44 protein-coding genes are annotated in these 50,430 nt (G+C 71.7%); 29 read left to right on the top strand and 15 right to left on the bottom strand.

Translation table 11 applies throughout. From position 1 onward, the window contains the following. A partial coding sequence (locus ACFWZ2_RS22185) for a HAMP domain-containing protein (RefSeq protein WP_384548292.1) occupies window positions 1–820 on the bottom strand: 820 nt, incomplete at its 3' end. 261 nt (window positions 821–1,081) lie between these two features. Here ACFWZ2_RS22185 and ACFWZ2_RS22180 point away from each other — a divergent pair. Together ACFWZ2_RS22180 and hemW are read left to right on the top strand one after the other, a co-directional pair. Then, the gene (locus ACFWZ2_RS22180; protein WP_384548187.1) at window positions 1,082–3,001 is read left to right on the top strand and encodes a SpoIIE family protein phosphatase; all 1,920 of its coding nucleotides are present in this window, start codon (window positions 1,082–1,084) and stop codon (window positions 2,999–3,001) included. Window positions 3,002–3,291: 290 nt separating this feature from the next. After that, window positions 3,292–4,524, top strand: a complete 1,233-nt coding sequence (hemW, locus tag ACFWZ2_RS22175) for a radical SAM family heme chaperone HemW (RefSeq protein WP_384548185.1) — start codon at window positions 3,292–3,294, stop codon at window positions 4,522–4,524. Between the two features lie 274 nt (window positions 4,525–4,798). Here hemW and ACFWZ2_RS22170 read toward each other — a convergent pair whose 3' ends face one another. Together ACFWZ2_RS22170 and ACFWZ2_RS22165 are read right to left on the bottom strand one after the other, a co-directional pair. Further along, a complete protein-coding gene (locus ACFWZ2_RS22170) occupies window positions 4,799–5,620 on the bottom strand; it encodes a DUF3097 domain-containing protein (RefSeq protein WP_384548183.1) in 822 nt (273 codons plus the stop codon). A 35-nt stretch (window positions 5,621–5,655) separates the two neighbouring features. Beyond that, window positions 5,656–6,399: an MBL fold metallo-hydrolase gene (locus ACFWZ2_RS22165; protein ID WP_384548181.1), complete on the bottom strand. Its 744-nt coding sequence runs from the start codon at window positions 6,397–6,399 to the stop codon at window positions 5,656–5,658. Between the two features lie 206 nt (window positions 6,400–6,605). Here ACFWZ2_RS22165 and hrcA point away from each other — a divergent pair, with 206 nt between their 5' ends. The 15 genes from hrcA to ACFWZ2_RS22090 all read left to right on the top strand — a co-directional run bounded on the left by hrcA (window position 6,606) and on the right by ACFWZ2_RS22090 (window position 23,254). Beyond that, window positions 6,606–7,622 (top strand): heat-inducible transcriptional repressor HrcA, encoded by a 1,017-nt coding sequence (gene hrcA / locus ACFWZ2_RS22160; RefSeq protein ID WP_384548179.1) that lies wholly within the window; start codon window positions 6,606–6,608, stop codon window positions 7,620–7,622. Next, complete coding sequence (gene dnaJ, locus ACFWZ2_RS22155) at window positions 7,623–8,759, top strand: molecular chaperone DnaJ (protein WP_384548177.1); 1,137 nt, start codon at window positions 7,623–7,625, stop codon at window positions 8,757–8,759. A gap of 159 nt (window positions 8,760–8,918) precedes the next feature. After that, a complete protein-coding gene (locus ACFWZ2_RS22150) occupies window positions 8,919–10,019 on the top strand; it encodes a nitronate monooxygenase (protein WP_384548175.1) in 1,101 nt (366 codons plus the stop codon). After that, window positions 10,016–10,756, top strand: coding sequence for a 16S rRNA (uracil(1498)-N(3))-methyltransferase (locus tag ACFWZ2_RS22145; protein ID WP_384548173.1), 741 nt, complete (start codon window positions 10,016–10,018; stop codon window positions 10,754–10,756). The genes ACFWZ2_RS22150 and ACFWZ2_RS22145 overlap by 4 nt, the downstream gene beginning before the upstream one ends. Window positions 10,757–11,038: 282 nt before the next feature. Then, on the top strand, window positions 11,039–11,617 hold the full coding sequence (locus ACFWZ2_RS22140; protein WP_384548171.1) for a hypothetical protein: 579 nt from the start codon (window positions 11,039–11,041) through the stop codon (window positions 11,615–11,617). A gap of 82 nt (window positions 11,618–11,699) precedes the next feature. Beyond that, window positions 11,700–14,945: a S41 family peptidase gene (locus ACFWZ2_RS22135; protein ID WP_384548169.1), complete on the top strand. Its 3,246-nt coding sequence runs from the start codon at window positions 11,700–11,702 to the stop codon at window positions 14,943–14,945. 154 nt (window positions 14,946–15,099) lie between these two features. After that, window positions 15,100–15,453, top strand: coding sequence for a histidine triad nucleotide-binding protein (locus ACFWZ2_RS22130; RefSeq protein WP_384548167.1), 354 nt, complete (start codon window positions 15,100–15,102; stop codon window positions 15,451–15,453). Between the two features lie 14 nt (window positions 15,454–15,467). After that, a complete protein-coding gene (locus tag ACFWZ2_RS22125) occupies window positions 15,468–16,373 on the top strand; it encodes a ribonuclease Z (protein WP_384548165.1) in 906 nt (301 codons plus the stop codon). A gap of 13 nt (window positions 16,374–16,386) precedes the next feature. Continuing rightward, window positions 16,387–17,388: an adenosine deaminase gene (locus tag ACFWZ2_RS22120; protein WP_384548163.1), complete on the top strand. Its 1,002-nt coding sequence runs from the start codon at window positions 16,387–16,389 to the stop codon at window positions 17,386–17,388. A gap of 151 nt (window positions 17,389–17,539) precedes the next feature. Next, window positions 17,540–18,736, top strand: a complete 1,197-nt coding sequence (locus ACFWZ2_RS22115; protein WP_384548161.1) for a macrolide family glycosyltransferase — start codon at window positions 17,540–17,542, stop codon at window positions 18,734–18,736. Window positions 18,737–18,823: 87 nt separating this feature from the next. After that, window positions 18,824–19,930, top strand: a complete 1,107-nt coding sequence (locus ACFWZ2_RS22110; RefSeq protein ID WP_384548159.1) for a carbohydrate kinase family protein — start codon at window positions 18,824–18,826, stop codon at window positions 19,928–19,930. Window positions 19,931–20,065: 135 nt separating this feature from the next. Next, entirely contained in the window at window positions 20,066–21,082 is a 1,017-nt protein-coding gene (locus ACFWZ2_RS22105; protein ID WP_384548157.1) for a PhoH family protein, read from the top strand. 12 nt (window positions 21,083–21,094) lie between these two features. Then, entirely contained in the window at window positions 21,095–21,592 is a 498-nt protein-coding gene (ybeY, locus tag ACFWZ2_RS22100) for an rRNA maturation RNase YbeY (protein ID WP_384548155.1), read from the top strand. 4 nt (window positions 21,593–21,596) lie between these two features. Then, complete coding sequence (locus tag ACFWZ2_RS22095) at window positions 21,597–22,901, top strand: hemolysin family protein (RefSeq protein ID WP_384548153.1); 1,305 nt, start codon at window positions 21,597–21,599, stop codon at window positions 22,899–22,901. Then, on the top strand, window positions 22,898–23,254 hold the full coding sequence (locus ACFWZ2_RS22090) for an MmcQ/YjbR family DNA-binding protein (RefSeq protein ID WP_384548151.1): 357 nt from the start codon (window positions 22,898–22,900) through the stop codon (window positions 23,252–23,254). Before ACFWZ2_RS22095 ends, ACFWZ2_RS22090 begins: the two co-directional genes overlap by 4 nt. A 219-nt stretch (window positions 23,255–23,473) precedes the next feature. Here ACFWZ2_RS22090 and ACFWZ2_RS22085 read toward each other — a convergent pair whose 3' ends face one another. Next, entirely contained in the window at window positions 23,474–23,605 is a 132-nt protein-coding gene (locus ACFWZ2_RS22085) for a hypothetical protein (protein WP_384548149.1), read from the bottom strand. 443 nt (window positions 23,606–24,048) lie between these two features. Here ACFWZ2_RS22085 and ACFWZ2_RS22080 point away from each other — a divergent pair, with 443 nt between their 5' ends. After that, on the top strand, window positions 24,049–24,945 hold the full coding sequence (locus tag ACFWZ2_RS22080; protein ID WP_384548147.1) for a helix-turn-helix domain-containing protein: 897 nt from the start codon (window positions 24,049–24,051) through the stop codon (window positions 24,943–24,945). Between the two features lie 153 nt (window positions 24,946–25,098). After that, on the top strand, window positions 25,099–25,311 hold the full coding sequence (locus tag ACFWZ2_RS22075) for a DUF397 domain-containing protein (RefSeq protein ID WP_384548146.1): 213 nt from the start codon (window positions 25,099–25,101) through the stop codon (window positions 25,309–25,311). Between the two features lie 31 nt (window positions 25,312–25,342). Here the strand turns inward: ACFWZ2_RS22075 and ACFWZ2_RS22070 are convergent, their stop codons facing one another. Then, complete coding sequence (locus ACFWZ2_RS22070; RefSeq protein WP_384548145.1) at window positions 25,343–26,770, bottom strand: MFS transporter; 1,428 nt, start codon at window positions 26,768–26,770, stop codon at window positions 25,343–25,345. A gap of 91 nt (window positions 26,771–26,861) precedes the next feature. Here ACFWZ2_RS22070 and ACFWZ2_RS22065 point away from each other — a divergent pair, with 91 nt between their 5' ends. The 3 genes from ACFWZ2_RS22065 to era all read left to right on the top strand — a co-directional run bounded on the left by ACFWZ2_RS22065 (window position 26,862) and on the right by era (window position 29,216). Then, window positions 26,862–27,779, top strand: coding sequence for a helix-turn-helix transcriptional regulator (locus ACFWZ2_RS22065; RefSeq protein ID WP_384548143.1), 918 nt, complete (start codon window positions 26,862–26,864; stop codon window positions 27,777–27,779). A gap of 26 nt (window positions 27,780–27,805) precedes the next feature. Continuing rightward, window positions 27,806–28,159: a cytidine deaminase gene (locus ACFWZ2_RS22060; RefSeq protein WP_384548141.1), complete on the top strand. Its 354-nt coding sequence runs from the start codon at window positions 27,806–27,808 to the stop codon at window positions 28,157–28,159. A 94-nt stretch (window positions 28,160–28,253) separates the two neighbouring features. After that, on the top strand, window positions 28,254–29,216 hold the full coding sequence (era, locus tag ACFWZ2_RS22055) for a GTPase Era (RefSeq protein WP_384548139.1): 963 nt from the start codon (window positions 28,254–28,256) through the stop codon (window positions 29,214–29,216). A gap of 66 nt (window positions 29,217–29,282) precedes the next feature. Here the strand turns inward: era and ACFWZ2_RS22050 are convergent, their stop codons facing one another. From ACFWZ2_RS22050 to ACFWZ2_RS22035, 4 genes are all read right to left on the bottom strand, one after another. After that, window positions 29,283–30,521, bottom strand: a complete 1,239-nt coding sequence (locus ACFWZ2_RS22050) for an MFS transporter (RefSeq protein WP_384548138.1) — start codon at window positions 30,519–30,521, stop codon at window positions 29,283–29,285. Next, the gene (locus ACFWZ2_RS22045; RefSeq protein ID WP_384548136.1) at window positions 30,518–31,870 is read right to left on the bottom strand and encodes a GH1 family beta-glucosidase; all 1,353 of its coding nucleotides are present in this window, start codon (window positions 31,868–31,870) and stop codon (window positions 30,518–30,520) included. The genes ACFWZ2_RS22050 and ACFWZ2_RS22045 overlap by 4 nt, the downstream gene beginning before the upstream one ends. 134 nt (window positions 31,871–32,004) lie before the next feature. Next, window positions 32,005–32,271, bottom strand: coding sequence for a protealysin inhibitor emfourin (locus ACFWZ2_RS22040; protein ID WP_384548135.1), 267 nt, complete (start codon window positions 32,269–32,271; stop codon window positions 32,005–32,007). Window positions 32,272–32,315: 44 nt separating this feature from the next. Next, a complete protein-coding gene (locus ACFWZ2_RS22035) occupies window positions 32,316–33,392 on the bottom strand; it encodes a M4 family metallopeptidase (RefSeq protein ID WP_384548134.1) in 1,077 nt (358 codons plus the stop codon). 291 nt (window positions 33,393–33,683) lie between these two features. Here ACFWZ2_RS22035 and leuA point away from each other — a divergent pair, with 291 nt between their 5' ends. The 5 genes from leuA (at window position 33,684) to ACFWZ2_RS22010 (ending at window position 40,621) form a co-directional block, all read left to right on the top strand. Beyond that, on the top strand, window positions 33,684–35,414 hold the full coding sequence (gene leuA, locus ACFWZ2_RS22030) for a 2-isopropylmalate synthase (RefSeq protein WP_384548132.1): 1,731 nt from the start codon (window positions 33,684–33,686) through the stop codon (window positions 35,412–35,414). Between the two features lie 171 nt (window positions 35,415–35,585). Then, window positions 35,586–36,323, top strand: coding sequence for a TerB family tellurite resistance protein (locus ACFWZ2_RS22025; RefSeq protein ID WP_384548130.1), 738 nt, complete (start codon window positions 35,586–35,588; stop codon window positions 36,321–36,323). A gap of 161 nt (window positions 36,324–36,484) precedes the next feature. Continuing rightward, on the top strand, window positions 36,485–38,578 hold the full coding sequence (locus tag ACFWZ2_RS22020) for an MMPL family transporter (RefSeq protein WP_384548129.1): 2,094 nt from the start codon (window positions 36,485–36,487) through the stop codon (window positions 38,576–38,578). A gap of 62 nt (window positions 38,579–38,640) precedes the next feature. Beyond that, entirely contained in the window at window positions 38,641–39,882 is a 1,242-nt protein-coding gene (locus ACFWZ2_RS22015) for a sensor histidine kinase (protein ID WP_384548125.1), read from the top strand. 58 nt (window positions 39,883–39,940) lie between these two features. Continuing rightward, the gene (locus ACFWZ2_RS22010; protein WP_384548124.1) at window positions 39,941–40,621 is read left to right on the top strand and encodes a response regulator; all 681 of its coding nucleotides are present in this window, start codon (window positions 39,941–39,943) and stop codon (window positions 40,619–40,621) included. A gap of 15 nt (window positions 40,622–40,636) precedes the next feature. Here ACFWZ2_RS22010 and ACFWZ2_RS22005 read toward each other — a convergent pair whose 3' ends face one another. The 5 genes from ACFWZ2_RS22005 to ACFWZ2_RS21985 are packed head-to-tail and all read right to left on the bottom strand — an operon-like array spanning window position 40,637 to window position 47,273. Continuing rightward, window positions 40,637–41,566 (bottom strand): dihydrodipicolinate synthase family protein, encoded by a 930-nt coding sequence (locus ACFWZ2_RS22005; protein WP_384548122.1) that lies wholly within the window; start codon window positions 41,564–41,566, stop codon window positions 40,637–40,639. Then, window positions 41,563–42,597, bottom strand: a complete 1,035-nt coding sequence (locus tag ACFWZ2_RS22000) for an oligopeptide/dipeptide ABC transporter ATP-binding protein (protein ID WP_384548120.1) — start codon at window positions 42,595–42,597, stop codon at window positions 41,563–41,565. Before ACFWZ2_RS22000 ends, ACFWZ2_RS22005 begins: the two co-directional genes overlap by 4 nt. Further along, window positions 42,594–44,642 (bottom strand): dipeptide/oligopeptide/nickel ABC transporter permease/ATP-binding protein, encoded by a 2,049-nt coding sequence (locus tag ACFWZ2_RS21995; RefSeq protein WP_384548118.1) that lies wholly within the window; start codon window positions 44,640–44,642, stop codon window positions 42,594–42,596. The genes ACFWZ2_RS22000 and ACFWZ2_RS21995 overlap by 4 nt, the downstream gene beginning before the upstream one ends. After that, window positions 44,642–45,601, bottom strand: a complete 960-nt coding sequence (locus ACFWZ2_RS21990; RefSeq protein ID WP_384548117.1) for an ABC transporter permease — start codon at window positions 45,599–45,601, stop codon at window positions 44,642–44,644. The genes ACFWZ2_RS21995 and ACFWZ2_RS21990 overlap by 1 nt, the downstream gene beginning before the upstream one ends. 28 nt (window positions 45,602–45,629) lie before the next feature. After that, on the bottom strand, window positions 45,630–47,273 hold the full coding sequence (locus ACFWZ2_RS21985; protein ID WP_384548115.1) for an ABC transporter substrate-binding protein: 1,644 nt from the start codon (window positions 47,271–47,273) through the stop codon (window positions 45,630–45,632). A gap of 149 nt (window positions 47,274–47,422) precedes the next feature. Here ACFWZ2_RS21985 and ACFWZ2_RS21980 point away from each other — a divergent pair, with 149 nt between their 5' ends. Next, window positions 47,423–48,151, top strand: a complete 729-nt coding sequence (locus ACFWZ2_RS21980) for a FadR/GntR family transcriptional regulator (protein WP_384548291.1) — start codon at window positions 47,423–47,425, stop codon at window positions 48,149–48,151. A gap of 176 nt (window positions 48,152–48,327) precedes the next feature. Beyond that, window positions 48,328–49,482: a PP2C family protein-serine/threonine phosphatase gene (locus ACFWZ2_RS21975; RefSeq protein WP_384548113.1), complete on the top strand. Its 1,155-nt coding sequence runs from the start codon at window positions 48,328–48,330 to the stop codon at window positions 49,480–49,482. Here ACFWZ2_RS21975 and ACFWZ2_RS21970 read toward each other — a convergent pair. Continuing rightward, window positions 49,439–50,401 carry a LysR family transcriptional regulator gene (locus ACFWZ2_RS21970; protein WP_384548111.1) on the bottom strand — a complete coding sequence of 321 codons (963 nt, stop codon included), beginning with the start codon at window positions 50,399–50,401 and terminating at the stop codon, window positions 49,439–49,441. The genes ACFWZ2_RS21975 and ACFWZ2_RS21970 overlap by 44 nt on opposite strands. Between the last annotated feature and the right edge of the window lie 29 nt (window positions 50,402–50,430).

Below are 50,430 nucleotides of genomic sequence, written 5' to 3'. Positions count from 1 at the left end.
CCTGCGAGGTGAGGTTCGACGCCATGAAGTTGACGTTGTCGGTGAGGTCCTTCCACACGCCCGACACCCCGCGCGCCTGGGCGCGGCCGCCCAACTGGCCCTCCGTGCCCACCTCGCGCGCCACCCGGGTCACCTCGGCGGCGAACGCGGAGAGCTGCTCCACCATCGTGTTCACGGTGAGCTTCAGTTCGAGGAGTTCACCCGTCGCCTCGACGGTGACCGTGCGGGTCAGGTCGCCCTGCGCCACCGCCGTGGTCACCAGGGCGATGTCACGCACCTGCGCGGTCAGCCGCGACGCCATCGTGTTCACGGCCTCGGTCACATCGCGCCAACTGCCCGACAGGCCCCGCACCTTGGCGCGCCCGCCGAGCCGGCCCTCCGTGCCCACCTCGCGGGCGACGCGGGTCACCTCGCCCGTGAAGAGGGACAACTGGTCGACCATCGTGTTGACGGCGCGGCCCAAACGGCGCAGATCGCCCCTCAGCTCACGGGTGCCGTCGTGCAGGTCGACGCGCTGCGTGAGGTCGCCGCCCGCCACCGCGTTCAGCACCCGGGTCGCGTTGGCCGCGGGGGAGACCAGCGAGTCGAGCAGCGTGTTGATCTCCTGGACGCGCGCGGCCCAGCGGCCCTGCCCCGGACTCGCGGCGAACCGCTCGTCCAGGCGGCCGTGCCGGATGATCTCCCGGCGCACGCGCACCAGTTCGCTGTCGAAGTGGATCGAGCGGTCGACCATCTCGTTGAAGATCGTGTAGAGCTCGGCCGCCGTGCCCTCGCCTAGGGGAGCGACCTTGGTGAAGTCCCCGTCGCGCGCGGCGCGCATGGCGGCGAGCAGCGGGCGCAGCTCGGCCTCCGTCGCCACCGCGACACCGACGGCCGTCCCGTCACGGGAGGCGGTGGGCTGCGCGGTGGAAGTCCTGGTCTGCGCCGGGGCCGGAATCCTGCCTGGGCCGAGCGCGGGCATAGCACTGTTCTCACTCATAGCGGCCCACTTCAGTAACTCGGTGCTTATGGGCGTGGTCAGTCTGTCACTCTGTCGGTGTCGCCTGAGGCGTATTCGCCCGAACTGCTCAGGAGCCGCACAGTGGGGTCCATTCCGATGCAACGGGAGACCGCTTTCCGTCCCTCCGTCACCTCCGGCCACCTGCCGGGGCCGCCGGCGGTGGTGCGTACGTCGCTGCCCGGAAATCCACTGGCGCCCGCCGCCGCACGCAGATTCGTGCGCGCGGCACTCGCCGACTGGACCGAACTGGGCGTGCCCGCCGCCGCGGGCATCAGCGACCGCCTCGCCGACGACTCGGTGCTCCTGGTCAGCGAGTTGGTGACGAACGCCGTCGTGCACGCGGGCACGGCCGTCGAACTGCTCTGCAGGCTCGACGAATCCGTGGACGGCGAGAGTACGGACACCCTCGTCATCGAGGTGTCCGACCACCACCCCAACCGCGCCGTCCGCGGCGAACAGGGCCCGCAGCCGCACGGCACCCCCGAGTACGGCCGCGGGCTGCATCTCGTCGCGACCCTCTCCGACTCCTGGGGCATCACCTACCGCACGGGCACCAAGACCGTCTGGGCCCGGCTGCCCGTCGACGGCGTGCAGGCCGTCCAGGAGATCGAGTCGTACGCGAGCGAACAGGCGCTGCAGCGCGGACTGCGGGCCGCCGAGATCCTCGCGCCGCTGCCCAAGCGGGCCACGCACGACACGGACTGGATCAACCGCGGCGCGCTCTCCTTCCTCGCCGAGGCGTCCGACCTGCTGGCCGGACAGTTCGACGAGGACCTGGTGGCCGCCCTCGCCGGACAGCTGCTCGTGCCGCGGCTCGCGGACTGGTGCGCGGTATGGCTCGACGACGCCTCCGAAGGATCCGGGCGCGGAGCCGCAGGCGGCGGATCGGGGGAGCGGCTCGCCCGTGTCTGGCACACCAGCGAACACCGCATAGAGGACCTGCGCAGGGTCCTGGAGAAGGACCCGCCGCAACTGCCCCACGCGCTGGGCATGGGCGCCTACCCCGTCCCCTGGCCCGGCGAGGCGCTCGCGGGCGAGAACTCCGGCGCGGCCCTCGCCTACCGCCTCACCGCGGGCGGCCGGTCGCTCGGCACCCTGGTCATCGGCCGCGCCGGGCTCGTCCGCTTCCCCGACGAAGTCACCGGCCTCATCGAGGACTTCAGCCGCCGGGTCGCGCTCGCCATCAGCGCCGCACGCCGCTTCCAGAGACAGGCGACCATCAGCCAGGTCCTGCAGCGCGGACTGCTGCCCAGCAGGATCGCGGAGATCCCCGGCGTGGAGAGCGGCGTCGTGTACGAGCCACGTGACAAGGGCGGTCCCGGCGGCGACTTCTACGACGTGTTCCAGGCGGGCGAGGGACGCTGGTGCTTCGCGCTCGGCGACGTCCAGGGCAAGGGCCCCGAGGCAGCCGTCGTCATCGGCCTCGCCCGCCCCTGGCTGCGGCTGCTCGCCCGCGAGGGATACCAGGTCGCGGAGGTGCTCGACCGCCTCAACCAGCTCCTGCTCGACGACGCGGCCGAAGCGGCCGCGGCCGCGGCGGCGGTCGTCGCGGCCGCGGGCGGCCAGGGCGTGCCGTCCGAGGGACCCACCTCGCGCTTCCTCTCGCTCCTCTACGGCGAACTGGTCCCCTTCGACGGCGGCGTACGCTGCACGGTCGCCTGCGCGGGACACCCCCTGCCGCTGCTGCTCTCGCCCGAGGGCGACGTACGGGCCGCGGCGGGGCCGCAGATGCTGCTCGGTGTCGTCGACGACGAGACGTACACCAGCGAGAGCTTCGAGCTGCGGACCGGCGACACGCTCCTGTGCGTCACGGACGGCGTGACCGAGCGCCGCCAGGGACGCCTCCAGTTCGACGACGGCGACGGGCTCGCCGAGGCGCTGGCAGGCTGCGCCGGGCTCGACGCGGGTCTGGTGGCGGAACGGATCAGGCGGCTCGTGCATGAGTTCTCGGAGCGGCCGCCGGACGACGACATGGCGTTGCTGGTGTTGCAGGCGCGGTGAGGGGCGGGGCGGGGCTGGGGGCTTGGGGCTGGAGGCTCGTGAGCCGGGGGCCGGGAGCCGGGGGTGGTGCTGGTCGGGGCCGGTGTGGGTGGGCCGCGGCGGGAATTCCGCGGGGCGTCGGGGGTTCCGTGGTGCGTCGGGAGTTCCGCCGTGCGGGGCGACCGGGGTTGTGCCGTGCGGGGCGGCCGGGGATCGTGCCGTGCGGGGCAGCCGGGATCGTGCCGTGCGGGGCGGCCGGGGATCGTGCCGTGCGGGGCGGCCGGGATCGTGCCGTGCGGGACAATCGAGGTATGCCTTCCGCACTGCCCGATGGTGAGCCCATGCCCGAGGACGGGGCGCTGCCCGCGTCCGCCCTGCACGGCGCGGGGTCGCGCCCGCTCGGCTTCTACCTCCACGTCCCGTACTGCGCCACCCGCTGCGGCTACTGCGACTTCAACACCTACACGGCCACCGAGCTGCGCGGCTCCGGCGGCGTGCTCGCCTCGCGCGACAACTACGCGGACACCCTGATCGACGAGGTCCGCCTCGCCAGGAAGGTCCTCGGCGACGACCCACGGCCGGTGCGGACCGTCTTCGTCGGGGGCGGTACGCCGACGCTCCTCGCCGCCGCCGATCTCGTACGCATGCTGGGGGCCGTACGCGACGAGTTCGGGCTCGCCGACGACGCGGAGATCACCACCGAGGCCAACCCGGAATCCGTCGACCCGGCCTACCTGGCCGAACTGCGGGCCGGCGGCTTCAACCGGATCTCCTTCGGCATGCAGAGCGCCAAACAGCACGTCCTGAAGATCCTCGACCGTACGCATACGCCCGGGCGGCCCGAAGCGTGCGTCGCCGAGGCGCGGGCGGCCGGGTTCGAGCACGTCAACCTCGACCTCATCTACGGCACCCCCGGCGAGACCGACGACGACTGGCGCGCCTCGCTCGACGCGGCGCTCGGCGCCGGGCCCGACCACATCAGCGCCTACGCCCTGATCGTCGAGGAAGGGACCCAGCTCGCCCGGCGGATCCGGCGCGGAGAGGTCCCGATGACCGACGACGACGTGCACGCGGACCGGTACCTGATCGCCGACGAAGTCCTTGGACGAGCGGGCTTCGACTGGTACGAGGTGTCCAACTGGGCCACCTCCGAGGCTGGCCGGTGCCTGCACAACGAGCTGTACTGGCGCGGGGCCGACTGGTGGGGGGCCGGGCCCGGCGCGCACAGCCACGTGGGCGGGGTGCGGTGGTGGAACGTCAAGCATCCCGGCGCGTACGCCGGTGCGCTCGCGCAGGGGCGGTCGCCCGGGGCGGGCCGCGAGGTCCTCTCGGACGAGGACCGGCGCGTCGAGCGGGTCCTGCTGGAGCTTCGGCTTCGGGACGGGTGCCCGTTGTCGCTGCTGCGTCCTGCCGGGCTTGCCGCTGCGCGGCGGGCCTTGGAGGACGGGCTGCTTGAGAGTGTGCCCTTTGCGGGCGGGCGGGCCGTGTTGACGCTTCGGGGGCGGTTGTTGGCGGATGGGGTTGTGCGGGGGCTGGTGGACTGAGGGGCGGCCCGGTGCGGGGGGCTGGGGCGGGTGTCCTTTTCCGCCCTGCGGGCGGCCCTCTTACCCACCCGCTCCACCCGTATCTCCTACCCGTCGAGTTGAGGTCTCTCGTGGGGGCGGAGCGCCGCTGGCGGCTGCGGGTGGGTGGGAATGGCCGCCGCGGAGCGGCGGGGTTTGTTGTGCGGGGTGGCGTCCGGCGCCGAGCTTCGGGCGGGCGGGTGGGAATGGCCGCCGCGGAGCGGTGGGGAAGGGCTGGTTGAGGCCCCGGGGCCAGTTATGTCGTGACGAAGTCGATCAGCTCCTCCACCCGCCCCAGCAGTTCCGGTTCCAGATCCTTGTAGCTGCGCACCGAGCCCAGGATCCGTTGCCAGGCTGCCCCCGTGTTCTCCGGCCAGCCGAGGGCCGTGCAGACGCCCGTCTTCCAGTCCTGGCCGCGTGGTACCCGGGGCCACGCGGTGATGCCGACGGAGGAGGGCTTCACGGCTTCCCATACGTCGATGTAGGGGTGGCCGACCACCAGGGCGTACGCGTTGGAGACCTCCGCGGCGATGCGGGACTCCTTGGAGCCGGGGACGAGGTGGTCGACGAGGACGCCGAGGCGGGCGTCGGGGCCGGGTTCGAATTCGGCGACGATCGCCGGGAGGTCGTCGATGCCTTCGAGGTATTCGACGACGACGCCTTCGATGCGCAGGTCGTCGCCCCAGACCCGTTCGACGAGTTCGGCGTCGTGCCGGCCCTCGACGTAGATGCGTCCGGCGCGGGCGACGCGGGCCCGCGCCCCGGGGACGGCCACGGAGCCGGATGCGGTGCGTGAGGGGCGTACGGGAGGGGCTGCGGCGCCCGTGGCGGGGCGGATCAGGGTGATGGTGCGGCCTTCGAGGAGGAAGCCGCGGGGCGTCATCGGGAAGACGCGGTGCTTGCCGAAGCGGTCCTCCAGCGTCACCGTCGGCCCCTGCGCGGTCTTCTCGCAGCGGATCACCGCGCCGCAGAATCCGGTGCTCAGCTCCTCGACGACGAGGCCGGCGTCCGCCGCCACCTCCGGCACGGGCTTCGACTTCTTCCAAGGGGGCGTGAGATCGGCGGAGTACTGGCGCATTCTGCCGACGATAGGAAGAGCGGCCCGGCCGTCGGTCACGACACGCCGAAGCGGCCTGCCAGTGTGGCGCGCTGCGCACGGACAAAAGCCGCATCGACCACCGCACCGTGCCCGGGCACGTAGAGGGCGTCCTCGCCGCCCAGGTCCAGGAGCCGGTCGAGTGCCGCGGGCCACCGCTTCGGTACGGCGTCGGATCCTGCCTGCGGTTCGCCGGACTCCTCGACCAGGTCGCCGCAGAAGACGATCTCCGGGTCGCCGTCGGAGCCGGGGACGAGGACGGCCAGGTCGTGTCCTGAGTGGCCGGGGCCCACGTTGGCGAGCAGCACCCGCACCCCGCCGCCGAGGTCGAGTGTCCACTCCCCGCACACCAGGTGGTGCGGGTGGACCAGGAGGTCGGCGGCCTCTGCCGCCGCGTCCGGGGCCACGCCGTGTCGCACCGCGTCCGCGCGCAGTTCGTCGCGGCCCTTGTCGAAGACGGTGTCGATGCCCACCGCGCCGTACACCTCCACGCCCGCGAAGGCCGCGGCCCCGAGGACGTGGTCGAAGTGCGGGTGCGTCAACACGAGGTGGGTGACCCGTCGCCCGCCGCCGATGATGTCCCTGGCGCGGGTCCGCAGGGCCGCGCCCTCGGCCAGGCTCGACCCGGCCTCGATCATGAGGGCCGCGTCGTCGCCGACGACGAGGCCCGCGGTGCAGTCCCAGACCGGCAGGCGGCACCGCCCCGCACGCGGTGCGAGTCGTTCCCAGCCCGCCGCTTCCCATGCCAGCGCCACGTCCATACGGTGACGCTATCCGTACGGGCCGTGTTCGGCAGCCGCTGCTTGACACGCATGCGTGACTTCGGTGGGTCCGCCCTTGCCGGGGCCGTACCTCACGGCCGTACACTGACCCTTTGGTAGCTGGCACTCGCCCGCGGTGAGTGCCAGGCAAGGGGGCTCGGCTCGGCGGGGCTCGACGCGACGTACGACAGCTGGAGGTGTGCGCGATGCTCAGTGAACGCAGGCTCGAGGTGCTGCGCGCCATCGTCCACGACTACGTAGGCACCGAGGAGCCGGTCGGTTCCAAGGCGCTGACGGAGCGGCACAGTCTCGGGGTCTCCCCGGCGACGGTCCGCAACGACATGGCGGCGCTGGAGGAGGAAGGGTTCATCGCCCAGCCCCACACCAGCGCGGGACGCATCCCGACGGACAAGGGCTACCGCCTCTTCGTCGACAAGCTCGCGGGCGTCAAGCCGATGACCGCGCCGGAGCGCAGGGCCATCCAGAACTTCCTCGACGGCGCCGTCGACCTCGACGACGTCGTGGGGCGCACGGTGCGGCTGCTCGCGCAGCTGACCCGGCAGGTCGCCGTCGTGCAGTACCCGTCGCTCACGCGGTCGACGGTGCGGCATGTGGAACTTCTCTCGCTCGCTCCCGCCCGTGTGATGCTGGTACTGATCACGGACACGGGCCGGGTCGAGCAGCGCATGATCGACTGCCCGGCGCCGTTCGGCGAGACGTCGCTCGCCGATCTGCGGGCACGGCTCAACAGCCGGGTCGCGGGACGCCGCTTCGCGGACGTGCCGCAGCTGGTGCAGGACCTGCCCGAGGCCTTCGAGGCCGAGGACCGAGGCACCGTCGCGACGGTCCTCGCCACCCTCCTCGAGACGCTCGTCGAGGAGACCGAGGAGCGGCTGATGATCGGCGGCACCGCCAATCTCACCCGCTTCGGACATGACTTTCCCCTCACGATCCGGCCCGTTCTCGAAGCCCTCGAGGAGCAGGTCGTGCTCCTCAAGTTGCTTGGGGAGGCTACGGATTCGGGTATGACCGTACGGATCGGTCATGAGAACGCCCATGAGGGACTCAGCTCCACGTCCGTGGTCTCGGTCGGCTACGGTTCGGGCAGCGAGGCAGTCGCCAAACTAGGCGTGGTCGGACCGACCCGCATGGACTATCCGGGAACGATGGGAGCAGTACGCGCAGTGGCACGTTACGTCGGACAGATCCTGGCGGAGTCGTAAGTGGCCACGGACTACTACGCCGTACTCGGCGTGCGCCGCGACGCTTCCCAGGACGAGATCAAGAAGGCCTTCCGGAGGCTGGCGCGCGAGCTTCACCCGGACGTGAATCCGGATCCGAAGACTCAGGAGCGCTTCAAGGAGATCAACGCCGCGTACGAGGTGTTGTCGGACCCGCAGAAGAAGCAGGTCTACGACCTCGGCGGTGACCCGCTGTCCCAGGCGGGCGGCGGTGGCGCGGGCGGTTTCGGGGCCGGTGGCTTCGGCAACTTCTCGGACATCATGGACGCGTTCTTCGGTACGGCGTCGCAGCGTGGCCCCCGGTCGCGCACGCGCCGCGGCCAGGACGCCATGATCCGTCTGGAGATCGACCTCAACGAGGCCGCCTTCGGCACCACCAAGGACATCCAGGTCGACACCGCTGTGGTGTGTACGACCTGCAGTGGTGAAGGTGCGGCGCCGGGGACATCCGCTCAGACGTGTGACATGTGCCGCGGTCGCGGTGAGGTGTCGCAGGTCACGCGGTCCTTCCTCGGTCAGGTCATGACGTCGCGGCCGTGCCCGCAGTGTCAGGGCTTCGGCACGGTCGTGCCCACGCCGTGCCCGGAGTGCGCCGGTGACGGCCGCATCCGGTCGCGCCGGACGCTGACCGTGAAGATCCCCGCCGGTGTCGACAACGGCACGCGGATCCAGCTCGCGGGCGAGGGCGAGGTCGGCCCCGGCGGCGGGCCCGCCGGTGACCTGTACGTCGAGATCCACGAGCTGCCGCACGCCGTCTTCCAGCGGCGCGGGGACGATCTGCACTGCACCGTCACCATCCCGATGACCGCCGCGGCGCTCGGCACGAAGGTGCCGCTCGAGACGCTCGACGGCGTCGAGGAGGTCGACATCCGCCCCGGGACCCAGTCCGGGCAGTCGATTCCGCTGCATGGACGCGGTGTAACGCATCTGCGGGGCGGGGGGCGCGGTGACCTCATCGTGCACGTCGAGGTCCTGACGCCGACGAAGCTCGATCCCGAGCAGGAGCGGGTGCTGCGGGAGCTGGCGCAGCTGCGGGGGGAGGAGCGGCCCACGGGGCAGTTCCAGCCGGGGCAGCAGGGGTTGTTCTCTCGCCTCAAGGATGCGTTCAACGGGCGCTAGCGCCTTGAGCGGTGCTTAGTCCCTCGGCGACGGGTTTTCATCCCGTGCCGGGGGGCTTCGTCGTTTCGCCTGCGGGCCGTGGGGGTTGCTCGCGCAGTTCCCCGCGCCCCTTACGGGGCACGATTCGGTGGGCTGTGAAGGACGTGGCACGATGCCGTTATGTCCTCCGCACTGACCGATCTCTGCCGCCATCCGATCGTGCAGGCGCCCATGGCGGGTGGCGCCTCGGGGCCGCAGTTGGCCGCCGCCGTCGCCGAGGCCGGTGGGCTCGGGTTCCTCGCCGCCGGGTACAAGACCGCCGACGGGATGTACCAGGAGATCAAACAGCTGCGGGGGCTGACGTCGCGGCCCTTCGGCGTCAATCTCTTCATGCCGCAGCCCGAGTACGCGGACGCGGCCGCCGTCGAGGTGTACCGCAACCAGCTCGCCGGTGAGGCCACCTGGTACGAGACGCAGCTCGGCGACCCGGACAGCGGGCGTGACGACGGGTACGACGCCAAGCTGGCGATCCTGCTCGACGATCCGGTGCCGGTGGTCTCCTTCACCTTCGGGTGCCCCACCCGCGACGTCTTCGACGCGTTCGCACGGGTCGGCACCTTCACCGTCGTCACCGTCACCACGCCCGAAGAGGCCCAGACCGCCCAGTGGTCGGGGGCCGACGCCGTGTGCGTGCAGGGCATCGAGGCGGGCGGCCACCAGGGCACCCACCGGGACAACCCGGAGACCGACGGCGCGGGGATCGGGCTGCTCTCCCTCATCACGCAGGTCCGCGAGACCGTGCAGATCCCCGTCGTCGCGACCGGCGGCCTGATGCGCGGCGCGCAGATCGCCGCGGTCCTCGCGGCGGGCGCGGACGCGGCGCAGCTGGGCACGGCGTTCCTCGTCACCCCGGAGTCGGGTGCGAACGCCCTGCACAAGCAGGCCATGACGAACCCGCTGTTCGTGCGGACCGAGCTGACCCGGGCGTTCTCCGGGCGCCCGGCGCGCGGCCTCGTCAACCGCTTCATGCGCGAGCACGGGCCGTACGCCCCCGCCGCCTATCCCCAGGTCCACCATCTGACCAGCGGGCTGCGCAAGGCCGCGGCGAAGGCCGGTGACGCGCAGGCCATGGCGCTCTGGGCGGGGCAGGGCCACCGGCTCGCCAGGGAGCTGCCCGCCGGACAGCTCGTGGAGGTCCTGGTGGCCGAACTGGCCGAGGCGAGGGCCGCGTTGGCGGCGGGCCCGCAGGACGGTTCGCAGACGCCGGGAGGGGCGGCGTGACCGCGCCCGTCTTCGTCGTCGAGCACGTCGCCGCGGGCGACGGGGGACGCTATGTGCTCGAAGGGCCCGAAGGGCGGCACGCGGTCTCCGTGAAGCGGCTGCGGGCCGGTGAGGACGTCGTCCTGACCGACGGTGCCGGGCGCTGGGCGCAGTGCGTGGTCCTGGACACCGAGGGCAAGGACCGGCTCGTCGTACGGATGGACTCCGTGCGCGAGGAACCGGCGGAGGCGCCCCGCATCACCGTCGTCCAGGCGCTGCCCAAGGGCGACCGGGGCGAGCTGGCCGTCGAGACCATGACGGAGACCGGTGTGGACGCCGTCGTGCCGTGGACCGCGTCGCGCTGCATCACGCAGTGGAAGGGCGAGCGCGGCCTCAAGGCCCTCGCCAAGTGGCGGGCCACCGCGCGCGAGGCGGGCAAGCAGTCGCGCCGGGTGCGCTTCCCCGAGGTGCTCGACGCGGCGTCCACCAAGCAGGTCGCCGCGCTGCTCGCGGACGCCGACTTCGCCGCCGTCCTGCACGAGGAGGGCAGCGCGCCGCTGGCCACCGCGGAGCTGCCCGCCGCCGGGCACATCGTCCTGGTGGTCGGGCCCGAAGGGGGCGTGGCGCCCGACGAGTTGGCGGCGTTCGCCGACGCGGGCGCGAAGCCCTACCGGCTCGGGCGCAGTGTGCTGCGTACGTCGACGGCGGGGACCGCGGCGACCGCGCTGCTGCTCGGCCGCACCGGCCGCTGGTCCTGAACGCCCGTCCGACGGCACCGGACTGATCCCGGCGCACCGGGGTTGAGCCGGATCCGGTCGCCGTGCGGCGCCGTCGCGGCCGTGCCGGGGCCCTGGTCTCCGGGGTCCGCCGAGATCACGAACGCGCGTCCAGGGGTGGACAGATGGCCGCAAGCGGTCTACCGCGGTGGCGCGTGCGGTGGCACTCTGCCCCCTATGGGGGCATTGAGGCGGTCAAGCGGCAGGGCCTTGCGGGTGCGCGGCAGGGCCTTACGGGTACGGCGTTCACGGATCCTGGGCGCCGTGGCGCTCGCGGGCGCCGCCGCGCTCGGCGTCACCGCGTGCGATCCCGTGGACGGCGAGCTGAACACCTCCGCGGTCGCGCTCACCACCGACGAGATGGGCACCAAGGAGCTGGAGCGGCAGCACGCCGACGTGTCGTGGCTCAGCTGCACCGCGAGCTTCGAGGACCGGGTCACGCCCAGGAGCGGTGAGCCGACGCAGGACGCCGTCGTCGACGTGGACTGCCAGGGCGAGACCGAGGACGGCAAGGACATCACCATCAAGGGCAAGGTGCACGACGTCGTCGACGGGTCGTGCGTGCGCGGCAACCTCACCGCCAAGATCGGCTCCAAGGTGTGGTTCCAGGTCGACGTCCTGGGCAACTGCGACTCCGGGGACGACAACGGCGACAACGGAAACGGCGACGGGGACGGCAACGGCAACGGCGGTCACGACGGCGGCGACAAGCCCTCCGATCCGCCCGTCTCCCACCAGCCGCCCTCCCACGACAAGCCCGACCCCGCACCGACCACCACCGTCACCGTGACCGCCACCGCCGACCCGCCCGAGCCGACCTGCAACTGCGTGCCGGGGAAGTGACGTCGGGGTGTACCGCGGGCGGCTGCCGGGGAAGTGATCAAACCGCTGTCGCCCCGCCCGGACCCTGCTTAGGCTGGACGCCGTGACCCAGGCAGCGCACTCCGCGTATCTCCGGTATCCGCACATCCACGGCGAGTTGACCGCTTTCACGGCGGAGGACGACGTATGGGTGGCCCCCCTAGACGGCGGCCGCGCCTGGCGCGTCAGCGCCGACAACATGCCCGTGAGCCACCCCCGCATCTCCCCGGACGGCACGACCGTCGCCTGGACGTCCACCCGCGACGGGGCGCCCGAGGTGCACATCGCCCCCATCGACGGCGGCCCCTCCAAGAGGCTGACGTACTGGGGCAGTTGGAAGACCGGCGTGCGCGGCTGGACCCCGCAGGGGCAGGTCCTCGCGGTGAGCACGGTGGGCCAGGCGTCGCTGCGCCGCACCTGGGCACGTGCCGTGCCGCTCGACGGAGGGCCCGCGGCCACCCTGCCGTACGGCGTCGTGGGCGATGTCGCGCACGGGCCCGACGGACAGGTCCTGCTGCTCTCCGCGCCCATGGGACGCGAGGCCGCCTGGTGGAAGCGGTATCGGGGCGGCACCGCGGGCAAGTTGTGGATCCGCACGGGGGACGTGGCGGGCGCGGCGGATGCAGGGGATCGGCAGTCCTTCGTACGCCTTCACGAAGAGCTCGACGGGAACATCGAGTACCCGCTGTGGGTGGGGGAGCGGATCGCCTTCCTCTCCGACCACGAAGGGGTCGGCGCCCTCTACTCCTCGCTGCCCGACGGCTCCGAACTGCGCAGGCACACCGCGATCGACGGCTTCTACGCGCGCCACGCGGCCACCGACGGCCGCCGCGTCGTCTACGCGTCCGCCGGTGAACTCTGGCTCCTGGACGACCTGTCGGGCGCCGAACCGCGCCGCGTCGACGTGCACCTCGGCGGGCAGCGCACCGATCTGCAGCCGCACCCCGTGTCCGCGGCACGCTGGTTCGGCGCCGCGGCCCCCGACCACACCGGGCGCGGCAGCGCCGTCTCCGTGCGGGGCAACGTGCACTGGGTCACCCACCGCGAAGGGCCCGCCCGCGCGCTCGCCGCCACCCCCGGAGTGCGCGCCAGGCTGCCCCGCACCTTCCGGGTGCAGGGCGAGGAGCACGTCGTCTGGGTCACCGACGCGGAGGGCGACGAGGCACTCGAATTCGCCCCGGCCACCGGGCCCGCGCCCGGCGCGACGCCCCGCAGGCTCGCCGCGGGACAGCTCGGCAGGGTCCTCGGGCTCGCCATGGCGCCGGACGGCTCCCGCGCCGCCGTCGCCTCGCACGACGGCCGCGTCCTGCTCGTCGAGCGCGAGAGCGGCGAGGTCCGCGAGGTCGACCGCAGCGACGACGGCGAGGCCACCGGGCTCGTCTTCTCGCCCGACTCCGCCTGGCTCGCCTGGTCGCACCCGGGCCCGCGCCCGCTGCGCCAGCTCAAGCTCGCGGGCACCGCCGACCTCTCCGTGTCGGAGGCGACGCCGCTGCGCTTCCGCGACTACGCCCCCGCGTTCACGCTCGACGGCAAGCACCTCGCCTTCCTCTCCGCGCGCGCCTTCGACCCGGTCTACGACGAGCACGTCTTCGACCTGGCCTTCGTCGGCGGCTCCCGGCCGTACCTGATCACGCTCGCCGCGACCACGCCGTCGCCGTTCGGACCGCAGCGGCACGGCAGGCCCTTCGAGGCGCAGGACGGCGCGGGATCGGAGACGCCGGACAGCGAGGGCGCCCCCGTCACCCGCATCGACTTCGACGGACTCGCCGACCGCATCGTGCCGTTCCCCGTCGAGGCCGCCCGCTACACCACGCTGCGGGCCGCGAAGGACGGGCTGCTCTGGCTGCGCCACCCGGTGCGCGGCGTGCTCGGCGCCTCGCGGGCCACGCCCTCCGACCCGGACCCGAAGACCGAGCTCGAGCGGTACGACCTCGCGCAGCACCGGGTCGAGGAACTCGCCGCGGACGCCGACCACTTCGCGGTCACCGGCGACGGCAAGCGGGTGCTCCTGTGGACCGACGGAAAGCTGAAGGTGGTGCCGAGCGACCGGCGCGCCTCCGGCGACGAGGACAGCGACTCGAACATCACCGTCGACCTGTCCCGGGTCCGCCAGACCGTCGACCCGGCCGCCGAGTGGCGCCAGATGTACGACGAGACGGGCCGCCTCATGCGGGACAACTTCTGGCGGCCCGACATGGGCGGCGTCGACTGGGACGGCGTCCTGGAGCGCTACCGTCCCGTCCTCGGCCGCGTCGCCACCCACGACGACCTGGTCGACCTGCTGTGGGAGGTGCACGGCGAACTGGGCACCTCGCACGCGTACGTCGTCCCCGGTGGCGGCGGGGGCAACGCGGCGACCCGGCAGGGCCTGCTCGGCGCGGACCTCTCGCGGGGCGAGGACGGCCTGTGGCGCATCGACCGGGTGCTGCCCTCCGAGACCTCCGACCCGGCCGCCCGCTCGCCGCTCGCCGCGCCCGGCGTCGCGGTGCGCCCCGGCGACGCGGTCCTCGCGGTCAACGGCAGGCCCGTCGACCCGGTGGCGGGCCCCGGGCCGCTGCTCGCGGGCACCGCGGGCAAGCCCGTCGAGCTGACCATCTCGCCGTCCGGCGGCGGCGATCCGCGGCATGCGGTGGTGCTCCCCGTCGACGACGAGGAGCCGCTGCGCTACCACGCCTGGGTCGCGGACCGCCGTGCGTACGTCCACGAGCGCTCCCAGGGGCGCCTCGGCTATCTGCACGTGCCCGACATGCAGGCGCCCGGCTGGGCGCAGATCCACCGGGACCTGCGCATCGAGGTGGCCAGGGAGGGCCTGGTCGTGGACGTCCGCGAGAACCGCGGCGGGCACACCTCGCAGCTCGTCGTGGAGAAGCTGGCGCGCCGCGTCGTCGGCTGGGACCTGCCCCGCGGCTCGCGCCCGCTCAGCTACCCCATGGACGCGCCGCGCGGCCCCGTCGTCGCCGTCGCCAACGAGTTCTCCGGGTCTGACGGCGACATCGTGAACGCCGCGATCAGGGCGCTCGGCATCGGACCCGTGGTGGGCACCCGGACCTGGGGCGGCGTGGTCGGCATCGACAGCCGCTACCACCTGGTGGACGGGACGCTGGTGACCCAGCCGAAGTACGCGTTCTGGCTGGAGGGGTACGACTGGGGCGTCGAGAACTACGGGGTCGACCCCGACGTGGAGGTCGTGACCACGCCCGACGACTACGCGGCGGGCCGTGATCCGCAGCTGGACGAGGCGGTGCGCCTCGCACTGGCCGCGCTGGAGGAGAACCCGGCCCGGTCCGCGCCGTCCCTGCCTGGCGACTAAGCGCTCCGCGGGAAGTACGGCCCACATCTGCGGGTGCGTCGTGGCTGGTCGCGCAGTTCCCCGCGCCCCTTCGGGGCGCACCCGAACCGGCCCGTGACGGCGGGCGATACGCTTTCGCTCGTACTGATCATTGTTGACGGAGGAGGCCGGACCCATGGCGGGCGAACCACAGAGCGACTGCCTGTTCTGCAAGATCGTTGCGGGTGAGGTGCCCGCGACCGTCGTCCGGGAGACCGAGACGACCGTCGCCTTTCGCGACATCAACCCGCAGGCGCCGACCCACGTCCTGGTGATCCCCAAGACGCACTACCCCGACGCCGCCTCGCTCGCCGCCGCCGACCCGAAGGCCGCCGCCGACGTGCTGCGCGAGGCCGGCGAGGTCGCCGCGGAGGAGAAGGCGGAGAGCTACCGCATCGTCTTCAACACCGGCTCCGGCGCCGGGCAGACCGTCTTCCACGCGCACGCGCACGTCCTGGGCGGCCGCGGCCTCCAGTGGCCCCCCGGATAGCAGGGCAACTCTCCTTGTCCGTACGTGAATTGGTGGTGCTCGGCACCGCGAGCCAAGTCCCCACCCGGCACCGCAACCACAACGGCTACGTCCTGCTGTGGGACGGCCAGGGCATCATGTTCGACCCCGGCGAGGGCACGCAGCGCCAGATGCTGCGCGCCGGGGTCGCCGCGCACGACCTGCACCGGATCTGCGTCACGCACTTCCACGGCGACCACTCCCTCGGCCTCGCGGGCGTCATCCAGCGCATCAATCTCGACCGGGTCCCGCACCCCGTCACCGCCCACTACCCGGCCTCGGGGCAGCACTTCTTCGACCGGCTGCGGTACGCGACGGCGTACCGCGAGACCGTTCAGCTCGCCGAGGCGCCGGTCGCCGCCGACGGGCCGCTGGCCAGCACGCCCTCGTACACCCTCGACGCGATGAAGCTCTCGCACCCCGTCGAGTCGTACGGCTACCGCGTCACCGAACCCGACGGGCGCCGGATGCTGCCCCGGCTGCTCGCCGAGCGCGGCATCACCGGGCCCGACGTGGGGCGGATCCAGCAGGAGGGCAGCCTCGGCGGCGTCACGCTCGACGAGGTCAGCGAGGTGCGCCGCGGGCAGCGGTTCGCCTTCGTGATGGACACCCGGCTCTGCGACGGCGTGCACGCGCTCGCCGAGGGCTGCGACATGCTCGTCATCGAGTCGACGTTCCTCGACGAGGACGAGCGACTGGCCACCGACCACGGCCACTTGACCGCCGGGCAGGCCGCCCGGGTGGCGGTCGACGCGGACGTGCGCCATCTCGTCCTGACGCACTTCAGCCAGCGCTACCCCGACCCGAACGTCTATGAACAGCAGGCCCGCGCCGCCGGTTTCGAGGGCGAACTGACCGTCGCCCGCGACCTGTTGCGCGTGCCCCTCCCCAAACGAACCTGAGCGAGACCGCACCATGCCGATCCCCAAGGCCGAACTCCACCTCCACATCGAAGGCACCCTCGAACCCGAGCTCGCCTTCGCCCTCGCCGCGCGCAACGGCGTCGAACTGCCGTACGCCGACACCGAAGAGCTCCGCAAGGCCTACCTCTTCGACGACCTCCAGACCTTCCTGAACCTCTACTACGGCCTGATGGCCGTGCTGCGCACCGAGGCCGACTTCGAGGAACTCGCGGACGCCTACCTCGCCCGCGCGGCCGGACAGGGCGTACGGCACGCGGAGATCTTCTTCGACCCGCAGGCCCACATGGTGCGCGGCGTCCCCATCGGCACCGTCGTCGAGGGCCTGTCCCGGGCCCTGGACCGCAGCGAGGAGCGGCACGGTGTCTCCACGCGGCTCATCATGTGCTTCCTGCGCGACGAGTCCGCGGAGTCGGCCCTGGAGACGCTGGAGGCCGCGAAGCCGTATCTCGGCAAGATCATCGGCGTCGGTCTCGACTCCGCCGAGGTCGGCCACCCGCCCGCCAAGTTCCGTGCGGTGTACGAGGCGGCCGCGGCGCTCGGGCTGCGGCTCGTCGCGCACGCGGGCGAGGAGGGGCCGCCCGCCTACATCACCGAGGCCCTCGACGTGCTGCGGGTCGAGCGCATCGACCACGGCCTGCGCTGCATGGAGGACCCCGAGCTGGTCGAGCGCCTGGTCCGCGAGCGCGTTCCGCTCACCCTCTGCCCCCTCTCGAACGTCCGGCTGCGCGCCATCGACGTACTGGAGGAGCACCCGCTGTCCCGGATGCTGGACGCGGGCCTGATGTGCACGGTCAACTCCGACGACCCGGCGTACTTCGGCGGATACGTCGACGACACCTTCCACGCGGTGCGCGAGGCGCTCGGCATCGACCAGGAGCGGCTGCGGACGCTCGCGCGGAACTCGTTCGAGGCGTCCTTCCTCGACCGGGACGCGGCGGACGAGGCGCTGCGGGCGAAGTACCTCGCCGAGGTCGAGGCTTATTCGTTCGACTGATCGTCGGCGCCGGGTTACGGTCCAGGCATGGACTCCATCGCGCAGATCTACGGCTGACACGGCCCTTTCGGCCCCCGCCCGCCCCGCAGAGGGCCGAGGCGGCGGGCCGCCGTGTCCCCGTCCGTAGCTTTCTGTACCCGGAGGAACTCCCATGTCATCCCGCCGAACCGCCCGTCGCCGCGCCCATGTCGCCATGATCGGCGTCCCGATGGTCAGCCATGTGCTGCCCGGCCTGGAGGTCATCCGCGAACTCGCGGCGCGCGGCCATCGCGTGACGTACGCCAACGACCCGGCCACCGCCGGTCTCATCGAACCCACCGGCGCCGAACTCGTCCCGTACGACTCCACGCTCCCTTTCCGCGACAACATCTGGCCCGACGACCCGATCGAGGCCAGCTCCCTCTTCCTCGACGACGCGATGGCGGTGCTTCCGCAGCTCCACGCGGCGTACGACGAGGACCCCGCGGACCTGTATCTGTACGACATCGGCGCCTACGTCGCCCGTGCGCTCGCCGAGTCGCAGGGGCGACCCGTCGTACAGCTCTCGCCCACGTTCGTGGCCTGGGGCAGCTATCAGGAGGACGTCGCCGCGCAGCTCGCGCAGCTGCCCGGCGCGGACGTCCTGGAGGCCAGGTTCAAGGAGTGGCTCGCCGGGTGCGGGGCCACCACGCTGGACGTGGGGGAGTTCTCCGGCGTCCCGCCGCGGGGCATCGCCACGATCCCGCGCGCCATGCAGCCGTACGCCGACACCGTGGATCCCGCGCGGATCGACTTCGTCGGACCGTGCCTCGGCGATCGTGTGCGCAGGGAGAGTTGGACGCGGCCCGAGGGCGCGGAGAAGGTGCTCCTGGTCTCGCTCGGCTCGGCGTACACGCACCAGCCCGAGTTCTACCGGCAGTGCGTGGCCGCCTTCGGGGAGCTGCCGGGGTGGCACGTGGTGCTGCAGATCGGCAAGCACGTCGACCCCGCGGAGCTCGGCCGCGACCTGCCCCCGAACATCGAAGTGCGGTCCTGGGTGCCGCAGTTGGCGGTCCTTGAGCAGGCCGACGCGTTCGTCACCCACGCGGGCATGGGCAGCAGCGGCGAAGGGCTTCACGCCGGAGTGCCGATGATCGTGGTGCCGCAGGGGGCGGAGCAGCCGATGAACGCCGACCGCCTCGTGGAGCTGGGCGTGGCCCGGCGCATCGACACGGCGGACGCCACGGCGGACGCGTTGCGCTCCGCGCTGCTCGGCCTCACCTCGGACCCCGAAGTGGCCGGGCGTTCCGCGCGGTTGAAGGCGGAGGTCCGGGCCGAGGGCGGCGCCTCGCGGGCCGCCGACCTGATCGAGGCCGCGCTCCCCGCCTGACCGGGAGGGTGCCCCGGCCCCGACAAGGGGCCGGGGAACTGCCCTGCTTGACGGGCCTGCGCGGGCATCGTCCGTTACGTTGCCTCCATGGTCGTACCAGCCAAGCCCACCGTCGACCCGCTGAAGGCGGCTCGCAGACCCGGCGATCCGGACTGCGACGTCTACCTCACAGGACCGGTCTTCCTCGACATCATCTTCACCGGGCTCGATTCCGCGCCGGTGCGCGGGACCGAGTCCTGGGCGCGCGGCATGGGGTCGAGCCCCGGCGGCGTCGCCAACATGGCGACCGCGCTCGCCCGCCTCGGCCTGCGCACCTCGCTGGCCGCCGCCTTCGGGGACGACCACTACGGGGAGTACTGCTGGGACGCCCTCGAACAGGGCGAGGGCATCGACCTGACACCGTCGCGGACCGTGCCCGGCTGGCACTCCCCGGTGACCGTCTCCATGGCGTACGAGGGCGAGCGCACCATGGTCAGCCACGGCCACGAGCCGCCGCCGGACGCCGACGCACCGGACGGCGGCGCCCCGCACCGGCCGCCACGCGCGCGTGCCGCCGTCACCGCGCTGACGCCCGGCACGCGCGCGCCCTGGATCGCCGAGGCCGCCCGCGGCGGCACACGGATCTTCGCCGACGTGGGCTGGGACGACACCGGACGGTGGGACCTGGCGGGGCTCGCCGACCTGGCGCACTGCGAGGCGTTCCTGCCGAACGCGGAGGAGGCCATGCGCTACACGGGCACCTCCTGCCCCAGGGCGGCCGCGCGGGCGCTGACCGAGCATGTGCCGCTGGCCGTGGTGACGCTGGGCGCCGAGGGCGCGTACGCGGTGGACGGGCGGACCGGCGAGACCGCCGACGTGCCCGCGATCGAGGTCGAGGCCCTGGACCCCACGGGGGCGGGCGACGTCTTCGTCGCGGGCTTCGTCACCGGGACGCTGGCCGGCTGGCCGCTGGCCGACCGCCTCGCCTTCGCCGGGCTCACCGCGGCGCTCTCCGTGCAGGAGTTCGGCGGGTCGCTGTCGGCGCCCGGCTGGGCCGAAGTGGGCGCCTGGTGGCGCACGGTGCGGGAGTTCGACGACCAGGACCCGGTGGCGCTGCGCCGCTACGGCTTCCTGGAGGAGCTGCTTCCCGCCGTGGCCAGACCGTGGCCGCTGCGCCGCGCGGTGCCGACGATCGGCTTCGGCCGCTCGGCGTGACGGGCGGGCATGCGGGACAGGGTCGCGAAAACCTCTCGGTGTTGTCGGTGCCCCGTCGTACTCTTGGCAGTGCAAGGCTGAGATGCGGCCCCAAGCCCCGCAGGAGGAGGACCGAGCGGCCTTCAGAGCCGGCCCATGACGCAGACACCCACAGCTCAGACCCCCGAGCACGGCCAGGCGCGAGCCCACTTCACCGTCCCGGCGAAGCACCCGATGGTGACCGTCCTCGGCTCCGGTGACGCCCTGTTGCGCGTGATCGAGACGGCCTTCCCGGCGGCCGACATCCATGTCCGGGGCAATGAGATCAGCGCCGTGGGCGATGCCCACGAAGTCGCCCTCATTCAACGCCTGTTCGACGAGATGATGCTGGTGCTCCGCACCGGGCAGCCGATGACGGAGGACGCAGTGGAACGCTCGATCGCCATGCTGAGGGCGGACGAGAACGGCAACGGCTCGCCGGAGACCCCGGCCGAGGTGCTCACGCAGAACATCCTCTCGTCCCGCGGCCGCACCATCCGCCCCAAGACCCTGAACCAGAAGCGGTACGTCGACGCGATCGACAAGCACACCATCGTCTTCGGCATCGGCCCCGCGGGCACCGGCAAGACCTACCTGGCCATGGCCAAGGCGGTCCAGGCGCTCCAGTCCAAGCAGGTCAACCGCATCATCCTGACCCGCCCCGCCGTCGAGGCCGGCGAGCGCCTCGGCTTCCTGCCCGGCACGCTCTACGAGAAGATCGACCCGTATCTGCGTCCGCTCTACGACGCGCTGCACGACATGCTCGACCCCGACTCCATCCCGCGCCTCATGGCGGCGGGCACGATCGAGGTCGCCCCGCTGGCGTACATGCGCGGCAGGACGCTGAACGACGCGTTCATCATCCTCGACGAGGCGCAGAACACCAGCGCCGAGCAGATGAAGATGTTCCTCACCCGCCTCGGCTTCGACTCGAAGATCGTCATCACCGGTGACATCACCCAGGTCGACCTGCCGGGCGGCACCAAGAGCGGTCTGCGCGAGGTGCAGCAGATCCTCGACGGCGTCGAGGACATCCACTTCTCGCGGCTCACGTCGCACGATGTCGTACGGCACAAGCTGGTCGGCCGTATCGTCGACGCGTACGAGCAGCACGACAGCCGCGACGGGAAGTAGACAAGCACCACCATGTCGATCGACGTCAACAACGAATCCGGAACCGAGGTCGACGAGCAGGCGATCCTCGACATCGCCCGCTATGCCCTCGCGCGGATGCGCATCCACCCGCTCTCCGAGCTCTCGGTGATCGTCGTGGACGCCGACGCCATGGAGCAGCTGCACATCCAGTGGATGGACCTGCCCGGGCCCACGGACGTCATGTCCTTCCCCATGGACGAGCTGCGGCCGCCCATGAAGGACGACGACGAGCCCCCGCAGGGCCTCCTCGGCGACATCGTGCTCTGCCCCGAGGTCGCCACCAAGCAGGGCAAGGACGCCCCGACGCAGCACTCCATGGACGAGGAGCTCCAGCTCCTGACCGTCCACGGAGTGCTGCACCTGCTCGGGTACGACCACGAGGAGCCCGACGAGAAGGCCGAGATGTTCGGCCTGCAGGCCGCGATCGTCGACGGCTGGCGCGCCGAGAAGGGCCTGACCGGCCCGTCCCCGGCGCCCACCGTCTCGTAGCGCCATGAGCTTGTCGCTGATCGCGGGCGCCGTCGCCCTGGTCGTCGTCGCCTGGCTCGCGGCGTGCGCGGAGGCGGGCATCGCGCGCGTCTCCAGCTTCCGCGCGGACGAGGCGGTCCGCTCGGGGCGGCGCGGCAGCGCGAAGCTCGCGCAGGTCGCCGCCGACCCGACCCGCTATCTGAACGTGGCACTGCTCGTGCGGGTGGCGTGCGAGATGGCGGCGGCGGCCCTGGTGACGTACGCCTGTCTGCAGGAGTTCGACGAGACCTGGCAGGCCCTCACGGTCGCCATCGGTGTGATGGTCCTCGTCAGTTATGTCGCCGTGGGGGTCTCGCCGCGCACCATCGGCCGTCAGCACCCGCTGAACACGGCGACCGCCGCGGCGTACGTCCTGCTGCCGCTGGCCCGCGTGATGGGCCCCATCCCACCCCTGCTCATCCTCATCGGCAATGCGCTCACGCCCGGAAAGGGCTTCAGGCGCGGCCCGTTCGCCTCCGAGGCGGAGCTGCGCGCGATGGTCGACCTGGCGGAGAAGGAGTCCTTGATCGAGGACGAGGAGCGCCGCATGGTGCACTCCGTCTTCGAGCTGGGCGACACCCTGGTCCGCGAAGTCATGGTGCCCCGCACGGATCTGGTGGCCATCGAGCGGTTCAAGACGATCCGCCAGGCGCTCACCCTCGCGCTGCGCTCCGGTTTTTCGCGCATCCCCGTGACCGGGGAGAGCGAGGACGACATCGTGGGCATGGTGTATCTGAAGGACCTGGCCCGCAAGACGCACATCAACCGCGACAGCGAGTCGGATCTGGTGTCGACGGCGATGCGCCCCGCGACCTTCGTGCCCGACACGAAGAACGCCGGTGATCTGCTGCGCGAGATGCAGCAGGAGCGCAATCACGTGGCCGTCGTGATCGACGAGTACGGCGGCACGGCGGGCATCGTCACCATCGAGGACATCCTCGAGGAGATCGTCGGCGAGATCACCGACGAGTACGACCGTGAGCTGCCGCCGGTGGAGGAGCTGGCCGACGGCTGCTACCGCGTCACCGCGCGGCTCGACATCGGGGACCTCGGCGAGCTCTTCGGTCTCGACGAGTTCGACGACGAGGACGTCGAGACGGTCGGCGGGCTGCTCGCCAAGGCTCTCGGCCGGGTCCCGATCGCGGACGCGTCCGCGATCGTGCCGCTGCCCGACGGGCGGGCGCTGCGGCTCACCGCGGAGTCCGCCGCGGGCCGCAGGAACAAGATCGTGACCGTGCTCGTCGAACCCGTCCCGTCCGTGGACGCGGCCAAGGAGGGGGAATCCCGGTGACGCCCGAGGAGCTGCGCACGTTCTGCCTGTCCTTCAACGACGTGGTGGAGGACTTCCCGTTCACCCCGGAGACCTCGGTCTTCAAGGTCGCGGGCAAGATGTTCGCGCTCGCCGCGCTCGACAGGCGCCCGCTCACCGTCAACCTCAAGTGCGATCCGGAGATGGCGGTCCAGCTGCGGGCGGCGCATCAGGAGATCGTGCCCGGGTGGCACATGAACAAGCGGCACTGGAACACGGTGACGGTCGACGCGGGGCTGCCGGACCGGCAGGTGCGGGAACTCATCGAGGATTCCTACGACTTGGTGGTGGCAGGTCTGCCACGTGCGGAGCGGTTGCGACTCGATCGCCCTTGAGGGGCGTGCGGTGCTCGGCACGCGCTCGGCAGTGTGTCCCAACAGGCCCTCGCCATCGGCCTTGTGGGGCGGCAGAATGGAGTTGACCGGCGGACCCCGAACGCTCCCACTCCGGGCTGCCGGCCAAGGGAACTCGGAGTGGAAACGTCTGTGCGATGGCGTCCGCCGCATCCTGGCCCCGGCCCTCAGGTCGGGGTCAGTTCCTTTTCCGCGGGTGGCTCACATGTGGGGGAACACCCACCTGTCGACGATCTCCTGGACCGCGACGAGGAGGCTGGCCCACGGAGCTGCCATGACGGCCCACTCCGTCCATCTGCGGGTCGTGCGACGCCCTTCCGGCTTCTCGGCCATCGGGCTGATCTCCTTCCTGGTTCCACGCTGTCGTGGATACCGCGGCGATCCACGAACGGGTGGCGCCAGGAAGGGGGATTCCGGTGGCCGTTGAACACTCGATGGAGTGAGTCCGCGCCGCGTCGGTTCGGTTCTCAACCTCCTTGCTCGGATGGTCAGTTGAGCAGGCTACCCTCTGCTATAGCGTAGCCTGCACATCGCCACATGGGTAGTACTGTCGGACAGCTCGCCGAAGGGCGCCTCTCCATGTGCTACATAGCTTTCCGGGAACTTGCGGTAGCTTTCCGGGAACTGTCGGCCCCAACGGCCCTCTGCGGTTGCGGCCTCGCGGGGTCCGGGGTCTCCTGACAGTGGCGTGAACTGTCGTCCCGGAAGGTCTCGATGAGTAAGCTGCTAGTCTGCTATGTTGCACCTCGCACGGTCCGGTTGGGGGTGGAGCCATCATGAGCGCGCCAAGTGCGGCACTACAGCGGCTGCGGCTGCGTACCGAGCTCCGCAAGGCGCGCACCGGCGCCCACCTCACCCAACGCCAGGTCGCGGCCAAGATGGAGTGGAGTCCCTCCAAGCTGATCCGCATCGAGGCCGGCGAGGTCGGCATCTCGGTCAACGATCTGAGGCCCCTCCTCGATGCGTACGGGATCCGGGACCGCCGCAAGATCGAGGAGCTGCTCGATCTCGCGCGGGGCAGCAGGAAGATGCCGTACGCCGAGTTCCGTGACCTGTACAGCAAGGAGTTCCTGCAGTTCCTCGCGCTGGAGTCGTCGGCGTCGATCGTCCGGGCGTACAACTCCCTTCAGCTGCCCGGCCCTTTGCAGACCGAGGAGTACGGCCGCGCCATCATGCGGGCGTACGACAAGGGGACCGACGAGGGGGTCGAGCGGGCCATCGAGGTGCGGCTCTCCCGCCAGGACATGCTGACGTCGGGCGACCGCGAGGTGTTCTACATCCTCGACGAGGCGGTCCTGCGGCGCCAGGTCGGCGGACGCGGCGTCATGCGTGCCCAGTTGGAGCGGCTCGCGGAGCTGGCCGCCCTGCCGAGGTTCACCATCCAGATCCTGCCGTTCAGCGTCGGCGCGCATCCCGGGATCCAAGGGCCCTTCACGCTCTTCGAGTTCGAGGCGGACGAGATGCCGGACTCGCTCTACCTGGAGAACCCGCGCGGCGACTCCTACAGCACCAGCGCCCCGGAGGAGAGCGGGCGTTACCTGGAGAGGTTCTGGGAGCTGGAGGACCTCGCCATCAAGGAGCGCACGGTGGACATCCTCAAGGCGCTGGCGGCCAGGGCCGAGGAGGGTATCGACGATCTGGAGCGGCTGCTGCCGCCCACCGAGGCGGCTTGACGCTCCATCAACCCCCGCTGGACCACGGGACCTTGGCGTGAAACCGGTCGTTCAGATCTGTATGGCACGCCGTTATCCTGGAAGAGGTGCTACGTGCCTCTGCACCAGCCGCGCCGGCCGGCTGGTCTTCCGCACCCGGGGTGGAGGAGCGGCGTGGGCAGCACATGGGCATGGCGCAAGAGCAGTGCGAGCGGGGCTCAGGACAACGACTGCGTGGAGATCGCCTGGACCGGGAAGACGGTCCTGATACGCGACTCCGCGCGCACCCGGGGTGCGGTTCTCGTGGTGGGCCCGGGCGCCTGGGCCGCGTTCCTCTCCTCGTTCGCCTGTCCTTCCGTACGCGACGTGACGCCGGCCCGACCCTGACGGGGCCGGGCCGACGCACGACTCGGGCGGCTCACACGCGCCTGCGGCCGCCGAGTCCGACCGCCACCGCGGCCGCCGTCGCGAGCACCACCACCGCGTCGATCAGGAGCACGGTGCGGGTGCCGGTGAGGAGATCGGGACCCGTCGTCGCGAGGACGCCGAGCAGCGGGATGCCGATCGTGAGGCCCACCTGCTGGGTGGAGGTGACCAGGCCGGTCGCCAGACCCTGCTCCTCGTCGGGCACGCCCGAGGTGACCGTCACGCCGTACGCGACGATCGCGCCCAGGTGACTCATGCTCGCCAGTGACACCGCGGCCGTGGCCAGCCACACCGACCAGCCGCTCTCGCCGATGCCGAGCAGCGCCAGGCCGAGCAGGCCCTGGCCGGCCAGCGCACCGACCAGCGTGCGGCGCGCGCCGAAGCGGCCGATGACCTTGGGCGCGAACACCCCCGCGACCACCGAGAACACGCCCTGCACGCCGAAAACCAGACCGGTCTGGAACGCGGAGAGGTGCAGGACCTCCTGGAAGTAGAGGGTCAGCACGAAGACGACCGTCGTCATCATCGAGAACGTGACCAGGCCGCCCAGATTGCCCCACGCCACCGTGCGGCGGCGCAGCATCGGCAGGGAGACCAGCGGCGCGGCGGCACGCGACTCGATCAGGCCGAAGGCCACCAGCAGGGCGACGCCCGCCACCAGCGTGACGATGACGTCCGTGCCGCCGAAGCCGCGCTCGGCCGCGGTGGACAGCGCGTAGATGAGGGAGAGCAGACCGCCGGTGACCGTCACCGCACCCGGGATGTCCAGGCGCGGGCGGTCCGGGGTGCGGGACTCGGGCAGCAGGCCGGGCGCCAGCGGCAGCACCAGCAGCGCGAAGACGGTCAGCAGGCCCATCGTGGAACGCCAGCCGAGCGTGTCCGTCAGTACGCCGCCGAGCACCATGCCGACCGTGAAGCCGAGCGAGAGCAGCGTGCCGGAGATGCCGAGCGCCCGGTCGCGCTGCGGGCCCTCGGGGAACGTCGTGGTCAGCAGGGACATGCCGGTCGGCACGATGGCCGCGGCCCCCACGCCCTGCAGCGCACGGCCGGTCAGGAACGACGCCGGGTCCCACGCGAACGTCGCAAGGAGCGAGGCGAGGCCGAAGAGCGCGAGGCCCGTGAGGAACAGCTTCCGGCGCCCGAAGAGGTCACCGAACCTGCCGAAGAGCAGCAGGAAGCCACCCGACGGCAGCGCGAAGGCGGTCACCGCCCACTGCAGCGCGGACTGGTTCATGCCGAGGTCGGCGCCGAGCACGGGCAGCGCCACGTTCAGCACGGAGAAGTCGAGGGCGACCATGAACTGCGCGGCGCAGAGCACGAAGAGGACGAGCTTGTCGCGGGTGGAGAGCTTGGGGGCAGCGGGTCGTGGCGCCGGTGGGGCGGCCTGGGGGGACGGGGCAGTGGTGGTGTCTATCGCCATGGTCAAGAGCATCCGGCGGCCGGAATAGACGTGGGGAGCGGGAACTTATGCTGGTGGTCGGAACACCAGTCAGGGCTTGGGGGAGCGCCACATGGCAACACCGTCGGTCACGGCGTCGGACACGGACGCGTCGAAGGCGCGCCGCCTCGGGGAGCTGCGGGAGTTCCTGATGAGCCGCCGCGCCCGGGTCAGCCCCGCGGAGGCCGGACTGCCGGACGGCGGGGCGCGCAGGCGGACGCCGGGGCTGCGCCGCGAGGAGGTCGCGGTGCTCGCGGGCGTCGGCGCCTCCTGGTACCAGTGGCTGGAGCAGGGCCGCGACATCTCCGTGTCGCCGCAGGTCCTGGACTCCGTGGCGCGCGTCCTGAGGCTGAGCAGCGCCGAGCGGCGCCATCTGTACGTCCTGTCCGGGCTCAACCCGCCCGCGCCCGAGGTCGCCCAGGGCGACTGGGGCATGTGCGAGGGGCTGCACCGGCTCATCGACGCCTGGATGCCGTACCCGGCGCACATCATGGACGCGTACTGGAACTGCGTCATGTACAACGACGCGTCGGCCTCGGTGCTCGGCATGCGCTCGGAGACCTCCGAGAACTGTCTGCTCACCTTCTTCAGCGACCCCATCTACCGCGCCCGCGCGACGAGCTGGCGGCGCAATGCCCCGCAGGTCGTGGCGATGTACCGGGCCGCGTGCTCGGACCATCCCGAGGACGACGGGTTCGCCGCGGTGATCGCCGAGGCGAAGGCGGCGAGTGCGGAGTTCGTGGAGCTGTGGGAGCGGCGGGACGTGCTGCCCGGGGGGCAGGTCGCCAAGGAGATCGAGCATCCCGTGGTGGGGACGCTGTTCCTGGAGTCGACCCAGCTGAAGGTGCCGGCCAGGCCCGACCTCACGATCGTGCTGCACACGCCGCTGCCCGGGGCGGGCGCGGACGCGGACACCGACACGGCGGGGAAGCTGGCGTGGCTGGCCTCGCCCGAGGGGCGGCGGGGGTCGATGCATCCGGTGGCGGGGTAGCGGGGCGTGCTCCGTATGCTCGGGGCATGACTGAGAGCGCCGCGCTGGATCCCGAGGACCGCAAGATCGTCACCCTGGCCCGTTCCGCGCGGGCCCGCAATGGTGTGCCCGAGGGGGCCGCGGTGCGGGACTCGACCGGGCGTACGTATGTGGCCGGGACCGTGGGGCTCGCGTCGCTCCAGCTCTCCGCGCTGCGGACCGCGGTGGCCATGGCGGTGGCTTCGGGGGCGGAGTCCCTTGAGGCCGCGGCGGTCGTCTCCGCCGCGGAGGAGGTTTCCCCGGAGGATCTTGCGGCGGTACGGGACCTCGGCGGGGCCGGGACGCCGGTGTTTCTCGCGGGGCCTGACGGCGAGGTTCAGGCGCGGGTCGAAGCGGGCTGATGTCGCGGGGCTCTGCCCCGGACCCCGCTCCTCGAACGCCGGAGGGGCTGGATTGACGGCGCGCGGTGCGGCAGGGGTCCGGGGATCAGGGACAATGGGCGCCATGAGCGTTCGTACCCCGTCTTCCGCCGAGCCGTCCGAGGCTGCCCACCGCGCCGGTTTCGCCTGCTTCGTCGGCCGCCCCAACGCGGGCAAGTCCACCCTCACGAACGCTCTGGTCGGCAAGAAGGTGGCGATCACCGCGGACCAGCCGCAGACCACGCGGCACACGGTGCGCGGCATCGTGCACCGGCCGGACGCGCAGCTGATCCTGGTGGACACCCCGGGCCTGCACAAGCCGCGCACGCTGCTCGGTGAGCGCCTGAACGACGTGGTGCGGACCACGTGGGCCGAGGTCGACGTCATCGGCTTCTGCCTGCCCGCGAACGAGAAGATCGGGCCCGGCGACCGGTTCATCGCCAAGGAACTCGCGTCGATCAAGAAGACGCCGAAGATCGCGGTCGTCACCAAGACGGACCTCGTCGACAGCAAGACCCTCGCCGAGCAGCTCATCGCCATCGACCAGCTCGGCAAGGAGCTGGGCTTCGAGTGGGCCGAGATCGTGCCCGTGTCGGCCGTGGGCGACGAGCAGGTCGGGCTGCTCGCCGATCTGATCGTGCCGCTGCTGCCCGAGGGCCCCGCGCTCTACCCCGAGGGCGACCTCACGGACGAGCCCGAGCAGGTCATGGTCGCCGAGCTGATCCGCGAGGCCGCGCTCGAAGGCGTGCGGGACGAGCTGCCGCACTCCATCGCCGTCGTGGTGGAGGAGATGCTGCCGCGCGAGGACCGGCCCGCGGACAAGCCGTTGCTCGACATCCATGCGTTCGTGTACATCGAGCGGCCCAGCCAGAAGGGGATCATCATCGGTCCCAAGGGCAAGCGGCTGAAGGATGTGGGGATCAAGTCCCGTAAGCAGATTGAAGCGTTGCTGGGTACGCCTGTTTTTCTCGACCTGCACGTCAAGGTCGCGAAGGACTGGCAGCGGGATCCCCGTCAGCTGCGGAAGCTGGGGTTCTGAGCGGGTACCACGGGGCTGGGTGAATCACCGGCTTCGCCGAGTTCGTCCTCAATCGCCGGACGGGCTTTACTTGACTCCCCTGATCCTCGTCACCAGCACTGCCCCCGTCAGTCCCACCACCGCCGCCGTCAGGTACAGCACGCGGTAGCCGCCCAGGTGCGTCACGATCGGGGCCGCTATGGCCGGGGCCGTCACTTGGGGGAGTGAGTTGGCGATGTTGATGATGCCCAGGTCCTTGCCTCGGTCGAGGGCCTTGGGGAGGACGTCGGTCATCAGGGCGAAGTCCACCGAGGTGAAGACGCCGAAGCCGATGCCGAGGAGGGCCGCGGCGGCGATCGCGCCCGGCCAGGTCTGCCAGAGGGCGAGCAGGCCCGTCGCCAGGGCCATCAGCGTGCCGGACCAGATCACGAAGGGTTTGCGGCGGCCCACCCGGTCCGACCAGGCGCCGCCGACGACGACCGTGGCGAGCATCGTCGCGCCGTTCACGGCCGTCAGGATCAGCACGCCCTGGTCCGGGTCGGCGTGGTGCAGGCGGTCGCGGAGGAAGTAGAGGAGATAGAGCAGTACCACCGAGTTGCTGACGTTGATCAGGAACCGGGTCAGCCAGGCCCAGGCGAGGTCCGGGTGGCGGCGGGGGCTCAGCCAGAAGCCGCGGAGGAATTCCCGGGGGTTCCAGGGCGGCCGTTCGGCCGTCGTGAGGCGCAGGTCCCGGTGGCGTACGACGTAGGGGAGCACGCCCGCCACGGTGAACACGGCGCACGCCGCGTAGCCCGCGACCGTGCCGCCCGCCGCCGTCGCGAGGCCCGTGCCCACCACGACGCCGAGCAGCTGGGCCGCGCCGAGCCAGCCGCCCACGGAGCCGCGTTGGGCGTGCGGCACCCGGTCGGGGACGGCGGCCGTGACCGCGGCGAAGGCGGCGTTGAGGGTGAGCTGGACCAGGCACCAGCCCGCGGCCATCGTCCACACGGAGCCCGCCGCGGAGAGCAGCAGCAGCGAGGCCGCGCCGCCCGCCGTGCCCGCCACGATCCAGGGGGTGCGCCGGCCCCATCGGGAGGTGGTGCGGTCGGAGAGCGCGCCGAAGAGGGGGTTCGCGGCGAGGGAGACCACCGCGCCGACGCCCGTGACCCAGGCGAGGACGGTCTCCTTGGAGGTGCCTGCCGGTGCCAGGTCCTCCGCCTGGACGGCGAGCAGGATCTGCAGCGGGCCGTACCAGCCCACCCAGATCGCGCCGTTGGCGACCGACAGGGCGCCGGTCCAGGCCGGGCCGACGCGTTCGGTCGGCTCCCGCAGCGCGGTGGCGGTCATGGTCGCTGGGCCCGCAGGGCCTCGCGCAGCCAGTGGTACGACGCCTTGGGGGTGCGTTCCAGGGTGGCGTAGTCGATGTGGACGAGGCCGAAGCGCTGTCGTGTGCCCTCCGCCCATTCGAAGTTGTCCATCAGGGACCAGACGAAGTAGCCGCGCACGTCCACGCCCGCCGCCAACGCCCGGTGCAGGGCGCGGAGATGGCCGTCGAGGTAGGTGATCCGGTCCTGGTCGTCCACTCCCTCGTACGAGCAGCCGTTCTCGGTGATGACCAGGGGTGGGAGGCGGTCGGCGTAGCGGTCGCGGAAGGTGGTGAGGAGTTCGGTGAGGGCGTCGGGGACGACCGGCCAGCCGAAGTCGGTGACCGGGTATCCCTCGATCTCCCTGGGGGAGAAGGGGAGTTCGGGCGGCAGTGTGACGCCGGAGAACTCGGTGGCCGTGCCTTCGGGGAGCGGGGCGCCCACCTTGGTCGGCTGGTAGAAGTTGATCCCGTACCAGTCGAGGGGGGCGGAGATGGTCCTGAGGTCCGCTTCGAGGCCGGGGGACGGCATCAACTCGCCGATGCCTTCTGGGTATTGGCCGAGGAGCAGCGGGTCGGCGAAGAGGCGGTTGAGGAGTACGTCGTAGAAGTCGGCCGCCGCCGTGTCCTCGGTGATGGCCGACGCGGGCCAGGTCGGGCCGTGCGAGTTGGCGATGCCGATGTCGGCCGCGCCCGCCGCGCGCAGCGCCTGTACGGCGAGGCCGTGTGCGAGCAGCTGGTGGTGGGCGACCGGCAGGGCGTCGAACAGGAGCCGTTCGCCGGGGGCGTGCTGGCCGAGCGCGTGGCCGAGCAGGGTGTGTTCCGCGGGTTCGTTGAGGGTGATCCAGGTGCTGACGCGGTCGCCGATCCTGGCCGCGACCACGGCGGCGTACTCGGCGAACCGCTCGGCCGTCCCGCGCTTCAGCCAGCCGCCCGCCTCCTGCACGGCGAGCGGGGTGTCCCAGTGGAAGAGGGTGGGCACGGGGCGTACGTCCGACGCGCAGAGTTCGTCGACGAGGCGGTCGTAGAAGTCGAGGCCCCGCGCGCTGACCTCACCGGATCCGGTGGGCAGGACGCGCGGCCAGGAGACCGAGAAGCGGTAGGCGCCGACGCCCAACTCCCTGATGAGGGCGACGTCTTCGCGGTAGCGGTGGTAGTGGTCGCAGGCGACGGCGGCCGTCGTGCCGTCCTTGACGTTGCCGGGGACGGCGGTGAACGCGTCCCATACCGAGGCGCCGCGTTCGTCGACGGCGCCCTCGATCTGGTGGGCCGATGTGGATACGCCCCACAGGAAGTCGTGGGGGAACTGGGGGATCGCCGCGGTCGCTGCCATGGGCGGGATCTTCCGTACCGGTGGGTACGGAAGTCAATGGGTGTGCGGAAGAAAGGTGAACAAGGCTCAGGTTTCTGGGGAAGCTGCGGGCCGGATGGGGCTGGTCGCGCAGTTCCCCGCGCCCCTTCGGGCGCTTACGCGCCCTCCTTCAGCACCCGTGAGATAAGCCTCCGCTGTGGCTCCGTGAGGCGCGGGTCCGAGCAGTAGACCGTGCGCCCGTCCACCGTGAGCTGGTAGTTGAAGCCGTCCGGCACCCCTATCGGCGGGGTGCTCCGGCCGTCGGCCACGGCCTGTTCGGCCAGGGCGTGCCATTCCGGGGCATCGGCCAGCCGCGAGGTGTCCACCTCGGCATGCCGGTCGATGCCCGCGAATCCTCCGGTCCGCTTCACCTGGATACGCATGGGTCCTGTCTACTCCACGCGGCGGGCGGCCGGTAGCGCGTCCGTCAGTCGGTGGCCGGGACCTTGACCGTGGACCATGCGTCGATGACGGCCTTGAGCTCGTCGCCGTCGCCGTACTTGGCGCGTGCCGCGGCGACCGTCAGCTTCGCGAAGTCCGTGAAGGACGCGTCCTGCGCCAGATTGCCGCCGGTCAGGACGGCGTACCAGATCTGGCCCGCCCGCTCCCAGGAGTGCCCGCCGAGCGCGTCGGCGACCAGGTAGAACGCGCGGTTGGGGATGCCGGAGTTGATGTGCACGCCGCCGTTGTCGCGGCCCGTCCTCACGTAGTGGTCCATGTCGGCGGGCTGCGGGTCCTTGCCGAGCACGTCGTCGTCGTACGCCGTGCCGGGCTCCTTCATGGAGCGCAGGGCCTTGCCGGTGACGCGCGGGGCGAGCAGGCCCGCGCCGATCAGCCAGTCGGCGTCGGCGGAGGTCTGGCCGAGCGTGTACTGCTTGATCATCGAGCCGAAGACGTCCGACATCGACTCGTTCAGGGCGCCGGGCTGCCCGAAGTACGTGAGGTTCGCGGTGTACTGCGTGACGCCGTGCGTCAGCTCGTGGCCGATGACGTCGACCGGGATGGTGAAGTCGAGGAAGATCTCGCCGTCACCGTCGCCGAACACCATCTGCTCGCCGTTCCAGAAGGCGTTGTTGTACTCCTCGGAGTAGTGGACGGTCGCGTTCAGCGGCAGTCCGTTGCCGTCGATGGAGTTGCGTTCGTACGTCTTCTGGTACAGCTCGAAGGTCGCACCGAGGCCCGCGTAGGCGCGGTTGACCGTGGCGTCCTTGCCGGGCTTGTCGCCCTCGCTGCGGACCTTGCGGCCGGGCAGCTCCGTGCGGTGCTTGGCGTCGTAGATGGTGCGGTGCGGCTTGCCCTCCGCGGCCTCCTTGGGCGGGGTGACGCTGGGCGCGCCGATGACGGTCGTCAGGCGGCGGTGGGTGCGCTCGATGGCGTCCCGCTCCAGGGTGCGGCGGGCGGGCGCGGCGAGTGCGGGGTCCTGGCTCTGGGCGAGAGTGTCCAGGACGTGGGGCGGCACGATGGTGCAGAAGACGGGCTCGAAGCCCGTGGGGTTGGCGGTCATGGCGGCAATGTGGCACTGGGTCATGCCGCTGTCACTACCTGCAACCATGATTAGTGAAATAGAGGTATTGATCACCTATTGGCCGTAACCCGGCGCCGGTCCCGCATACTGATACGGGCCCGCGCACAGACCGCGGCTCGGCTAGGCTGCGGCACATCATGCGATTCGGGTTGCTTCTTCTTAGCTGCCGCGGCGAGGGCCTGTAGTCGAGGCCGACCCCCTCCCCGCGGAGTTCGGCGTTGCGCTCAGACCGTCGGCCGTCCTTCAGGACACTTCCGAGGAGCCCCGCACATGCCGAACTTCCAGCGCCCCAGTTCCCTGCCGATCCACAAGTACGGGCAGTACGAGCAGGTCGACATCCCCGACCGCACCTGGCCGGACAAGCGGATCACGGTCGCGCCCCGCTGGCTCTCCACCGACCTGCGTGACGGCAACCAAGCGCTGATCGACCCGATGTCCCCGGCCCGCAAGCGCGCGATGTTCGACCTGCTCGTACGCATGGGCTACAAGGAGATCGAGGTCGGATTCCCCTCGTCCGGGCAGACCGACTTCGACTTCGTGCGGTCGATCATCGAGGACGAGGACGCGATCCCCGAGGACGTGACGATCTCCGTCCTGACCCAGGCCCGCGAAGAGCTGATCGAGCGCACCGTCGAGTCCCTGAAGGGCGCCCGGCGCGCGACCGTCCACCTGTACAACGCGACCGCGCCCGTCTGGCGCGACGTCGTCTTCCGCGGCTCGCGCGACGCCGTGAAGCAGATCGCCGTCGACGGCACGCGCCTGGTCATGGAGTACGCGGACAAGCTGCTCGACGACCGGACGACCTTCGGCTACCAGTACAGCCCGGAGATCTTCACGGACACCGAGCTGGACTTCGCCCTGGAGGTCTGCGAGGGCGTCATGGACGTCTGGCAGCCCGACGCCGAGCGCGAGATCATCCTCAACCTGCCCGCCACGGTGGAGCGTTCGACGCCCTCGACCCACGCGGACCGCTTCGAGTGGATGTCCCGCAATCTGTCCCGGCGCGAGTTCGTCTGCCTCTCCATCCACCCGCACAACGACCGCGGCACCGCCGTCGCCGCCGCCGAGCTGGCCGTGATGGCCGGCGGCGACCGCGTCGAGGGCTGCCTGTTCGGCCAGGGCGAGCGCACCGGCAACGTCGACCTGGTGACGCTGGGCATGAACCTGTTCTCGCAGGGCGTCGACCCGCAGATCGACTTCTCGGACATCGACGAGGTGCGTCGCGTGTACGAGTACTGCAGCCAGATGGAGGTCCACCCCCGCCACCCCTACGCGGGCGACCTCGTCTACACCGCCTTCTCCGGCTCCCACCAGGACGCCATCAAGAAGGGCTTCGACGCGATGGAGGCCCGGGCCGCGGCCGCGGGCAAGACCGTCGACGACATCGAATGGGCCGTGCCGTACCTGCCCATCGACCCCAAGGACGTCGGCCGCTCCTACGAGGCCGTCATCCGCGTCAACTCCCAGTCGGGCAAGGGCGGTATCGCGTACGTCCTGCAGAACGACCACAAGCTGGACCTGCCGCGCCGCATGCAGATCGAGTTCTCGAAGATCATCCAGGCGAAGACCGACGCCGAGGGCGGCGAGGTCACGCCCACCGCGATCTGGAGCGTCTTCCAGGACGAGTACCTGCCCAACCCCGAGAACGCTGCGGCTCAATGGGGTCGGATTCAGGTCAAGAACGGCCAGACGACGACCGACACCGACGGCGTCGACACCCTCACCGTCGAGGCCACGCTGGACGGCGTCGACACCGTCCTGACCGGCTCCGGCAACGGCCCGATCTCCGCGTTCTTCGACGCGCTGCAGGGCATCGGCATCGACGTACGCCTGCTCGACTACCAGGAGCACACGATGAGCGAGGGCGCGTCCGCGCAGGCCGCCTCGTACATCGAGTGCGCGATCGGCGACAAGGTCCTGTGGGGCATCGGCATCGATGCGAATACGACACGTGCGTCGCTGAAGGCCGCGGTCTCCGCCGTCAACCGCGCCGCGCGCTGACCCCGTCACCGGTGCGTTTCACGCCCCGTCCGCCGATCCGGCGGGCGGGGCGTCGTCGTCTCCCGGCCATGTCCCGCTCGATCTCCTGTACGAGGTGCTGACGTCGCATCACCGATGTGGCTAACATCACGCCAACGCGGCAATGCAGCCGGGGAGTTACGGAGGTGCGTGGTGCTGCCAGATCGGGGACGAAACGGCCGGAAAACGCGCATCTTCGGCAGGCCCGTCACGCGCGGGCATGCCCTGTTCAGGCGGGTGATCGGCATGCACACCGCCTGGGACGCCGTCGGCGACGGCGAGTTCTTCTGCCCCGCCTGCGGCGGCGACCGCAACTACCAGCGGCTCACCGGACGGCGCCGCTTCGTCCTGCTCGGCCTGCCCGTCGTGCCGCGCGGCACCGCGGGACCCGTCATCCAGTGCGCCGCCTGCCAGGACCTGTTCGACCCCGACGTGCTCGACCACCCCACCACCACACGGCTCTCCGCGATGCTCCGCGACGCCGTGCACACGGTCGTCCTCGCCGTCCTCTCCACCGGCGGCGCCACCTCGCGCACCACCCTGGAGACCGCCGTCGGCACGCTGCGCGGCGCGGGCTTCGACGACTGCACCCAGGACCAGCTCATGGCCCTCGTCGACGCGCTCGCCGCCGACACCGGGCGCGCCGAGCCCGACTGCGGCCCCGGCATCCCCGGCCTCGCCATCGAACTCCACGAGGCGCTCGGCCCGCTCGCCCCGCACCTCGCCCCCGCGGGCCGCGAGGCACTGCTCCTCCAGGGCGCCAGGATCGCCCTCGCCGACGGGCCCTACACGCCCGCCGAGCGTGACGTGCTCAGCACGGCGGGATGCGCGCTGACGATCGGATCGGACGACGTGGCACGGCTGCTGGTGGCGGCGCGGACGCCGTCCTGAGGAAGCGGGGTCGTCGCACGGGAGTACTCCGCCGGGAGTAATCCCCGCCCCCGGCCTCCCCGCGCCGTACGCCCCAACTCGCCCCCGAGCCTGACGGATTGAGGACCCGCCCCCGGAAGGGTTGACCCCGGACACGTCACCCCTGCCGAAGGAGGCCCGTCATGGGGGCCGCACAGAACACTGCCGCGCCACCGGGGCGCCGGCGCGCCGTGCCCTGGGTGTTTCTGGGGCTCTGGATCGTCGTGCTCGCGCTCGCCTCGCCCTTCGCGGCGAAGCTCGCCGACGTCCAGAAGGACCGGCCCGTCGACTACCTTCCCGCGAGCGCGGACTCCACCGAAGTCGCCGAGATCCAGGACCGGTTGCCCGGGGGCGAGGCCACCGAGCTGGTGCTCGTCTACCACCGGGACGGCGGTCTCACCGTCGCCGACCGGAAGACGGCCGGTGAGCAGGTCGCCGAGATCGCGGACGCCCACAAGCTCGTCGCGGAGCCCAAGGGCGTGCCGTCGGCGGACGGCGCCACCCTCATGTATCCGGTCGCGAGCACCGAGCCCGGGCAGGACGAGGAGAAGCGGGACGCGCTCGTCGAGAGCGTGCGCGAAGTCGCCGGGGGCGAGGGCGGGTTGAGCGTCGACGTCGGGGGCTCGGGGGCGCTCGACACCGATGCGGGGGAGGTCTACAACTCGCTCGGCGGGCCGCTGCTCTACACCACCGCCGGGGTCGTCGCGCTGCTGCTCGTCCTCATCTACCGCAGCCCGTTCCTGTGGCTCGTGCCGCTCGCCGTCGCGGGGGTCGCGGACTACTTCGCGATGGCCGTCGCCTACGGACTCCACCAGGCCTTCGGTACGGCCGTCACCGGGCAGAGCTCGGGCGTCATGACGATCCTCGTGTTCGGCGCGGGCACCGACTACGCGCTGCTGCTCGTCTCCCGCTACCGGGAGGAGCTGCGCAGGATCGAGCGGCCCTACGACGCCATGGCCGCGGCCCTGCGCGGCTGCGGGCCCGCCGTGCTCGCCTCGTCGGGGACCGTCGCCGCAGGGCTGCTCTGTCTGCTGGCCGCCGATCTGAACAGCAGCCGGGGCATGGGGCCGCTCGGCACCGTCGGGGTGCTCTGCGCGCTCACCATGATGCTGACGCTGCTGCCCGCGATCCTCGTGCTGCTCGGGAGGCGCGTGTTCTGGCCGCTCGTGCCCGCGTTCGGCAGCGCGCCCAAGCAGCGGCGGAGTCTGTTCGCCGCGATGGGGAGTTCGGCGGGGCGCAGGCCGCTGACCGTGCTCGCGGCCGGTGCCGTGCTGCTCGGGGCGCTCGCGCTCGGTGCGTTCAACCTGCCGGGCTCCCTCAAGCAGGAGGACTCCTTCACCAAGACCCCGGAGTCCGTGTCCGCCATGGAGACCCTCGCCGCCGCCTATCCGGAACAGGGCACCCAGCCCATCACCGTGATGACCCCGGCCGGGCGGGCCGGGGACGCGCTCGCCGAGATCCGCGGCACGAAGGGCGTCGACAGCGCGGAGCGGGGACGTACGGCCGAAGGGTGGACCGAGATCTCCGTGTTCGCGTCCGCGCCGCCCGAGTCGGCGGGCGAGACCGCCACCATCGAAGCGCTGCGGGACGGGCTCGACGGATCGTACGTGGGCGGCGCGAGCGCCCAGCAGACCGATCTGCGGGACACCAACGCGCGGGACCGGATGATCGTGGTGCCGCTGGTGCTCGGGGCCGTGCTGCTGATCCTCGTCGCCCTGCTGCGCAGCCTCGTCGCGCCGCTGCTGCTGCTCGCCGCGGTCGTCGCCGTGTGGGGCGCCGCGCTCGGCATCGCGGGGCTCGTCCTCGAGCCGCTCTTCGGGTTCGAGGGCACCGATCCCGGACTCGGACTGCTGTCCTTCGTCTTCCTCGTCGCGCTCGGGGTCGACTACGGGATCTTCCTGATGCACCGGATGCGTGAGGAGTGCTTGAACGGGGCCGAACCGGGGACGGCCGCGCTCACCGCACTGCGCACCACCGGAGGCGTCATCGCGTCGGCGGGCCTCGTGCTCGCCGCGACGTTCGCGGTGCTCACCAACATGCCGCTCGTCCAACTCGTCGAGCTGGGCTTCGTCATCGCGGTCGGCGTGCTGCTCGACACCTTCCTGGTGCGTACGTACCTGGTGACGAGCGCGAGCGTGGCGCTCGGCAGGAAGGTGTGGTGGCCGGGGCCGCTGTCCAGGCCCCGGGCGGTGGCCGCCGCCCAGGAGCCCGAACCCGTCAGGGTGTCCGCTCCGTGACGTCCGCGTCCAGGGCGCCCCTCCCCTCCCGGAGGGGCGCCCGCGTGGCGCAGGATGAGGCGGTGGAATCACCTCTCACGGCACAGGGGGCGGCGCGCGGCACCGGCCCCCGCAACCTCATCGAGCGGGTCGTCGGCCCGGCCGCCTCCGGCGAACGGCTGCGCACGGACGTGCTGTTCGCGCTCGCCATGGCCGCGAGCGCCGTCGTGATCGTGCGGATCGTGCGGGACAACGGCGATCCACCGGACGTGTCCGGCTGGGCGCTGCTGCTCGTCGCCCACGTCGTCATCGTGTGGCGGCGGCGCGCCCCGGTCCGCGTCATGGTCGTGATGATGGTGATCCTGCTGGCCTACCACTCCCTGGACAACAACCACACCGCGCCCATGGCGGTGTCGATGGTCTCCCTGTTCACCGTGGCCTCCAGGACCAGGCCGCGCAACGCCGTCCTCGTCGGCGCCGCGGTCCTGGGCATCATGCTGAGCGTGAAGTTCCACGAGGGCATGGCCGAGGGCAGGGAGTCGCTGCGGATATCCGGCTGGATCGTGTCCTTCCTGCTGCTCGGCGTGTACGTGCGCATGCACCGGCAGTACGTCGGTTCCGTGCTTGAGCGGGCCGAGCGCGCGGAGCGCACCCGTGAGGAGGAGGCCCGGCGCAGGGTCGCCGAGGAACGGCTGCGGGTCGCCCGCGATCTGCACGACCTGCTCGCGCACAGCATCACCCTGGTCGGCGTCCAGACGTCCGTCGCCGCGCACGTCCTCGCCGCCGACCCGGACCGCCTCGACCGGGTCGCCGTCGCCAGGGCGCTCGACGACGTCGCGGACACCTGCCGCACCGCACGCGGTGAACTCCGCGCCACCCTGGAGGTGTTGAGGTCGGGCCACGAGGAGGAGGCCAGGGGTCCGCTGCCGGGGCTCGACGGGCTGCCCGACCTCGCGGCCGCGGCCCGCACCGCGGGCGCCGACGTCGACCTGTCGGTGGCCGAGTGCCAGGCGCCGCCCGCGGTGGGCGCCGCCGCCTACCGCATCGTGCAGGAGGCCCTCACCAACGCCGTACGGCACGCGGGGCCCGACCTCACCGTGCGGGTGGCCGTGCACGTCGAGGACGCCGCCCTGAACGTGACGGTCACCGACGACGGCGCGGGAGCCGGGGAGCCGTCCCACGCGCCGGGGTTCGGCCTCGTCGGGATGCGGGAGCGGGCCCGCACGGTGGGCGGCACCCTGGAGGCGGGGCCGCGGCCCGAGGGGGGTTTCATGGTGTCGGCGGTGCTGCCCCTCGCACCGGTGTCGCTGGGCGGCCTGACGTGACGGACCGTTGCCGGGAAGGCTCCATGACCCACCATTCCCCTTCGCCGGGAGGCCCGACATGACCATCCGCGTGCTGCTCGCCGACGACCAGACGCTGGTGCGTGCCGCGTTCGCGATGCTCGTCGAATCGGCGCCCGACATGGAGGTGGTGGCGCAGGCGGGCACCGGACGCTCGGCGGTCGACCTCGCGCGTGCCGAGCGGGCCGACCTCGTCGTCATGGACATCCGCATGCCCGACCTCGACGGCATCGAGGCGACCCGGCTGATCGCGGCGGACGAGGACCTGGCGGGCGTGAAGGTCCTGATGCTCACGACGTACGACACGGACCAGCACGTCGTCGACGCGCTGCGCGCGGGCGCGTCCGGGTTCCTGGTCAAGGACACCAGGCCCGCCGAACTCCTCGACGCCATCCGCACGGTGGCGGCCGGTGAGTCCCTGCTCTCCCCGGGGCCCACGGCACGCCTGATAGCCCGGGTGCTGCGGGCGCCGGACGCCGGGGACCTCGCCGGGTCCGGCGGTCCCGACGGGCTCTCGGAGCGGGAGCGGCAGGTCCTGCGGCTCGTCGCGCGGGGCCTGAACAACACGGAGATCGCCGAGACGCTCGGCCTGAGCCCGCTGACCGCGAAGACGCATGTGAGCCGGATCATGGGGAAGCTGGGCGCCCGGGACCGCGCCCAACTGGTCATTGTGGCCTATGAGTCGGGCCTTGTGGCGCCCGGGTCCGTGCCGTCCGCCTGAACCCCCTCCGGGGTGTCACAGCAGCCCGGCCGCCGCCAGATACTTGCCGACCCGTTCGACGTCCTCCGTGGACAGCGGGATCTGCGGCTCCGCCGTGGCGGGGCAGTCGATGACGCCCCGCAGATGCAGCGCCGCCTTGAACGCGCCGAGCGCGGCCGAGCTGCCGCCCATCCGGGCCGGGTCGCCCGCCGTGACCATGCCGAACAGGCCGCACAGCCGCTCCTGTTCGGTCCGCGCCCGCGCCCAGTCGCCCTCGCGGCAGGCGCGGTAGAGGCGCACGTACCCCTCGGGGTCGACGTTCCCGAGGCCCGGCACGACGCCGTCGGCGCCCATCGCGAGCGCCGAGTCGACGGTCACCTCGGACCCGGTGAGCACGCTCAGGCCGACGGGCCCCGACCGCTTGCCGATGATGACGCGCCGGAAGCCGCCCTCGTCGCCGCTGGAGTCCTTCAGGCCCGCGATGACGCCCTGCGCGGCGAGTTCGAGGACCAGTTCGGGGGCCAGCTTGGTGTGGACGGACGCGGGCAGGTCGTAGGCGAGGACCGGCACCTGTGACCCGCGGGCGACGAGCCGGAAGTGGCGGGCGATCTCGGCGGGGTGCGTGCGCGTGTAGAAGGGTGCGGTGACCACCGCGGCGTCGGCGCCGGCCGCGCCGAGCGTGCGCACATGGTCCAGGACGCGGGGCGTCGTCATGTCGATCGCGCCCGCCAGGACCGGCAGTTGACCGGCCACATGACGTACGACCGTGTCGAGCACCTGCGCGCGCTGCCGGTCGGTGAGGTAGGCGACCTCGGAGGTCGAGCCGAGTACGAACAGGCCGTCCACGCCGCCCGCGACCAGATGGTCGACGAGCCTGACGAGGGAGGCGGTGTCCACCTCGCGGTCCGGTGTCAGGGGAGTGCAGACGGGCGGGACGACACCGGTGAGCGGGGTGGGCAGAGTCATGGATGCTCCCTGGATGCTTGGGCCGTGGCGGCGGCCTGGGTGACGAGCTCGTGGGTCGACTGTCCTTCGCCCACGGGGTGATGGCAACGGAACGTGTGCGCGGGGCCCGCGGGTTCGGGGTTCGGCATCGCGGTGGCGCACACCTCGTCGGCCTTCCAGCAGCGGGTGCGGAACGGGCAGCCGCTCGGCGGGCGGGTCGCCGAAGGCACGGGGCCGACCAGCGGGATCGGGTCGATGGGGTCGAGGAGTCCGGGCGTCGCGGAGAACAGGGCGCGGGTGTACGGGTGCCTGGCCCGGTCGAGGATCTCGGCGGCGGGCGACTCCTCGACGATCCGGCCCAGATACATGGTCACCACGCGGTCGCTCATGCGCCGCACGGTCTGGATGTCGTGCGAGACGAACACGAGGGCGAGGCCCAGGCGTTCCTTCAGGTCGAGGAGGAGGTTCAGGATCTGGGCGCGGACCGACACGTCGAGGGCGCTGGTCGGCTCGTCCGCCACGACGAGGTCCGGTTCGAGGGCCAGGGCGCGGGCGATGGCGACGCGTTGGCGTTGCCCGCCGGACAGCTGGCCGGGGAGTCCGTCGGCGAGGACCTTGGGCAGGCCCACCAGATCCATCAACTCCCTCGCGCGGGCGTCGCGTTCCCTCGGTGTGCCGCGTCGGTGCACGTCCAGGGGGTCGCGGAGGATCTGGCGCACGGAGAGTCTGCGGTTCAGGGCGGTCGAGGGGTCCTGGAAGATCATTCCGGTGCGGGTGCCGATCGCCGTCCGGCGGGGGGCGGGGTTCATCGTCCACAGGTCGTGGCCCTGGAAGGACACCGTGCCGGATGTGGGGCGCTGGACGCCTACGAGGACCTTGGCCAGGGTGGATTTGCCGCAGCCCGATTCGCCGACGACGCCGATGGTCTCGCCGGGGGCGATGGACAGGGTGGCGCCTGTCAGGGCGTGCACCCTGTCGCGGGACAGGAGGCCGCCCGATCGGGCCCTGTGCACTACGTGCACGTCGCTCAACTCGACGATGGGCGTGGTCATTTCGTCTGCCTCTTTGTCGTGGGGCGACGCGCCGTTGGTACGTCTGCGGGTTCGCTGTGGCTGGTCGCGCAGTTCCCCGCGCCCCTGACGGGCGCTTCCGCGCCCGCTGGGTGGTGGCATGCCGTCGCGTGTGACTGGTTGCCGATCAGCTCGGGAGCGTCGGTGTGGCACACCTCGCTCGCCAGCGGGCATCTGTCGGCGAAGCGGCAGCCCTGGGGGAAGTCCGCGGGGGACGGGACCACGCCCTTGATCTGGGTGAGGCGTGGGGCCGCCGATTCGAGGGAGAGGACCGAGCCGAGCAGGCCGCGTGTGTAGTGGTGGGTCGGGGCCTCCACGAGGTCGGCGGTGATGCCCGTCTCGACGATCTGGCCGCCGTACATCACCACCACGCGGTCGGTGACGTCGGCGACGAGGGCCAGGTCGTGCGAGACGAGGATCAGGGCGAAGCCGAGTTCCTCGCGCAGGCGCAGGAGGAGCTGGATGATCTGGGCCTGGACGGTGACGTCGAGTGCGGTGGTGGGCTCGTCGGCGACGACGAGTTTGGGGTCGCGGGACAGGGCCATGGCGATCAGGACGCGCTGGCGCTGGCCGCCGGAGAGTTCGTGGGGGTAGCTGCGCAGGGTGCGTTCGGGGTCGAGGCCGACCAGTTCGAGGAGTTCGGCGGGGGTGCGGCGGCCACCCCTTCGTACGACCTGTTTGAGCTGGGAGCGGACCGTCATCGCGGGGTTCAGCGACGACAGGGCGTCCTGGTAGATCATCGCCATGTCGTGGCCGAGGAGGCGGCGCCTGGCCCGCATCGGCAGTCCGGTCAGCTCGCGGCCGTCGAAGGTGACGCGGCCGCGGATCCGCGCACCCCTGGGCTGCAGGCCCATCACCGTCAGGGCGGTCAGGGACTTGCCGCAGCCGGACTCGCCGACCAGGCCGAGGACTTCGCCGGGGCGTACGTCGAAGCTGATGCCGTCGACGATGTCCACTCCGGCGTGGCGTTCGGCGAAGCCGATGGCGAGGCCGGTGACCGTGAGGACGGGGTCGCCCTGGGGGAGCGGGCGGGCCCGGGAGCGCAGGCGGTGGGCGGCCTCGGTCAGGCCGGGGAGTTCGAGGACCTTTCCGCTGCCGGGTTCGGGCGCTTCGATGCGGTCCTTCGCGCGGTCCTCGCCCGTGACGTCGCGGCCGGACGGCGCCGCCCAGGCGTCGGACACGCCTTCGGAGAGGATGTTGAGGGCGAGGACGGTGAGGAGCATCAGGAGGCCGGGGAAGACCGTCGCCCACCAGCCGCCGATGAGCACCATGTTCTTGCCGTCGGCGATGACGCTGCCCCAGGACGGGTCGGGCGGCCGCACGCCCGCGCCGATGAAGGACAGCGACGCCTCGAAGACGATGGCCTCGGCGACCTGGACGGTGCAGAAGACGAGGATCGGCGCGGCGCAGTTGACGGCGACGTGGCGGATCAGGATGTGCGGGGTGCGGGCGCCGATGATGCGTTCGGCGACCACGTAGTCCTCGCCGTACTGGTCCATCACATTGGCCCGTACGACGCGGGCGATCGGCGGGGTGAACAGGAACGCGATGGCGCAGATGAGGACGACGATGCCGCCGCCGAAGACCGCGACGAGCACGGCGGCGAGCGCGATGCCGGGGAACGCCATGACGACGTCGAGGCAGCGCATCAGCGTCTCGTCGACGGCCTTGCGGGAGGTCGCGGCGACCGCGCCGATCACGGCGCCGACGACGAGGGCGAGCAGGGTGGCGCCGAGCCCGATCGCGAGCGACCAGCGGGCCCCGTACATCAGCCTGCTGAGGATGTCGCGGCCGAGGCTGTCCTGGCCCATCCAGTGGTCGGCGGAGGGGTGTCCTGTGCCGTCGGCCTGGGTCTGCTGGTCGAGCGGGTCGTGCGGGGCGATGAGCGGCGCGAGGAGCGCCACCAGGACGACCACGCCGACGACGCCGACCGCGACGCGGGACAGGACGGGCAGCTTGCGCAGCGAGCGGAGCCGGATGCCGGGCACGGAGAGGCGCTCGGTCAGCGCCTTGCGCGAGGTGATCATCAACTCGTCCCCCTCAGGCGCGGGTTGACCAGGAGGTGGAGGACGTCGATGGCGAGGTTGACGACGACGAAGCCGACGGCGGTGGTGATGACGACGCCCTGGACGACGGCCGGGTCGCCGTTCTTCACGGCGTCGATCATCAGCTTCCCCATGCCGGGCAGCGAGAAGATCGTCTCGATGACGACGGCGCCGCCGAGCAGATAGCCGACGCGCAGGCCGAGCACGGTGAGCGGGTTGATGAGGGCGTTGCGCAGGACGTTGCGGCCGACGACGACCACGGGCGGCAGTCCGCTGCCGACGGCGGTGCGGACGTAGTCCTTGTCGAGTTCCTCGACCACCGCGGTGCGGATGATGCGGGTGAGGCCCGCCGCGACCGGCAGGGAGAGCGCGAAGGCGGGCAGCGTCATCGTCTTGAGCCAGCCGGTGAAGGAGTCGCCGGGGTTGATGTAGCCGCCGGTCGGGAACCAGCCGAGGTCCACTGCCAGGTACTGGATCATCAGGAGCGCGAGCCAGAAGCCGGGGGCCGCGACGCCGGTCAGCGAGACGACGCGGATCAGCTGGTCGGGGAGCCGGTCGCGGTAGATCGCGGCGGTCACGCCGAGGGTGAGCGAGAGCACCACGGCGATGCCGAGGCCGAGGAAGGTGAGCTGCATGGTGAGCGGCAGGGCGGTGGTGACCTGGTCGAGGACGGGGGAGCGGTTGAGGACGCTGATGCCCATGTCGCCCTGGAGCAGGTCCCCTACAAAGGCGATGTAGCGGACCGGCAGCGGGTCGAGCAGGCCGTTCTCCTCGCGGAAGTCGTGGAGCTGCTGGGGCGTCGGGTTGGCGCCCTGGAAGAACGCGGATGCCGGGTCGACGTCCGAGAACCGCATCACGAGGAACACGAAGAGGACGATGCCGAGCAGCAGCGGGACGAGCAGGGCGATGCGGCGGGCCAGGATTCTGAGGACGGCGGTCACGGCGTACGACTCCTGAACTGGCCGTCTGTCAGGCCCACTTGGCCTGGAGCAGATTGATCCCGGGATAGGGCTGGGCCTTGACGCCGGTGAGCTTGTCGGGGTCCCAGGCGGTCATCAGTTCGTTGTGCACGACCGGATAGAGCACGGCCTGCTCCGCCACGACGTCGATGTAGTCCTGGATCATCGCCCGTTTCTTCGACGCGTCGGGCTCGCGGGTCGCCTGGTCCATGTCCTTGAAGAGCTTCTTGGCGACAGCGTTGTCGGCCCAGCGCGCGTAGCCCATCCAGATGTTCTCGGGGCCGTAGTTGTAGTGCATGATCAGGTCGGCGTCGAGGCCGAACTGGTTGGGGTTGGACGCGGCCGCGACGACCTGGAAGTCCTTCTTCTGGTCCAGCTTGGTGAATACGGCGGTGGTCTCCTGCGGGTCGAGGGTGACCTCGACGCCGAGCTTCTCCCAGCCGTCCTTGATGGTGGGCAGGCAGTCCACGATCCAACTCACGTTCACCGCCATGAGGTTGATCGACAGCTTGCCGACCCCGGCGTCCTTCAGGAGCTTCTTCGCCTTCGCCAGGTCGTATCCGTAGACGCTCTTGGCGGGCCGGTAGGAGGGGTTGGACTCGTTGAGGAAGGACGTCGACGCCTTGCCGTGGCCCTTGAGCGCGGCCTCGATCATCTTCTCGCGGTCGATGGCGTAGTGCAGGGCCTGCCGGACGCGTACGTCGTCGAACGGCTTGTGCGCGGTGTTGAAGAGCAGGAAGAGGTTGTTCATGCCCGCGCCGCCCTCGACGGTGAGCCCGCCCTTCTTCAGCTGCTCGATGTTGGCGTACGGGATGTTGTCGGCGATCTCCGCGTCCGCGCTGGAGCCGGAGATCTTCGCGACGCGCGGCGCGGCGTCCACGATGGTCAGCCAGTTCATCTTCTTGAAGGCGGCCTTGCGCGGGCCGTTGTAGTCGCCGAAGGCCTCGAAGGTGGTGTTCGACTTCGCGTGGTGCGCGGTCTGCCGGTAGGGGCCCGAGCCCACCGCCTTGCCCTTGGTCGCGTCGTCCCAGGCGCCGGGCTTGGAGAACACGTGCTTCGGCATGATCTTGGCGAGGGAGAGCCGGGCCGCGCCGTCCGGGAAGGGGAACTTGAGGATCAGCTCGACGTTCGTCGCGTCGACCTTCTTGACCTCCTTCAGCCAGCTCGCGAAGAAGTTCTTGGCCAGCGTCTGCGTCTTCGGGTCCAGGATCCGGTCGAAGACGAACACCACGTCGTCGGCGGTGACGGGCTTCCCGTCGTGCCACTTGGCGCCGGGCCGCAGCGCGAACTTCCACGTGGTCGCCTTGAGGTCGGCGGGGATCCGGGTGGCGAGCGCGGGGTACGGCTCGCGGGTGATCGGGTCCGTGCCGAGCAGGCCCTCGTAGATGTGCTCGTTCCCGGCCATCGCGAAGGCGGACGCGGTCAGCGTCGGGTCCCAACTGCCGTCGTTGCCATAGCCGATGACGGCCGTGAGCGTGGCGTCGCCGCCCTTGCCGCCGCCCCCGGTGTCGTTCGTGGACTCGGGCCCCGACGAGCAGGCGGCGAGCGTCGTGGTGAGGGCGGTGGCCGCCCCGAGGGCGCCGGTGTACCTGAGGAAGGAGCGGCGGTCCGGCGCGACTCCGTGGTGCGTGGTCCGGGGGGTCTGGTCGCTCACTGTGTCTCCCTTGAGAGATCCCACGTCCTACGTCGTGGTGGCGTGGCGACCATAGGAGCGGTGCGGGACCCGGTCAAGAGATCGCGCAGGGATCCGAATACGGCGAAGTCGTACCGGAGGTGGGACGTGGGATGTCGGTCGTGCCTACGATGGCCCGCATGCCACAGGAGCCAGTCCGAGAGCGGCGTGTGAGCGGTCAAGTCCGGCGTGAGGTCGTGCAGTTGATCCTGGAAAGAGGGCTGCGGCCGGGGTCCCCGCTGCCCACCGAGGCCGAGCTGATGGAGGCGCTCGGCGTCAGCCGCAACTCGGTGCGCGAGGCACTGAAGGCGCTCCAGGCCCTGGACATCGTGGAGATCAGACACGGCTACGGAACGTATGTGGGCCAGGCGTCCCTCACCCCGCTCGCCGACGGCCTGACCTTCCGCGCGCTCGTCCAGCTCCGCGACGACGACCACGCGCTCGCGGAGATCCTGGAGGTGCGGGAGGTCCTGGAGGAGGGCCTGATGCGGCGGGTCGCGGGGACGCTCACCGACGCCGAACTGTGCCACCTGGAGGAACTGGTGCGGCGCATGGAGGGCGCGGCGGACACCGGGACGGCCTTCCCCGAACTGGACAGGGAGTTCCACGAGGCGCTCTACCGCTCGCTCGGCAACGAACTGGTGCCGCAGCTGCTCGGCGCGTTCTGGAACGTCTTCCACCGGGTGGCGGGGGCGCGCGGCTGGTCGAGGGACCCGGCGCCCGACGTGACGGTGCGCAGGCACCGGGACATCGTGACGGCGCTGCGCGCCCAGGACGTGGGCCGCGCCCAGCGGGCGATGGCGGACCACTTCCGGGGCATCGGGGAGCGGGCGGGGCAGGGGATGCGGGGGGTGGGGTAGCCGGGGCTGTCCGGTCCGGTGCCCGATGGCGCGGGTGATGCGTGCAAATTCCCGCACGGGAAGGTCAGCTCCGGTCATCCGCCTGCCTGGTGTGGTCAACGGGTGGTGGGGGTCGGACGCTTGGTCCATAGTGGCCGTTCACTGGCGGGGTTACGGAGAGTCGGGAGGGCCTGCGCATGGCCATCCGCGATGGGTGGCGTGAGCGATGGGGATCGAGGGCCGCCCGTGCGCTGCCGGTGACCGCAAGCTCCGTCCTCGCGGCCCCCGGGATGTTCGCGGGATGGGAACCGGCCACCGTCGCGCTGCTGATCGGCCCCCTCGCCGCCTGTGCGCGGCTCGGCGTCCTGCACACGGCGGTCACGGTCTGCTGGGCGGCGCTCCTCGCCCTCGTGGCGGGCGCGGCACACGACTTCACGGCGTCCCCGCCCTTCCTCGCCGACTTCCTCGCGCTGCTGGCCGGCGGGGTGCTCGCCGTCACCGTCGCCGTCCGCAGGGCCCGGGAGGCCGCCGTGCTCGCCGGGGTCGTCGAGGTGGCGAGGGTCGCCCAGGGCGCGATCCTGCGGCCGTTCGCCGAGCGGATCGGCGGGATCGACGTGTGCACCCGGCACTACTGCCCCGTCCAGGGGGCGACGGTGGGCGGGGACGCGTACGACATCGCCCACACGCCGTACGGCACCCGGGTGTTCATCGGTGACGTGCGCGGCCACGACCTGGCCGCGCTGCGGATCTCGGCCGGGGTCATCAGGGGCTTCCGCGACCTCGCCTACGTCACCCCGGACCTCCCCGACCTGGCCCGTGAGCTGGACGCGCGGATCCGTGGGGAGCTCGGTCCCGAGGACTTCGTCACCGCGCTCTTCGCCGAGTTCGTGCCCGGCGAGGTCAGGCTCGTGAACTGCGGGCACCCCGCGCCGCTGCGGGTGGGACAGCAGATCAGACTGCTCGAAGCCCCCGAGCACACCACGCCGTTGGGGCTCGGGCCGCGGCCCGCCCTGTGGCGCGGCTGGCTGCAGCCCGGCGACCGCGTGCTGTTCTACACGGACGGGCTCAGCGAGGCGCGGGACGCGGGCGGCGTCGACTTCCCGCTCCTCAAGGGCGTCGCGGAGGCGCTGGCCGCGCCGCTGCCGTGCGACGCGCTCGACGCGCTGTACGACCTGCTCACCGTGCACACGGGGGCGCCGCTCGCCGACGACGTCGCACTGGTGCTCTGCCAGCCCGCCGAGCCGGCCATGCCGGGAGCCGAGCCGTTCTCCGTGCCGGGCTCCGACGGCGTCCGGCACGTGCCGTCCGCTAGGGCCGGCCACCCCACGCCGGGCGGTCATCCCCGCTGTTGATGACGGGCCCCATCTCCCGCGCGAGCGCCACCGCGAGCGCACGGAAGATGCGCACCTCCGGGTTCTGCTCGTCCGCGCGCACCGCGAGGTAGCTGCTCTCCCACGGGGCGTCGATGACCGGTACGAAGGTGGCGCCCGGCCAGGCGTAGTACCGGCCGAACGACTTCAGGCCGGAGCCCGCGGCCCGCCCCGTGACCACCCCGGTGAGCACTTCCTGCGGGGTCACCGCGTAGTCCGTGCTGCGGTGCCGGGCCTCGTCGTCGAAGTAGAGGTAGTCCGTGAAGGTGCGCGGCGTGTGGCCGGGGACGCGGAAGAACGGCAGGCCCGCGATGTCGGCGACCGTCGCGCCGGTCAGCCGGGCCGCGGCGAGCGGGGAGTGCTCGGGGACGACGACGATCCGCTGCTCCGTCGTGAGGACGTCGGCCGAGACCCGCTCGTCGTCGGGGCTCGGCCGCACGAACGCCACGTCCACGCGGTCCTCCGTCAGGGCCGTCACATGCTCCGTGAAGTCCAACTGGCGTATCTCGACCCGGACTTCGGGGCGGGCGCGCCGGTAGGCGTTGATCGAGGCGGGCGTCAGCTCCGCCGAGCCGTGCCCCATGATGCCGACCCGCAGCGGCCGGTGCGCCGCGGTGCCGCCCGGGCGGACGGTCTCCGCCATGTCGTCGAGCGCGGCGTTCGACGCGGCGAGCAGCACCCGGGCGTGCCCGGCGAGCCGCACCCCCGCGGGGGTGGGCACCACGGGGCTCCCGCCGCGGTCGAGGAGGGTCGCGCCGAGGTCCGTCTCCAGGCGGCGCACATGCTGGGTGACGGCGGGCGGCGAGAGGAAGAGCCGTGCCGCGGCCCGCCCGAAGTGTCCCTCCTCCACCACCGCGAGGAAGGACGAGAGGAGGCGCAGATCGAGCGGCGCGGAGGACATGCGTCCAGCGTAAGCGGGGTGGTCGGTGG

The sequence above is a fragment of the Streptomyces sp. NPDC059002 genome (assembly GCF_042740435.1).
Taxonomy (GTDB): domain Bacteria; phylum Actinomycetota; class Actinomycetes; order Streptomycetales; family Streptomycetaceae; genus Streptomyces.
Note: the sequence above shows the minus strand (reverse complement) of the source record. Positions and strands in the feature narration are given on the sequence as shown.

What these genes read in the sequence shown, in the direction of transcription:
- hemW (WP_384548185.1), top strand. Translation starts at nt 3,292, where the DNA reads ATGCCTTCCGCACTGCCCGATGGTGAGCCCATGCCCGAGGACGGGGCG.
- ACFWZ2_RS22170 (WP_384548183.1), bottom strand. Translation starts at nt 5,620, where the DNA reads ATGCGCCAGTACTCCGCCGATCTCACGCCCCCTTGGAAGAAGTCGAAG.
- ACFWZ2_RS22165 (WP_384548181.1), bottom strand. Translation starts at nt 6,399, where the DNA reads ATGGACGTGGCGCTGGCATGGGAAGCGGCGGGCTGGGAACGACTCGCA.
- hrcA (WP_384548179.1), top strand. Translation starts at nt 6,606, where the DNA reads ATGCTCAGTGAACGCAGGCTCGAGGTGCTGCGCGCCATCGTCCACGAC.
- ACFWZ2_RS22150 (WP_384548175.1), top strand. Translation starts at nt 8,919, where the DNA reads ATGTCCTCCGCACTGACCGATCTCTGCCGCCATCCGATCGTGCAGGCG.
- ACFWZ2_RS22130 (WP_384548167.1), top strand. Translation starts at nt 15,100, where the DNA reads ATGGCGGGCGAACCACAGAGCGACTGCCTGTTCTGCAAGATCGTTGCG.
- ACFWZ2_RS22120 (WP_384548163.1), top strand. Translation starts at nt 16,387, where the DNA reads ATGCCGATCCCCAAGGCCGAACTCCACCTCCACATCGAAGGCACCCTC.
- ACFWZ2_RS22115 (WP_384548161.1), top strand. Translation starts at nt 17,540, where the DNA reads ATGTCATCCCGCCGAACCGCCCGTCGCCGCGCCCATGTCGCCATGATC.
- ACFWZ2_RS22110 (WP_384548159.1), top strand. Translation starts at nt 18,824, where the DNA reads ATGGTCGTACCAGCCAAGCCCACCGTCGACCCGCTGAAGGCGGCTCGC.
- ACFWZ2_RS22105 (WP_384548157.1), top strand. Translation starts at nt 20,066, where the DNA reads ATGACGCAGACACCCACAGCTCAGACCCCCGAGCACGGCCAGGCGCGA.
- ybeY (WP_384548155.1), top strand. Translation starts at nt 21,095, where the DNA reads ATGTCGATCGACGTCAACAACGAATCCGGAACCGAGGTCGACGAGCAG.
- ACFWZ2_RS22095 (WP_384548153.1), top strand. Translation starts at nt 21,597, where the DNA reads ATGAGCTTGTCGCTGATCGCGGGCGCCGTCGCCCTGGTCGTCGTCGCC.
- ACFWZ2_RS22085 (WP_384548149.1), bottom strand. Translation starts at nt 23,605, where the DNA reads ATGGCCGAGAAGCCGGAAGGGCGTCGCACGACCCGCAGATGGACGGAG.
- ACFWZ2_RS22080 (WP_384548147.1), top strand. Translation starts at nt 24,049, where the DNA reads ATGAGCGCGCCAAGTGCGGCACTACAGCGGCTGCGGCTGCGTACCGAG.
- ACFWZ2_RS22070 (WP_384548145.1), bottom strand. Translation starts at nt 26,770, where the DNA reads ATGGCGATAGACACCACCACTGCCCCGTCCCCCCAGGCCGCCCCACCG.
- ACFWZ2_RS22065 (WP_384548143.1), top strand. Translation starts at nt 26,862, where the DNA reads ATGGCAACACCGTCGGTCACGGCGTCGGACACGGACGCGTCGAAGGCG.
- ACFWZ2_RS22060 (WP_384548141.1), top strand. Translation starts at nt 27,806, where the DNA reads ATGACTGAGAGCGCCGCGCTGGATCCCGAGGACCGCAAGATCGTCACC.
- era (WP_384548139.1), top strand. Translation starts at nt 28,254, where the DNA reads ATGGGCGCCATGAGCGTTCGTACCCCGTCTTCCGCCGAGCCGTCCGAG.
- ACFWZ2_RS22050 (WP_384548138.1), bottom strand. Translation starts at nt 30,521, where the DNA reads ATGACCGCCACCGCGCTGCGGGAGCCGACCGAACGCGTCGGCCCGGCC.
- ACFWZ2_RS22045 (WP_384548136.1), bottom strand. Translation starts at nt 31,870, where the DNA reads ATGGCAGCGACCGCGGCGATCCCCCAGTTCCCCCACGACTTCCTGTGG.
- ACFWZ2_RS22040 (WP_384548135.1), bottom strand. Translation starts at nt 32,271, where the DNA reads ATGCGTATCCAGGTGAAGCGGACCGGAGGATTCGCGGGCATCGACCGG.
- ACFWZ2_RS22035 (WP_384548134.1), bottom strand. Translation starts at nt 33,392, where the DNA reads ATGACCGCCAACCCCACGGGCTTCGAGCCCGTCTTCTGCACCATCGTG.
- leuA (WP_384548132.1), top strand. Translation starts at nt 33,684, where the DNA reads ATGCCGAACTTCCAGCGCCCCAGTTCCCTGCCGATCCACAAGTACGGG.
- ACFWZ2_RS22020 (WP_384548129.1), top strand. Translation starts at nt 36,485, where the DNA reads ATGGGGGCCGCACAGAACACTGCCGCGCCACCGGGGCGCCGGCGCGCC.
- ACFWZ2_RS22010 (WP_384548124.1), top strand. Translation starts at nt 39,941, where the DNA reads ATGACCATCCGCGTGCTGCTCGCCGACGACCAGACGCTGGTGCGTGCC.
- ACFWZ2_RS22005 (WP_384548122.1), bottom strand. Translation starts at nt 41,566, where the DNA reads ATGACTCTGCCCACCCCGCTCACCGGTGTCGTCCCGCCCGTCTGCACT.
- ACFWZ2_RS22000 (WP_384548120.1), bottom strand. Translation starts at nt 42,597, where the DNA reads ATGACCACGCCCATCGTCGAGTTGAGCGACGTGCACGTAGTGCACAGG.
- ACFWZ2_RS21995 (WP_384548118.1), bottom strand. Translation starts at nt 44,642, where the DNA reads ATGATCACCTCGCGCAAGGCGCTGACCGAGCGCCTCTCCGTGCCCGGC.
- ACFWZ2_RS21980 (WP_384548291.1), top strand. Translation starts at nt 47,423, where the DNA reads ATGGCCCGCATGCCACAGGAGCCAGTCCGAGAGCGGCGTGTGAGCGGT.
- ACFWZ2_RS21975 (WP_384548113.1), top strand. Translation starts at nt 48,328, where the DNA reads ATGGCCATCCGCGATGGGTGGCGTGAGCGATGGGGATCGAGGGCCGCC.
- ACFWZ2_RS21970 (WP_384548111.1), bottom strand. Translation starts at nt 50,401, where the DNA reads ATGTCCTCCGCGCCGCTCGATCTGCGCCTCCTCTCGTCCTTCCTCGCG.